Origin of the sequence: Devosia sp. XGJD_8 (assembly GCF_046614475.1) — a bacterium.
Lineage (GTDB): Bacteria > Pseudomonadota > Alphaproteobacteria > Rhizobiales > Devosiaceae > Devosia.
In genome coordinates this window covers 1181907-1236699 of sequence record NZ_JBKJHF010000001.1, presented here as the reverse complement: position 1 = coordinate 1236699, position 54793 = coordinate 1181907, and the positions used below count along the sequence as shown (strand labels likewise).

Sequence of the window (54793 nt, the reverse complement as noted above, 5' to 3'; positions counted from 1 at the left end):
GGCGTCACCGCCCACAAGCAGAACCAGATGGTCGGCCGCGACGACAAGCTCGAGCTCAGCGACCCTGCAGCCAACTATGTCTCGCGCGCAGCGCTCAAGCTGGTTGCCGGCCTTGATGCCGGCGCCATAAACGTGGCCGGCAAGACCTGCATCGACGTCGGCTCATCCACCGGGGGTTTCACCCAGGTGCTGATGGAGCGTGGCGCGCGTCGCATCTACGCCGTCGATGTCGGCCACGACCAGTTGCACCAGCGCCTCAAGGGCAGCGACCGCGTGGTCAGCATGGAGAGCGTCAATGCCCGCGACCTCACGGCCGAGATGATTCCCGAGCCGATCGACCTGCTGGTTTCCGATGTCAGCTTTGTTTCGGTGACCAAGGTGCTCGAGGCGCCACTGGCGCTGTGTACGCCGACCGCCGATGCGGTGATCCTGTTCAAGCCGCAGTTCGAAGTCGGCCGGCAGAATGTCGGCAAGGGCGGCATCGTCACCGATCAGGTCGCCATCGACACGGCCTTGGCCGAAGTCATCGCCTTCATGGCTCAACACGGCTTTGCGCATCGCAAGTCCGAGACCTCGCCCATCGCTGGTGGTGATGGGAACGTGGAAACCGTGCTGGTTTTTGCGAGAAGCTAGCAGACCGCTCATCCGCCCTTCAGGCGGCTTTTCCCTAAGGGGGAGAAGGGAAGAGCAGTCAGTTCCTCTCGAACCCCACAGCGCCGTCCCGGCCGGTCTGGCCGCGATGCCGCAGCATGTGGTCGGCCAGCACCAGCGCCATCATGGCTTCGCCCACCGGCACGGCGCGGATGCCTACGCAGGGGTCGTGCCGTCCCTTGGTGACGATGTCGGTATCCTCGTTGGCCGTGGTCACAGTCTGGCGCGGCGTCAGGATCGATGAGGTCGGCTTGACGGCGAAGCGGCAGACAATGGGATCGCCGTTGGAAATGCCGCCGAGAATGCCGCCGGCCTGGTTGGACAGGAAATAGGGCTTGTCGGCCCCTGCCCGCATCTGGTCGGCATTGTCGATGCCGGTCAGGCTTGCCGATTCAAAGCCCGCGCCGATTTCGACGGCCTTGACCGCATTGATGCTCATCATCGCCGAGGCGAGGTCGGCGCTGAGTTTGCCATAGATCGGCGCGCCCCAGCCAGCCGGGACATTTTCGGCGACCACCTCGATCACAGCACCCACGGAATTGCCTTCCTTGCGGATGCCGTCGAGATAGCCGGCCCACAGTTCGGCCGCCTTGGCATCGGCGCAAAAGAAGGGGTTCTCCCCCACCTGGTCCCAGTCGAAATTGGCATAGTCGATCTTGTGTGGCCCGACCTGGACGAGGCTGGCGCGAATGGTGATGCCCGCCAGCACCTGCCGCGCCACGGCGCCTGCCGCGACGCGCGCCGCGGTCTCGCGCGCCGAGGTGCGGCCGCCGCCGCGATAGTCGCGGATGCCGTATTTCTGGTCATAGGTATAGTCGGCGTGGCCCGGACGGTATTTGTCGCGGATTTCCGCATAGTCCTTGGAGCGCTGGTCGGTATTCTCGATCATCAGCGAGATCGGCGTGCCGGTGGTGCGCGGCCCGTCGGTGCGCTCGTCCTCGAACACGCCCGAGAGGATCTTGACCTCGTCGGCCTCCCGCCGCTGGGTGGTATACTTCGATTGGCCGGGCTTGCGGCGATCAAGATCGCGCTGGATCATCTCTGGCGTCAGCACCAGGCCGGGCGGGCAGCCATCCACGACCACCCCGAGCGCCGGCCCATGGCTTTCGCCCCAGGTGGTGAAACGAAACAGATGTCCGAATGTATTGAACGACATGGAGCGGCCCCGTGGTTGGCGGCTTTCTAGGAGCCACGGGCGGGAAGGTCAATCGGACCTAGCCGCGCAGCAGTTCCATCCGGCCGGGGGTGAAGTGCATGATCGCGTCCTGCGGCGGCGCCCAGTTGATGACGTCGATGATCGGCGCATGCTCGATCAGCACCCGCAGCGTCCGCGCTATGCCGCCATGGGCCACCACCACGGACGGGCCCTTGAGCACGCTGGAAAACTCGGCCAGCCGGGCCTCGACATCGCGGTAGTTCTCCCCATTTTCCGGGCGATAGTCCCAGTAGGCTTCGTCGCGGGCGCCCGGCGCGACCGCCATGTTGGCCGGCAACTGTTCGAACAGCTCGCCCTCGAGCACGCCAAAGGAGATTTCCATCAGCCTGACATCATATTTGACGTCGGGCAGATGAGTGTCGAACCCCGCCCGCACCCGATCCATGGTTTCGCGCGTACGGCCGAGCGGGGATGCGTGCCACTCGAAGGCCATGGGATCCAGTCCGCGCGCCGCGAACAGGGCGGCCAGCGTCCGGCCGTTCTGGTTGGCCTGCCCGCGACCCTTGTCGTTGAGCGGAATATCCTTGCGGCCCTGGTAGCGACGCTCGGCATTCCAGGGGGTTTCACCATGCCGGACAAAGTAGATTTCCGGCCAGACCAACGCTGTCATCGATTCATTCCCGCGCCGCTGAGCCGGCGCGTCCTGCGAGGCTAGAGTGAGCAGCGAGCGCCTATTCGCTCGCCTCGGACGCAACAGTATCGGGCAATGTCATGCCGATGACGGCGCAGCCGGTAGCAACGTACTGGATTTTATCGGCCGCGCCACCTGCCAGATCGCTCAGCAGCTATGTTTCAGCGCTCGCCACCAGCAGCGCGCGCTTGCCTGTCCGCAATCGAGTGGCCATTGTTGCCGTCCCGTGCTGGAGTCGCCGCGCCGGTTGTGGCACATGGCCGAAGGCAGGGACACGTTCACCGCCCGCCAAGCTCCGGTTGTTTCATGACACTTTCCGCCGCCGATATCGTCGCCCAGCTCAGCACAATGCTCGGCGCAAATGCTGTCATCGGCGAGCCAGGGCGGATGGGGAACTACCTCAACGAACCGCGCAAGCGCTTCCACAGGGGCGCTGCCGCCATCGCCCTGCCCGGCTCGGTCGAGCAGGTCCAAGCCATAATGCGCTGGGCGCATGAGCATGGCGTCGGCATCATCCCGCAGGGCGGCAATACCGGGCTGGTGGGCGCGCAGGTGCCGCTGCGGGGCGACGAGGTCATCGTCAGCCTCACCAGGCTCGACCGCATTCGTTCGGTCGATGTCGCAGCCGGGACCATGACGGCGGAAGCCGGGGTGATCCTGGAAAATGCCCACAAGGCCGCCGAGGCCGAGGGCACGATCTTTCCGCTCTGGCTCGGCTCGCAGGGCTCGGCCCGCATCGGGGGGCTGCTCTCGTCCAATGCCGGCGGGGTCAATGTGCTCGCCTTTGGCAATGCGCGGGAGCTCACCATGGGCGTCGAGGCGGTGCTGGCTGATGGCCGGCTCTACCGTGGCCTCAATTCGCTGAAGAAGGACAATACCGGCTACGATCTCAAGGACCTGCTGGTGGGTGCCGAGGGGACGCTGGGCATCATCACCGCGGCGACCCTGAAGATCTTTCCCAAGCCGGAAGACTACGAAACCACCATCGTCAACATTGCTGGCCCCGAGGTGGCGCTGACGCTGTTCCAGCTGCTGCGCCAACGCACGGGCAGCCGGCTCAACGCCTTCGAGATCGTCCCCTGGCTGGGCCTCGACATGCAGCTCCGGCACGGCATGCTGGACCGCGACCCGACGGCGGGGCCCTCCCCGTGGTATGCGCTGATCGAGGTCAGCCGCATGCAGGGCGGCGCGCCAGGCGCGCTTCAATCGGCCATCGAGGCCGCCTTTGCCGATGGTCTCATCGACAATGCGGTCTTTGCCGAATCGCTCGCCGACCGCACCCGCATGTGGGCGTTCCGCGAGCAGATGAGCGAGGTGCAGAGCAAGGAAGGCGCCTCGATCAAGCACGATGTCTCGGTGCCCATTGCCGCGATACCCGCGCTCATCGCCGAGGGCAGCGCCGCCGCGGAACGCCTGTTTCCCGGCATTCGACCGGTCCCCTTCGGCCATATGGGCGATGGCAATATCCACTTCAATTTCAGCCAGCCCGTCGGCGCCGATGCAAAGGCCTTCATGGCCGCCGCAGATGAGAGAATGCATGAAGCCATCTACGAGATCGTGCTGCGGCTTGGCGGTTCGGTTTCGGCCGAGCACGGCATCGGACAGCTGAAGCGCGAGCTGCTGAAGCAGGTCAAGGATCCGGTGGCGCTGGACATGATGCGCGCCATCAAGACGGCGCTGGACCCCAAGGGGATTCTAAATCCGGGAAAGATGCTGGGATAGGCAAGCGCAGGTCGGTCACCATTTTGTGCCGTCTTGCACTCGCCATGCCTGGACGCCATCTATCGCCGCATGCTGCTCAACATTGCCTTTCTCGACGACGCGACGCGTCCACCCATCCAGAAACTCGAAGGCCTGACCGACGCCCAGCGGGCGCCTGGCCAGCATCTGCGCATGATCCATGATCATCTGCGCGACAACATGGTCACGCTCGGCAAGCTAATCGAACGGGCCAATGCCGGCACCGCCACGCAGGCCGAGATTGCGGCCGAGACCGACAGTCTGGCCATGGTCGCCAACTATCGCCGCTTCGGCAATCTCTGCGGCCAGTATTGCCAGTTCGTGCACGGCCACCATTCCATCGAGGACTACGCCATCTTCCCCGGGCTGGCAGCGCAGGGTCCGGCCTTCAAGGCCATTGCCGACCGGCTGCAGGCCGAGCATGTCGTCGTGCACGAATTGCTGATGCGCCTGGTCGACGCGCTCAATGCCCTGGCGGAAGAGACGACGCCCGCGCGTTTCGAGGACACCAAGACGGTCTATCATGCCCTTGAGCGCGTCCTGCTCAGCCATCTCGGCTACGAGGAAGACGCCATGGGCGATGCCTTGGGCTATTTCGGGATCGGAGTCTAGAACAGGTCCAGCTGTCCGCCGCCCGCGACCTTCCTGGGCCGCGGCTCGGGCTTCTGCACCTCTACCTTCTCGATCAACCCGGCATCATCGTCGCGCGCTGAATTGACCCGTGTCGAGACCGGGTGGAATTTCAAGGCGCCATCTTCCAGCGGCAGGGCCAGTTGCGCGGCATGGTGCGCCCGGACATCCCGCACATTGAGCCAGTTCTCGATTGCCTCCCCATCCAGGATGGCAGGCATACGATCGTGGATTTCGCTCAGTTGCGGATTGGCCGGTACGGTGATGGTGGCGACGCTGTCGATCTCCTCGCCATTGGGGCCCATCCAGCTGGCATAGAGCCCGGCCAGCGCCATCGGGCGGTCATTGGCCATGGTGATGAAATAGGGCTGCTTGGTCTTGTCGGGATTGGTGTGCCACTCATAGTAGCCACTGGCCGGGATGATGCAGCGGCCATGCTTGAGCGCGTCGCGAAAGGCCGGCTTTTCTGCCATGGTTTCCACACGGGCATTGACCAGCAGGGGGAATTCACGCGGGTCCTTGACCCAGCCCGGCACCAGCCCCCAGCGGGCGAAATGCGCCTCGCGCCGACCCTCCTGCTCCCAGATGGCGACGATGGGCTGGGTTGGCGCGATATTGTAGCGCGGCACAACCTCAACCCCCTTGAGCAGCCTGAACAGCTCCACCATCATTTCGGGCGGCAGCGTCGAAGCGTAGCGTCCGCACATGTTTCATGTCTCCGGAATCAGCTCGGTAGAGGTAGTCTCTGGCCTGACGAATCGCAAATGGACACAGCGTGAACGACGACCTTCCCAATGCCGCCAGCGTCGCCATCGTGCGCGAAGGCAAGGTGCTGCTGATCAAGCGCGCCTATGCACCCTACCAGCATTTGTGGACCCTGCCCGGCGGCCGCATGGAAGCGGGTGAAACCATCGAGCAATGCGCCATACGCGAGATCGCCGAGGAGGTTGGCCTCGTCATCCGCAATCCGCGCCCGGTCATGGTGCAGGCGCTGGGTCGCGACGGCACGTTCCGACTCGCAGTCTTTGTCACGCGTGATTTCACCGGACAGGTCAGGGCCTCCGACGAGGTGGCCGATCACAAGTGGCTGGATCCGGCGGCCCTGATAGCGCTGCGCACCACCAGCCGGCTCGATGACGTGCTCGCGAGGGCCTTCGCAGTTCTGCTGCAAAGCTGATAGACAGGGCCGACCGTGCGGACTGCCATCTTGAAACAGCTTCGACTGACCATCATTGCCCTGCTGCTTGCCCTCGGCACCGTGCCGAGCCTTGCCATCGACCCGCCCTACCAGCGGCAAATGGAGCGGCTGGCCGAGATCATGGGCAGCCTCTATTTCCTGCAGCCGCTCTGCGATGCCGGCCCCGAGGACTGGCGGGCGCAGATGGCCGAGCTGATCACGCTCGACGAACCCGACGAAGACCGCCGCCAGCGACTGGCCGGGGCTTTCAACGTCGGCTACACGGCCTATTCGCGCTTTCACCGGGCTTGCACGCCCGCCGCACGCGAGGCGCTGAAGCGTCTGCTTATCGAGGCTGAGCGCACGGCGCGCGAGATTCACACGCGCTATGCCGAATAGGCGAGCGGCGCCACGCGGGCCTTCCATACACTTGCGCAGATCCTGTTAACCTTCGGGTTACTTCTCGCGGGTCTGCCACATTTACTCGTGCTAACCCCAAGGTCATGACGACGAGCAAAACCATGTTTGCGCCTGCCTCCGGAAAGGCCGTTTTCGACCGCGATCAGGGCGAGCGGCAGCTTGCGCTGGAATATCTGGCCGAGGCGTGGAATGGCGCGGAAGACGACGGCGTGCAGAGCGCTGCGCTGGCGCATGCCTCGCTGTTTGCCGCACTTGCCACGTTCGTGAAGATGCATGGCGACGAGGCCACCGCGGACCTCATTGCCCTCTTGCCCGACCGCATCCGCTCGGGCGAGTACAATCTCGATCGCATCCTGCAATAGGCTTGCGCCTAGGCGGCCGGTAGCGCCTCAAGGAAGCGCATCGGCTGGCCGACTGACGGCGTCACCAGTTCGCCCTGCCACATCACCGTATTGCCCCGCACCACCGTGCCCACCGGCCAGCCGGTGACCGTCACCCCGTCATAGGGCGTCCAGCCGGCGCGGCTCTTCACCCAGTCATTGGTGATGGTCTCACGGCGCTTGAGATCGACTATGGTGAAGTCGGCGTCATAGCCCACCGCGATGCGGCCCTTGTTGGCGATGCCAAACAGGCGGTTGGGCCCGGCGCTGGTCATATCGACGAAGCGCGACAGGCTGAGCTTGCCCGCATTGACATGGTCCAGCATGGTCGGCACCAGCGTCTGCACGCCGGTCATGCCGGAATGGCTTTCCGGATAGGGATGATCCTTTTCCGCGCTTGTATGCGGGGCGTGGTCCGAGCCCAGGATATCGGCCACGCCATTGGCGACGCCCTTCCAGATGCCCTCGCGATGGGCCTTGTCGCGCACCGGCGGGTTCATCTGGGCATAGGTGCCGAGACGGGTATAGGCGGTTTCGTCCAGCGTCAGGTGGTGCGGCGTCACCTCGACGCTCGCCACATCCTTGTGGTCGGCGAGGTAGACGATTTCTTCCTTGGTCGAGATATGCAGCACATGGATGCGCTTGCCGGTCTTGCGGGCAAGGTTGACCAGGCGCGTCGTGCAACTCATCGCAACCTCGGGCGAGCGCCAGATCGGGTGGCTCGACGGATCGCCTGGCACGCGGAGGTGCTTGCGCTCTTCGAGCATGTATTCGTCTTCGGAGTGAAAGGCGGCCCGGCGCGAAATGGCGCGCAGGATGGCTTCGACACCGGCATCGTCCTGCACCAGCAGCGAGCCGGTGGACGAGCCCATGAAGACCTTGACGCCGGCACAGCCCGGCAGCTTTTCCAGCTCGGACAGTTCGCCGACATTTTCGTGCGTGCCGCCGATATAGAAGGCGAAGTCGCAATGCATGCGGTTGGTGCCCGCCGCGATCTTGGCTTCGAAAGTCTCGCGGCTGGTGGTCAGCGGATTGGTATTGGGCATTTCGAAGACGCCGGTGACGCCGCCCATCACCGCAGAGAGCGAGCCCGATTCGAGGTCTTCCTTGTGCGTCAGGCCGGGTTCACGGAAATGCACCTGGGTATCGATGACGCCGGGCAGGATATGCAGCCCCTTGCAGTCGACGATTTCGGCCGCGCTGTCGCCGACATTGCCGAGCGCCGCGATACGGCCATTGCGCACCGCGATATCGCCGAGCCCCTCGCCATCCTGGTTGACCAGCGTGGCGTTCTTGAAAATGGTGTCATACTGCGCCATGTCTTGGTCCCGCCTGTGCAAAGCCTTGGGGCCGGTTTAGCGGACGCTCCGTCCGGGAAGCAAGAGATCATGACCATCCATCTGCGTGCCGACCGTGCCGTTTTCCGCTTTTCGGGGCCGGACGCGCACAAGCTGCTCAATGATGTGGTGACCGGGGAGATACCGGCCATCGGTTTGGGTGAAGGCGAAGTGGCGGCTGCCTGGGCGCTGCTGTCAGCGCAGGGCAAGATCCTGGCCGAGGGGCTGGCCGGTCACGCCGAAGACGCCATCTGGGTCGATGTACACCAGTCGGTCGCCGACGATTTCTTCAAGCGTATGAAGATGTATCGCCTGCGCGCCCAGGCCACGATCGACGACCTGCGCGAAACCCATCGCGTCGGCTTCGCGCAGGATGAAGAACCCACAGGCATCCGCCATACCGACCGCATGGGGCCGATCGACATGGGCTACAGGACCATTGCCCCGGTCGAGGCGACGGCCAGTTGGGTGCAGGATGACGCGTTCTACCATGCTGAGCGAATCGGCGTCGGCATCGCTCACCAAGGCAATGACTTCCCGGCCAATGACGCCTTCGCACATGATATCGGCCTCGACATTCTCGATGGTATCGACTTTGCCAAGGGCTGCTATGTCGGCCAGGAAGTGGTCAGCCGCATGAAGCATCGCGGCACGGCACGGCGCCGCCCGGTCATCGTCTCGGGCATCGACGCGCCGGCAGGGAGCGCCGTTGTGGCCGGCGGGCGGGAGGCCGGAGCGATCGGTCAGGTGCTCGATCGCATGGCTGTCGCCATTCTCCGTCTCGACCGCATCACCGATCCCGCGGCCGTCACGGTCGAGGGCAAGCCGGTCGGCGTGGCCCTGCCCGTTTGGGCGACGTACCAGTTCGGGGACGCCGTAGCAGAAGACTAGTCCGGTTTGACGGCAGCAGAGTCCCCCGAATCGGGACTGACTGCTACGCTCGCTGCCAACAGCCTGCTAACCGATGGGGGCATCATGGCACGCGCAAGCGCACGGGCCTGGCAACGCATGTTGTCGGGTCGGCGGCTCGATATTCTCGACCCATCGCCGATGGATGTCGAACTCTCCGACATTGCGCATGGGCTGGCGCGCGTCGCCCGCTGGAACGGCCAGACGCATGGGGACTACCCCTTCTCGGTAGCCCAGCATTCGGTGCTCGTGCTCGAACTGTTCCGCGCGCACAATCCCGACAGCGAGCCCGTGGCCCAGGTGCAGGCGCTGCTGCATGACGCCCCCGAATATGTGATGGGCGACATTATCTCGCCGTTCAAGGCGGCGATGGGTGGCAATTACAAGGACGTTGAGAACCGCCTGCTGTCGGCGATCTACCTGCGATTTTCATTGCCCGCCAGCATGCCCGCGGCGCTTGCCAAGCAGGTCAAGAAGGCCGATCGGGAGGCCGCTTTCTTCGAGGCTATCCACCTTGCCGGCTTCGATGACAGCGAGGCCCGCAAGTTCTTTGGCGAGCCCAGCCTCCCCGCCTTTGATGTCGATGCCTTCGACCGCTTGATTCGACCCTGGCCGACGCGGGAGGCGCATGACCGGTTCGTGGCCGCCTTCGAGGCGATTTCCCTTTAGCGACAACAGCTTGGGCTGTGAAAATTAACCCTAACAAAGGATGAACTTTGCCCCTGCCGGGCGATTATGGTTTCTAATCCGTTAAGACGAAGACCCCTATCCGCGTCATTTCGGGACAGACCGCCATGAACCTGCCAGATCGCCATCTGCTCCTCGGCATGACCCTGGGTGCAATTTGCGCCACCGCCCTGGCGGCCATCGGCCCCGGCATGGTGCTGCAGGCCTTCGGTGACGAAGGGGTGATCACCGGCGTCGATGCTGCCCGCCTCGTTCGGTTCGAGGGGCGCAAATACAATGTCGATTACGAAGACTGGGTCGCGACCGATCCGCTTTCGACGACGCGGGTCAAGAAGGTGGAAGCCGGCAAGGTCAGCTATGTGACCATCACCACCACCGCAACCGGCACCTATTCGACCGACGCCATTTTCTCCCCGCATGTTCAATATCCGGGGATCAGCGTCGAACCTGTCAAACCGAGCGCAAACCGCTTCTCATACTGGACCAACGGCAAATGGTCCGGTTTCAGCACGCGCAGTGCCGGCTCGTTCAGCTATTACGGCGCCTGGCGCCACTGAGCCCTAGCCGAACAGCCAGCCGCGCTTGAACTTGTAGAAGACGTGCAGCCCGATCTGGGTGACCTTGTTCATGCGCGGCGCCCAGGCGGGACGCACATAGGTTGCGTGATAATGCGTCGCATCGGATACTTCGGTCAGATAGAGCTCGCCAGCGGTGAAGCGATTGGCGATGTCCTCGGCCTGTGCCCATGACTGGCGATCATTGATCGTCTCGGGAATGCCGTCACAGGCAAAGGAGAACTGGCAGGAATTGCGCCGGTTCTGGTTCTGGAACACGACACCGCAGATGGTGTCGGGATAGCGATGATCCTTGACGCGGTTGAGCACCACCTGGGCCACGGCCACCTGGCCGCGATAGCTTTCGCCGCGGGCTTCGAAATAGATCGCCGTTGCCAGGCACCAGAGTTCCTTGTCCGACACCTTGACGACCGGCCCGCTGGAAAAGCCGCCGGTGACGGGCGCAGTGGCGCGAGCATAAGCCAGTTGTTCGGAGGGCAGGACCGGCAGGGGCGTGCCCGATGCCGGCGCGATGCCGGCAATGGCATCAAGCGCCGAGGCCGTGGAAGGGTTGATGGCAGCGACCGACATGCGCGGTCCATATTCGACATCGCCGGTTGCCTCGACGGTCACGTCAGCCAGGCGCGACTGGCCGAGATCGGTCGGATCGGCGGCACCGGTACGCAGCGCGGCCAGCCGGGTGCGGACTTCGGCGAAGCTGCGCGATATGGCGAGCACGTCCACGGGCGGGCGCAGGCGATCGGTCTTTTCGGCGCGATTGGGGCCGGTGAAGCTGGCGGCATCGAACAGGTGATCGACAGAGCCCGTAATGACCGGATCGATACCCGAATAGGAGATGCTGGCGGCGACCAGGTCGATTTCGGGCGGCAGGGCGTCAGCCAGTCCGCTGGCGGGGCCGAAAGCGCCGTTGGTCAGGCCCGCATAGGTCAGGCCACAAAAAATCCCGACGACCAGAAACCTGGTGAAGGGATGTCGGCGAGCCGCTCTGACCGGACGCGAATGCGCCACCGGCCGGTGGGATGAAGCCATTAAACGCTACTCAACACTACGCAACACAACTACTGATCGGCGAAAGTGACGCTAAAATGCCGACAGTCGTAATGATGTCTGATTAGGGTTAGCAGCGGGTAAACGGGGTTTGCGGCACAGCCATGGACCAACCAAGGCGCTGGCTGGGCATAAATGTGAATGGTCGCTTTGTCGCACTTCGAGGTGTTCCGCAAAGCGGATGAAAGGCTCCAGTGGAGCCTTTCAAACCAAGAAGGCCATGAGAGCTGTGCTTGGATGGCAAGGATGGCAGAATAGCCGGCCTACACGCCACACGCCGCCCGCACTGGCGCCACCTGGTCAACAAAGCCATCGACCCGATAGCGGACCGAGAGCGAGCGCGAGTTCACCGGCGTCACACGCACCGTCAGGTTGGTCGCGCCTTCCAGGCTCTGGATGAAAGCCAGCGCGTCCGGGGTATTGTCCAGCAGGATGGCGGTATTGTCTTCGTTGACCGGGAGGGTGCGGCTGCGCGCGGCCTGCAGGTCGAACTGCCAGGTGATCCCCGCATCATTGCCCAGGGCCGACATGGTATTGCCGGCAAAAGCGAATGCCACGCTCAGCACCCCGGCGTCGCAGGCAACGGTAATGGTGGCAGCGCGGCGGCCATTGGGTCGGGCGGGAATGAGCTGCTCGGATTCAAAGACCAGCTGCGTGTCGCCAGCCTCACCGGTGGGAGCGGCGAAGGCTGCGTCGAAGCAAGCCAGACGTTCGGCATCGCCGGCAATGGTGGTGCATTGCGTGCCCGTTTGCTGGGCCATGACGGCAGGTGTCGAAAAAACCACAATCGGCAACAGCGCCAGAACCGGCAATAATTTCACGTTGCTAACATCTCCCCTGCGTCGGCGGGCATGCCGACCTCGTCCCCTCTATATGGGGATCGCGCTCGCGCTATTTAAGCAGAAGCCTGCGCCAGCGTCAGCCTCGCCACCGGCACACGATAGGGTGAGCAGCTGACATAGTCGACGCCCAGTCCGGCAAAGAATCTGAGGGATGCGGGGTCGCCGGCATGCTCGCCGCAGATGCCGATCTTGAGGCGGGGATTGGCCGCCCTGCCCCGCTCGATGGCAATGGCGATCAATTCGCCCACACCCTTTTCGTCGATGTTGACGAAGGGATCGCGCTCATAAATCCCCTTCCGCTGGTATGCGGCCAGGAAAGTGGGCGCATCGTCACGCGAAATACCAAAGGTGGTCTGGGTCAGGTCGTTGGTGCCGAAGGAAAAGAAGTCGACCATCTGGGCGATATCGGCCGCCCGCAGGCAGGCGCGGGGCAGCTCGATCATGGTGCCGAAGGAGAACTTGACCCGGTCGGTGCGCAGGAGACCCGAATTGGCTGCAATGGCGTTGACCCGGTCACGCACCCAGGCCACCTCGCTGGCCGTCGAGACGAACGGCACCATAACCTCGACGGCCACCGGCTCGGTCTGGGTTTCGCTGGCAGCCCGCGCACCAGCCATGAGCGCCTGCATCTGCATCTGCAGCATTTCGGGATAGGTGATCGCCAGCCGTACGCCGCGGTGGCCCAGCATGGGGTTGATCTCGGCGATGCGGTCGAGGCGCAGCCGCAGCGCGCGCACGGCAAGGCCGAATGAGGCCGCGGTCTCCTCGATCTCTTCATCGGTGCGGGGCAGGAATTCATGGAGCGGCGGGTCGAACAGGCGCACGGTCACGGGCAGGCCGTTCATGGTGGAGAACAGCGCTGAATAGTCCCCGGTCTGGTAGTCGACCAGGCCATTGATGGCGCGGTTCCGGTCTTCCTCGTCTTCGCTCAGGATGACGCGACGCAGCGCTACCATGCGCTCGGGCGAAAAGAACATGTGCTCGCTGCGCGCAAGGCCAATGCCCTCGGCGCCGAAGCTCAGCGCCGTCCTGGCCGATTCGACCGTTTCCACATTGGTTCGCACGGCGATGGTACGGCTGGCATCCGACCAGCCGAGCAAGGTGCCGATGGCGCCGCCGATATGGGGCTGGGCGAGCGGCAGCATGCCCATATAGACATGCCCGTCGCTGCCATCGATGGTGATGCGGTCGCCGGTGCGGAATTCGCGATCGCCGATGCGGCACACCATTTCCGCCGTGTCGACCGACATTGTGCGCACGCCGGCAACGCAGGGCTTGCCCGTGATCCGGGCGATGACGCCGGCATGGCTGGACATGCCGCCGCGGGCGGTCAGGATGCCGGTCGCCGCCTTCATGCCTTCGATATCGGCCGGACCGGTTTCGTTGACGACGAGAATGCAGTGCTTGCTGCGCGCACGCATCCGCGCGGCATCCTCGGTGTTGAACACGATGACGCCGCTGGCGGCGCCGGGCGACACGCCCAGGCCCGTGGCAATCAGGGCCGCGCCCTCGGCAGATTTGAGGCGCGGATGCAGCAATTGCGTCAGGCGGGTGGGGTCAACACGGGTCACCGCATTCTGCGCCGACCATATCTTGCGATTGACCCGGTCAACCGCCGCTTCCAGCTCGGCCGCCGCCGTGACCTGGACGGGTCGAGCGGAGAGAAACTGCACCTGGCCGCGCTTGATGGCGACGAGGCAGTTCATGTGCCGGCCCGCCTTGGCATCGAGCAGGGTCACCAGGGCATCGATGGATTCGGACATGCGCGGCAGCGGCGCGCCATTGACCGGCGCCGGCCCCATCGCCCCCGTCACTGCGTGACGGGTAAGGAACTGCTCGATCTCGCCGTCGGCCGCGGCCTGTACCAGCACGATCTGCCGGCCACGATCCTCGTCGGGACGACTGGTCCAGCCCTGGCCGAAGCCATAGCTGTCAAAAGCTGCCTTGATGGCCTTGGCCAGCGGCCGGGTTGGATCGACCGAATCTTCCGGATTGGCTGGTGCGGCAATGCCCAGCTTGGCCGGCATCAGCCCGCCATTGTGGGCAGCTGCCGAAGTTCGCACCACCAGCAGGGGCGGTACGGCATCCTTGCCCACCAGCTTGAAGAGGCAGGCGACCCAATGGGTCCGGAGCTTGTGTTCCTTATGCGCGCGCTCGCCCTGCAGGGCTTCCCATGCGGCGCGGGTCAGCGCGATGGTCGGCACGGTGGGGAAACCGGCTTCCCCGACCCGGAAAATCCAGCGCGCCTTGCCGCTCAGCAGCTTGAGCTGGCTGGCGGACAGGTTCGCCTTCCCCATGGCCGGGGCAATCGCGAACATTTCCTGAGCCAGACTCACCGTTAAGCCCTTGCCTTAATTGCGTGCGCATCATGCCTGCGCAGCTTTGGCGCTGCAACAAGACTTGACTTGCGCCTGCCACGAAAGCATCTGACTGATATGGAAAAGCGGCCACAACTAGACATTCTGCTGTGTGCCCCGCGCGGATTTTGCGCGGGGGTCGATCGGGCCATCCAGATCGTAGAGCTGGCGCTGGAGAAATACGGCGCGCCGGTCTATGTGCGCCACGCCATCGTGCACAACAAATATGTCGTGGACGGCCTGCGGGACAAGGGCGCGGTGTTTGTCGAAGAGCTCAGCGAAATCCCCGAAACCGACGCCCCAGTGGTGTTTTCGGCGCATGGCGTGCCCAAGTCGGTGCCCGCGGACGCCAAAAGCCGCAACATGTTCTTCCTCGATGCCACCTGCCCGCTGGTCAGCAAGGTGCATGTGGAAGCCCAGCGTCATTTTGCCGAGGGACACGAGATCGTGCTGATCGGCCACAAGGGCCATCCCGAGGTCGTTGGCACCATGGGCCAGTTGCCACCCGGCGCCATCAGCCTGGTCGAGACCGTGGCCGATGCCATGGTGTTTCAACCGCGCGACCCGCAGACACTGGCCTTCGTGACGCAGACAACTCTTTCTGTGGACGACACCAAGGAAATTGTCGCGGCGCTCAGGTCGCGTTTCCCGGCCATTAACGGGCCGCACAAGGAAGATATCTGCTACGCCACCACCAACCGGCAGGAGGCCATCAAGGCGGTCGCGCCAGAGGTGGACGCGATGATCGTGGTGGGTTCGCCCAATTCGTCCAATTCGCTGCGGCTGGTGGAAGTGGCGGAACGCGCCGGCTGCAAGGTCTCGATGCTGGTTGACCGGGCGTCGGAGATCGACTGGAGCCGGCTCGAGGGTATTCGCACGCTGGGTGTTTCGGCCGGTGCCTCCGCTCCGGAAAAGCTGGTGGACGAGGTGATCGAAGCCTTTGCGCAGCGCTATGACATCAAGGTCGAGGCGCGCGTCACAGCCAAGGAGAACATCGCCTTCAACATTCCGCGTGAGCTGCGCGCCATCGAAGCCGCCGTCGCACGATGAGCGATCTGGATCTGCTCGAGACCGAGCGCCTTGTGCTGTCCGGCTGGCGCATGGACCAGGTCGATGACCTGGTGCGCCTGCATGGTACCGAGGATATCGCGCGCTACCTTTCCGTCAGTGGTGCGCCATGGTCGCGCGAGCAGGCGGAGGCGGCCGTCGCCCACTGGATCGACCTGTTCGAAACCCGCCGCCTGGGCAAGCTGCGGCTCACGCGCAAGTCCGACGGCGCCCTTGTCGGCCGGGCCGGTTTCGGCATTTATCCCCCTACCGGAGAGCCTGAGATAGGCTACGCGCTGTTTCAACAGCATCACGGGCAGGGCTATGCGACCGAGGCGGCGACGGCGTTACGCGACTGGATCTTCCGGGACACCGACGCCAGCCATTTCATTGGCTTCGCCGATACCCGCAACGCGCCCTCGCTCGCCATCCTCCGCAAGATCGGCATGGTCCCCACGCGGGTCGAGGTCGAGCCAAACGGGCTCCTCTGCCAGTTCCACATCTATGAGCGCCCCAAGGCCCATGACTGACACCGTCATCATCCACACCGACGGCGCCTGCTCGGGCAATCCGGGTCCCGGCGGCTGGGGAGCCATCCTCGAATATGGCGGACACACCAAGGAATTGAAGGGCGGCGAAGCGCTGACCACCAATAACAAGATGGAGCTGACCGCCGCCATCGAGGCGCTGAACGCGCTCAAGCGTCCCTGCACGGTCGAGATCCATACCGACAGCCAATATGTCAAGAACGGCGTACAGAGCTGGATGCATGGCTGGAAGCGGAATGGCTGGAAGACCGCCGACAAGAAGCCGGTGAAGAATCTCGAACTCTGGCAGGCGCTGGACGAGGCCACCAAGCGACACAAAATCGACTGGAAATGGGTCAAGGGTCACGCGGGGCATGAGCTGAACGAGCGCGCCGACCAGCTCGCCAATGAAGGCATGGCGCCGTTCAAGACCAAGCGCTGATCGGGCGGGCTAGGCCCGCTTCGGCAGCAGGTGCTTTACGGCCTTCCAGGCCGGGGCCACGACATAGCCGACAACCGGGATCAGCAGGGCGCCGAGCAGCAGGCCGATAACGAAGTCCACAGCCGCCGTGGCGAACCAGCCGGCCACACCGGCAATGGCCGGAAAGGCCTGTTCGGCCCAGTGGGCTGCAGCCTCGATGATATGCTCGGGGCCATCGATGCCGAACTCGTAAAGGCCATGCGCGACGATGCTGCCGCCCACCCAGGTCATGGCGGCGGTACCGACGACGCTGAGAATCTGCATGAAGACCGGCATGCCGGTCACCAGCCCGCGCCCGAAGCCGCGGCCCAGCCCGGTGCGTGCGTGTCGCGCCAGCCAAAGGCCCAGGTCATCGCCTTTGACGATCAGCGCCACAACGCCATAGACGGCGGCCGTAATGCCGATGCCGACGACAGCCAGGATAGCGGCGCGTGTCCAGAAGTTGTCGACCTCGATGGCGGCCAGGGCGATGGTCATGATCTCGGCCGACAGGATGAAATCGGTCTGGATGGCGCCGGCAATTTTCTGGTCTTCCACCGTCTCGGCGCCCAGCGCCACTGGCTCGAGACCTGCCTCATGATGCTCGGCCTCGTGTGGGGCGAGCATATGAAACACCTTCTCGGCGCCTTCGTAGCAGAGATAGGCGCCACCCAGCATCAGCAGCGGCGTGATGAGCCAGGGCAGGAACAGGCTCAGCAGTAACGCGGCCGGCAGCAGGATCAGCAGCTTGTTCTTGATCGAACCCCAAGCGATCTTGCCGACGATGGGCAATTCGCGATCGGCCGTGAAGCCATCGACATAGCGCGGCGTCACCGCCGCATCGTCGATAACCGCGCCGGCGGCCTTGACCCCGGCCTTGGCCGCCTGCCCCGCAACATCGTCAAGCGAGGCCGCCGCGACCTTTACCAGGCCGGCGACGTCATCGAGCAGGGCAAGAAGACCAACACTCATCGCCCTGCGCCCCTAGCCCGCGATCTTGGAGAAGTCGGCCACCAGATGCATGGTGTCGCGAAGGCGGCTGAGCAGGTTGAGCCGGTTAACGCGGACCATGGAATCCTCGTCATTGACCATCACGGCGGTGAAGAAGGCATCGACAGGCGCCCGGAGCGTCGCCAGTTCGGCCATGGCGCCCTTGTAGTCATTGGCGCTGACATGGCTCAGCACGGCAGCGTGGACGGCATCGACGGCAAAGGCCAGGTCGGTTTCCTCGGGCAGGCGCAGCAGCCCCTGATCGACGGCGCCCCTATAGGTCAGATTGAACTTCTTTTCCTCGGCCGCCAGGATGTTGGCGGCGCGGCGGTAGCCGGCGAGGAGGTTGACGCCGTCGTCGGAAGACAGCAGCTGCGACAGCGCGCCGACGCGCTGGGTGATTTCGAGGATGTCGTCGCTCTCCGCCGAAATAACGGCGTCGACGAGATCGTGGCGGGCACCCGCGTCGCGCAGCGTGCCCTTGAGCCGGTCATGAAAAAAGGCCAGCAGGTCGGGCTCCACCCGGAGCGGGAAGCGCAGGCCGTTCTCGGCGATGATGCGGATCACGCCCAGAGCCGCACGGCGCAATGCGAACGGGTCGCGCGAGCCGGTCGGCTTTTCGTCAATGGCCCAGAAGCCGGTCAACAGGTCGAGCTTGTCGGCCAGAGCGACGGTGATCGAGACGGGCTCGGTGGGCACGCTGTCGGTGGGGCCGAGAGGCTTGTAGTGCATCTCGACGGCCGTCGCGATATCGGCTGGTTCGCCCTGCGCCGCGGCATAGTAGCGGCCCATCAGGCCCTGCAGTTCGGGAAATTCGCCGACCATGCCGGTGGTGAGGTCCGCCTTGGCGAGCATGGCGGCACGCTTGGCACGCTCGGGATCGGCCCCGACCTTCGGGGCAATCTCCGCCGCCAGCTTGACCAGGCGCTCGACGCGGGCGAACTGCGTTCCCAACTTGGCGTGGAACACGGTTTCCTCAAGCTTGGGCAGGCCGTGTTCGAGCGGCAGCGCCAGGTCACCACGATAGAAGAAGGCCGCGTCGGACAGGCGCGCACGAATGACGCGCTCGTTGCCGGCAATGATCACCGCGCCGCCATCGCTGGCCTCGGTATTGGCGGTGATAATGAAATTGGGCGCCAGCTTGCCGCCGGCATCGCGCAGGCAGAAGCACTTCTGGTTGGCGCGAATGGTGGCGATGATGACTTCCTCTGGCAGTTCGAGGAAGGCGGGATCGAAGGACCCCATCATCACCACGGGCCATTCGACGAGGCCTGCCACTTCTTCGAGCAGGCCCTCGTCGGCGATCACCGTCAGGCCCTGGGCAAAGGCCAGTTGCTCGGCATCGGTCTGGATGATGTCCTTGCGGCGATCGATATCGAGCACCACCTTGGCGCGCTCCAGCGCCGCCGCGTAGTCGTCAAAGCGGCGCACGCGAATCGGCTCGGGCGCCAGGAAGCGATGCCCGAACGTGGTCTGGCCGGAGGCCAGCTCGTTGGAATCGAAGGGGATGACGACCGGCTCTTCGTTTTCCGCGCCGAAGGTGGCGGTAATGGCGCGCAGCGGGCGCACCCAGTTGAAGCTGCCGCTGCCCCAGCGCATCGACTTGGCCCAGGGAAAATCGGTCAGGATTTTCGGCAGGATGGCGGACAACAGGTCCACCGCCTCGGCACCCGGCTTGTTAATATGGGCGACGTAGAAGTCGCCCTTCTTGGGGTCGCTTTCGACCTTGGCCTGATCGATCGAGCTGAGACCCGCCGAGCGCAGAAAGCCGTCGATGGCCGGCTGTGGTGCGCCGACCTTGGGGCCCTTCTTTTCCTCGCGCGTATCGGGCGAGCGGCCCGGCAGGCCGGTCACGGTCAGCGCCAGCCGGCGCGGCGTCACGAATGCCTTGGCGCCCTCGTAGACCAGCCCGGCATCGACCAGCGCATTGGTCACAGCCTTCTTGAGATCATCAGCCGCGCGCCGCTGGAAGCGGGCGGGGATTTCCTCGGAAAAGAGTTCGAGCAGCAGTTCGGGCATGGTGGATACCAGGGTTGGAAAGCGCGGGTTTGCTTAGCTTGGGCAGGCCGGGATGTCTATTGGCGATTACCAGCCGCCACCGCCACCACCGCCTCCGCCGCCACCGGACGATCCACCACCGCCGCCGCCCGAGCTGAAGCCGGACGAGCTGGCCTGCACCGGCTGGGCGGCAACCATGGCCGCCGTCATGCCCGCCGCCGCGGCGCTGATGGAGTTGGATATCTTGCCGGGAGAGAAGGAAGTGCTGCCCGAATACCAGCGCGGCTGGTAGATCGCGCCGTGCTCCACATCGCTCACCGCATTGCGCGCCAGCTCACCCTCGAAGTGTTCCGACCACGGCTTTTCCACACCCAGCGCAATGGCATAGGGCAGGATGCGCTCGAAGCGGCTGATGGTCATTGGCGGTTCGCCGACAATGTTCATCCGCTCCTTTTCGGCCGTCTCCAGGTAGAGCTTGAAGCCCTCGATCTGGTCCATGACCTTGCGACCCTGGATGGTCGGCGCGCGCATCAGCACGGCAAAGACCACGGTGAGCAGAACAATGGACGCAGCGGCAATGGCAGCGGTGTTCACCGTCAGCTGGGTGAACATCTCGATGCCACCACCGACGAAATTGAACCCGACGATGCCGATCCAGAGCAGCAGGAAGAAGCGCCGGAAACCGCCGCCCTTCCACATGGCATTGGCGACTGTGCCGAACAGGCCCAGCAGCACGCCGGCCACCACGCCGACCACCAGCCAGATCGGCTCCAGCGCCTCAAACCAGACCATGGCGGCGAGCACGACGAGGGCGATCAGAAAGCCCAGCGCGGCATAGCCTACATTGTGGTTGAACCAGACACTGCGGTTTTCGCTCTCGATGGCCGTCTGGAATGCCACGCGCTGCTTGGCCAGTTCGACGCCGTTGCTCTTGTCGACGCTCACCGTGCCCCTGGACTGGAGATAGCGAAACAGCTTCTGCTCACCCGCCGGGAGCGGCTCGTCTGGAGACTTTCCGGTGACCTCGACCGAGAGACCGCTTTCGGGATTGTCGATTTTCACCAGCCCCTTGACCCCGAGGTCAAACAGGGTGGCGGTGAAGGCGGTCCATTCATGGAAGCCCCAGCGATGCACATAGTGTGTCAGCGCGGGCGAGAAATCCTTGGGGGGGTGGAACAGGGGAATAATCGTACCCTTGGCCGGGTCGCGGCCCACCCGGTTCCAGGCAATCAGGTTATAGGCCAGCACCAGTATCACGCCGAGAATTGGCAGGATGATCTCGCGCATGTCGGACAGCCATTGCAGCAGGGCATTGGCGCCGCTGGGTGGGACCAGGATGCCCTTCTGGAACTTGACCGCGAAGCTCATGCCCTCCCCCGCGGCAAGGGCGCGGTTGGTGCGGAAGGTCGCGGTATTGTCGGTGTTGCGCGTGATGGTGACGGCCTGCTCGGTGGAGCCGACGGGGCCGGTATAGGCAACCAGATCGGAGATGACCGCGCCGTCCGGCAGCGTCACCCGCGCCACGGAACGGACAATGGGGAATATCCAGTAATTGCCGGTGGCGTTCCAATAGAGCTCGTCATGCTCGGCAAAGCTGCGGGCCATGCGATCCATTGTGTAGGTCAGGACATAGCGATGCTGGCCGCGGGCGATGAACTGCTCGCTGTTGCCGATCCAGATGCGGACGAAATTGCCCATGCGCTCGGTGCGGAAGGGCTCGTCATTCCCGTCGCGGGTGACGGTTTCGACCACCAGGCCCGAGCGGATCTTCTGGCCGGAAATGGACAGCTGCACGGTGGGGATGTCGCGATAGATGCCGCGCCTTATGTCGATGCCTTCGGCATTGACATCGATGGTTTCAACGACCCGGACCGAGCCATCGTTGCGCAGGGTTATATCGGCAATGAAGCCCGAGATTTCCTCGCGCGCCGACACCGGCAGAGCCAGCGTCAGCGCGAGCAGCGCAGCGAGGACGAAGCGAAGCAGCAGGCGCATGGCGGCTCAGAACTTGACGGTCGGGACGGCCCGGTCGGCCTCGTTCTCAAGCTCGAAATACTGCGCCTTGCGGAAGCCGAAGGGGCCGGCGATGAAGTTGGAGGGCACGGATTCGACCATGACATTCATGTTGCGAACGGCGCCGTTGTAATAGCGGCGGGCCATCTGGATTTCGTCTTCCACGGTCTGCAGGGCTGCCTGGAATTCGAGGAAGGTCGTATTGGCCTTGAGGTCTGGATAGGCCTCTGCCGTGGCGATGAGCCGGCCCAGGGCCGAAGAGAGCTGGCCTTCGGCCGCGGCGCGCTGCTCGGGCGTGCCATTGGCGGCGGCCGTGGCGGCGGCACGGGCATTGGTCACGGCCTCGAGCGTCTCGCGCTCATGGCTCATATAGCCCTTCACGGTTTCCATCAGATTGGGGATGAGATCGGTGCGGCGCTTGAGCTGGACGTCGATGCCGGACCAGCCCTCTTCCACCATCTGCCGGTTCTTGACGAGCCCGTTGTAGATGACGACGGCGTAGGCTGCGGCCGCAACGACCAGGCCCAGAATGATCCAACCGAACATATGTAGCTCCCTCAAGCGCACCAGCAATTGCCGCGGACATTGGCACTCTGCCAGCAGGCGCGCAATGGGATTGCTCGGCTACTCCGCGCCGCCGCCCGCGGTCTGCAGCCAGGCCTCGCCACAGCTCTTTGCCAGTTCGCGGATGCGAAGTATGTAGCTCTGGCGCTCGGTCACCGAGATGACGCCGCGTGCATCGAGCATGTTGAAGTTGTGGCTGGCCTTGACCACCTGCTCATAGGCCGGAATGGCCATGGACTGGCGGTTGGCCTCGGCACCCTTGGCGAGGATGGCCCGGCATTCCTGCTCGGCATCGGCAAAATGGCGAAACAGGATTTCGGTGTCGGCGACCTCGAAATTGTACTTCGAGGATTCCTGCTCGTTCTGCAGGAAGACATCGCCATAGGTGACCTTGTCGTCGCCTTCGCGGCCATTGAAATTGAGGTCGTAGACGTTTTCAACGCCCTGCACATACATGGCAAGCCGTTCCAGACCATAGGTAATTTCGCCCGGCACCGGCGAGCATTCAAAGCCGGCCACCTGCTGGAAATAGGTGAACTGGCTGACTTCCATGCCGTCGCACCAGCATTCCCAGCCCAGGCCCCAGGCGCCCAGAGTGGGGCTTTCCCAGTCGTCCTCGACGAAGCGGATATCATGCAGGGCGGCGTCGAGACCGATCTCGGCCAGCGACTGCAGGTAGAGCTCCTGGATATTGGCCGGCGAGGGCTTCAGGATTACCTGGAACTGGTAATAGTGCTGCAGGCGATTGGGGTTTTCGCCATAGCGTCCATCCTTGGGGCGACGGCTGGGCTGCACATAGGCGGCCTTCCACGGCTTGGGGCCAAGAGCGCGCAGGGTGGTCGCGGTATGAAACGTGCCGGCGCCCATCTGCATGTCATAGGGCTGCAGGATGACGCAGCCCTGCTCCGCCCAGAAATTCTGCAGCGTGAGAATGAGGCCCTGGAACGAGTTCCGGGGGTCCATATGCGACGGGCGGTTGGTCATCTGGCAGTCCCTGCTAGTTGGGACAAACCTCTAGTTTGGCCGCCGGTTACGGTCAACGGCGTTTGTCGTCGTCGCCCGGGCGGAAGGTGCCGTCGTCGTCGCGCTTGAGGTCGATGACGCCGGGTTGGGCGCGTTCGCGCAGGTCGCGTTCGCGGCGCAGGCGCTTGGCTTCCTGCTCCTCGGCGTTGAAATGGCCGGTCCAGTCGCGCCAGATTCTGCGGAGCCCCCAGAGGATAGCCAGGCCGATGACAGCGATGATAAGGACGCGCCAGATCATAGGCCGAACCTCGCCCAGATCGAGCGATCCTCGATGGTGGCGGCGATATCCCCGCTGATTCCGTTGGAGAATCCGAGGCGCGGGATACCGAACCATGGGCGTTTGGGCTCGATCATCTTGAGGTCGATCTCCTTGCCGTAGCGGGTGTGGAGTGTCTCGTGGATATCGCCGATGGCGTCGACGAGGCCGAGCTCCAGACCGCGCATGCCGGTCCACCATTCGCCGGTGAACAGCACGTCGTCAGCGGCCTTGAGCTTGCTGCCCCGCCGCTTTTTCACCACGTCTATGAACACGTTATGAATGTCGAGTTCGACCTGTTTGATGCGCTCGATATCGCTCTTCTTTTCCGGCAGGAAAGGATCGAGCGTCGACTTGTTGCTGCCCGCAGTATGGACGCGCCGCTCGATGCCGAGTTTTTCCAGCGTACCGACAAAGCCGAAGCCGGCCATGATGACGCCGATGGAGCCGACGATCGAGCTGGGATCGGCGATGATCTCGTCACCGGCCACCGCGATGAAATAGCCACCCGATGCCGCGGCGTCTTCAACGAAAACCAGCACGGGCTTGTTGTGCTCGTCGGCCAGGTCGCGGATGCGCTTGGCGATCAGCCGGCTCTGCACGGGCGAACCGCCCGGCGAATTGACGATGATGGCCACGACCGGCGCCGCCTTGATGGCGAAGGCGCGCTTGAGCAGAGGGCCGACGGTCGCGATGTTGAGGCGCCCCTGGCGCTGCTCGGCGGCAATGACGCCATGCAGGCGCACCACGGGGATGGGGGTCTTGCCGCGGCCGGTGAGGCGCTGCAGCCAGTTCCATTTGGGCGTGGTCAGTTCGATGGCCATGCGCGATCCTTTTGCTTCGCGGCCAGATTTAGGGCCTTGCCGGGCCGATTACCAGACAAGCCGGGCCTGGCCACGAAAGATTGCGTCGAAGTCCGGTTGGAAGGCGCGGCCTGTGACCTCGTGGAGAGGCCGGCTGGCCAGGAGGGTCAGCGGCGCGCGCGAGCCCTTGATTCCCCGCAGCAGCACCCGGCTGGCCGGCTCGCCCGGGCGCGGGCTCAACGGCAGCACTGTGATGGCGCCGAAGCGCTGCTCGAAGCCGGCAAGGAGCGGCGAAAGGCGTTGCGCGGGATAGACGAAGATGACCTCGCCGCCGCCGGCAGCGGCGCCGGCCGCCGTCTTGATCCAGCGATCGAGCGTTGCGGCGTCCATGTGCCGGGAGCCGGCGCGGCCGGCATCTGTGGCCAGGGTGCCGGCGCCATCGGCGAAGAAGGGGGGATTGGCGATGACGCTGTCGAAGGCGTTTTCCGCTAGGCCGGCCGCCTGACGCTCGCTTCCCTTGGCGGCCACGTCCGCCAGAATGATGCGTGCACGCGCCGCGAATCCGTTGGCGGCCGCATTGGCCTCGGCCAAAGCGAGCATCTCGGCGTTCTGTTCGGCCAGCGTGCCGGCAAGTTCGCCATGATGCGTCATGGCGACAAAGGCCGCAGTGCCGACGCCGCAACCGAGGTCGAGCAGGCTTTTGCTGGTGGCCGCGACGGCCGCGCCCAGCAACACGCTATCCAATCCGGCACGGAAACCGTGCTCAGGCTGCGACAGAGTGAGCCGACCACCCAAAAAGGCATCGCGTGTTACCGATTGGTGTTTTACAAAGCTATGAGGCTGGTCTAGGGACATCGCACCCTGAAAGGCCGGTTTTGCGCGACCTTACATGCGCTTGTGCAGCAGGCTCAACCAGATTTGCTAGGCGGCAAACGAGGACGGAACAACAGTGTCAGTTCTGACGCAGATGAGAGAAGCGCCTTCGGCCAACCCGATCGAGCGGCTGCTGGCGGCGACCGAGGCTGACATGGCCAAGGTGAATGCGCTGATTCTCAGCCGCGCCGATTCTCATGTCGAAATGGTGCCGGAGCTGGCGCGCTACCTCATCGAGAGCGGCGGCAAGCGCCTGCGTCCCATGCTGACCGTGGCGGCAGCCCAGCTTTTCGGCAAGGGCACGGGCTCGGCGATCAATTTCGCGGCGGCCGTCGAATTCATGCACAATGCCACCCTGCTGCATGACGACGTTGTCGACGAGAGCGACATGCGGCGCGGCAAGCCGGCGGCCCGCATGGTCTGGGGCAACAAGGCTTCCATCCTGGTGGGCGACTTCCTGCTCGGCCAGGCTTTCATGATGATGGTTGAAACCGGCGATATCGGCGCGCTCGGCGTGCTGTCCGCCGCTTCGGCGGTGATGGCCGAGGGCGAAGTGTTCCAGCTGGCCAAGACCGGCGACCTGACCACCACACCGGCCGACTATGCCGAAGTGATCCGCGCCAAGACCGCGGTGCTATTCGAGGCGGCCTGCGAAGTGGGCGCCATGTCGGGCGGCGCCGATGCGGAAGGCCGCAAGGCACTGGCGCGTTTCGGGCTTGAACTGGGCAATGCGTTCCAGCTGGTCGATGACGTGCTCGACTATGGCGGCCAGTCCGGCACGCTGGGCAAGAATACCGGCGACGACCTGCGCGAGGGCAAGATGACCCTGCCGGTGATCCTGGCCCTGAGCGAAGGCAGCGAGGCCGAACGCGCCACCATCACCAAGGCGCTGGGCGATGCCGAAGCCACGGCCGAGCAGGTTGCCGAAGTGGTGGCGATCATGGAACAGCACAAGACGCTGGCCCGCACCATCGACCAGGCGCATGGCCATGCCCGCTCGGCGCAGCAGGCGCTGGACGTGCTGCCGGAGTCCGAGATGCGTGCGCTGCTGAGCGACGTGGTCGAATTCAGCGTGATCCGGGCTTACTAGGCGGCGATTTTCACAGTCCACCGCGCGTCACCCTCGGGCTTGACCCGAGGGCTCTTCACTTATCGATCGGCCCCTAGAGTACAGACCCCTCGGGTCAAGCCGGAGGGTGACGATCTGTGCGTTGGGGGCATTCGCGCTAGGGCACCAGCAATGGCGCAGCCGCCACCCAGTGATCGGGATGCGCCGCGCGCATGACCTGGGCGGCCTGGTGGGCCTGGCCGGAGGAGCCGAACAGGCCGAAGACCGTGGCGCCCGAGCCCGACATGCGCGCCAGGATGCAGCCCTGTGTCTCGGCCAGCTGGGCAACGATATCACCGATGATGGGCACGAGCTTGACGGCCGGCGGCTGCAGGTCGTTGCGGGTTTCGGCCAGCCAGATGCCCAGTTGCGCCGGACGCGTCAGCGGCGAGGGCAATTCGGGCAGCGGATAATTGTCATGCGCCCGCAGCCGCCGGAACACGTCGGCGGTGGCCAGCGGCACCATGGGATTGACCAGCACCAGGTGGCAGGCGGGAAATTCGGGGAGCGGTGCCAGCACCTCGCCCACGCCGCGCGCGACCAGCGGGGCCGATACCAGACAGGCGGGCACGTCCGCGCCAAGGCGTGCGGCCATATCGGCGAGCTCGGCTACGGCGATGGGCTGGCTGGAAAGGCTCGCCATGAGGCGCAGGGCCGCCGCGGCATCGGCCGAGCCGCCGCCAATGCCGGCCGCGACGGGCAGGTTCTTGGTGAGGCGCAGGGCCAGACCGGTCGTCACGGCCTCGGGCCAGCGGGCGCGGAAGGCGGCCACGGCCCGCGAGACCAGATTGCTTTCCCCGGCGCCCAGCCCGGCGGCAAAGGGCCCCGAGATGTGCAGGGTGTCGGCAGGGGCGGGAACCGCTTCGAGTTCATCGGCCAGGTCGGCGAAGACGACAAGGCTTTCGAGATCGTGATAGCCGTCCTCACGCCGACGCGTCACGTGCAGGGCAAGGTTTACCTTGGCCGGCGCGAGCTGGACGAAGGGTGCCGTCATGAGTGCTATTCGGTCTCGTTGGCTTCGGTCAGCCCATCGGCGAGCTTGGCCGCCACGCGCTCCTTGACGTTGCCGGTCTCATCGACCGAGGCGGCGACATTCCACTGGAACCGGGCTTCGAGCTTGCGGCCGGCCTTCCAATAGGCATCGCCCAGATGGTCGTTGATCTCGGCATCGTTGGGGCGCAGCAGCACGGCGTGCTCGAGCGTCTTCACCGCCTCCTCGATGCGGCCGAGCTTGTAGAAGGCCCAACCCAGCGAATCGACGATATAGCCATCCTGGGGCTGCGCCTCGACGGCCTTCTCGATCATTTCGAGGGCCGGCTCGAGGTTCATATCCTGGTCGATCCAGCTATAGCCGAGATAGTTGAGCACGGCCGGCTGATCGGGATTGAGCTCGAGCGCCTTGAGGAAATCGGCTTCGGCCTTGGGCCATTGCTTGGCCCGCTCATAGGCGATGCCGCGCACATAGTAGAAGCGCCAGTCGGCAGGGCTGTCGCCACCGGTCAGGGCCAGTGCCTTGCTATAGGCCTCGGCGGCCTCGAGATATTGCTCGTCATAGCGCAGCAGATCGCCCAGCACGGACACCGCGTCGAGATCGCCGGGGCGGCTGGTGACGATATTACCAAGACGGCGCAGGGCTTCGGGGCGATCGCCCTTGACGTCGAGGTTCTGCGCGATGCGCACCACGGCCGTCGGCTTCATCGGCGAGGTCACCGGCACTGCGTCATATATGGCGTTGGCCGCGTCGTGCTGGTTGGCGCTGTCGAGCAATTGCCCGAGGGCCAGCGCGATGACGTCGGCGGAGGGGTCGAGATAGAGCCCCATGCGCAGGAAGACCAGCGACAGGTCGAGACTGCCATCGCGCGACAGGGCAACGCCGATGCCATGGAACATTTCGGCGGCGCCGACCTGTACATTGGAGGCAAAGATGCCCGGGCGCTGGCCGGCCTCGATCTGCTCCTTGACGATGGTGACGACCGGATGGGTGATGCCCTGGTCCTCGAAAGCGGCGATCACGTCACGCGCTTCTTCGGTGCGCCCGGCATTGGCCAGGATGCGCGCATAGACCTCAGCAATGCGGGCCACATAGGGCTCGGCCTCGAATGCGCGGGCGGCAAGGGCAATGGCGCCTTCGGTATCGCCGGAGGCCTCAGCCATCAGCGCACGGTGGAACACGAGGAAGTCTTCGAGTCCCGACTGGCCGAGCTTGTCGAGCACGGCATCGGCTTCCGCCTTGCGGTTATCGCCCACCAGGGCCCAGGCATGCAGGATGCCCGCGGTTATGCCGGTGAAGCTGTCCTGCCCGATGGCACCCAGCATCTGCTCGGCAGCCGCATAGCGGCGCTCCTTGAGCGCCTCGGTGGCGACAACCAGCTCGGCAAGTTCGTTATTGGGATCGAGCTCAAGCAGGTGCTTGGCGGTCGAGGCCGCCTGGCCGACCTGGCCATCGGCGGCATAGGCGATGAAGGCGCGCTCCACCAGCACCGGATTGTCCCAATCGGCCTGGGCGGCCTGGGCGAAATAGCGGGCCGCCTCGTCGGTGCGCAGATCCTGCAGCGCCTGCTGGCCGGCCATATAGGAGCCGGTGACGCTGATGCGGAACAGGGGGAGCAGGTTGAACTGGGTCAGGGGATTGGACTGCGCGGTCTGGACGGACTGGGCCGATTGCGCGGCCTGGACCATAGGGGCCGAGGTCGAGAGGAGGATGGCAACCAGCGCCGGACGCGCGAAGCGATGCAGAAGCGATATCACGAGGCTCGAAACTCCCTTGGCCGGTTGGGCCCGTTCTGGCGGCGAAGATTGTCCGTTTTGGGACCGCGCCGCAAGGGCGCGCCACATAGCGTGATCTCGGCGCCGCGCTACATTCCGCTATAGTTGGGGCCGCTGCCCCCTTCAGGGGGCACCCAGGTGATGTTCTGGGCCGGGTCCTTGATGTCGCAGGTCTTGCAGTGCACGCAATTGGCGGCGCTGATGCGGAAGACCGGAGTTCCGCCCTCCTCGGCCACTTCATAAACCCCGGCCGGGCAATAGAGCGGCGCCGGCTCGCCATATCTGGGCAGGTTGTCGCGGATCGGCACGGCCGGATCGGCAAGACGGAGATGAACCGGCTGGTCCTCGTCATGTGCCAGATTGGCGAGATAGACCGATGAGGCGCGATCAAAGGTCAGCTTGCCGTCGGGCCTGGCATAGGTCCGGGGCGGCAGCGCGCCCCGGGGCTTGAGCCCCTGATAATCGGGCGCGGTGTGGTGCAGCGTGCCGAGCAGCGAGCGCCGCAGGATGGCGGACGACCAGAGTTCGACGCCCGAGGCCAGGGCACCGACGAAGGTGCCGAGCCGGGTCCAGAGCGGCTTGACGTTGCGCACGCCCCGCAATTCCTCGGCAATGCCGGTGGCCATGACGCGATGGCCGAAATCGGCGATGAGGTCGTGCTGGCGGCCCTTGCCGATGGCGTCGGCCACGGCATCGGCAGCGCCGATGCCCGAGAGGATGGCGTTGTGGATGGCCTTGAGGCGCGGGGCATTCATGAAACCGGCGGCGCAGCCGATCAGCCCGCCGCCGGCAAAGGCCAGCGTGGGGACCGACTGCCAGCCGCCTGCCGTGACGGCGCGGGCGCCATAGCTGAGGCGGGTGGCGCCTTCGAGCAGCGGGGCGACCGATTTATGGGTCTTGAAGCGCTGGAACTCGTCGAAGGGGGACAGCGTGGGGTCCTGGTAATCGAGATAGGTCACGAGGCCCACATAGAGCTTGCGGTCTTCGGCGTGGTAGACGAAGCCGCCGCCGGCGGTGGCATTGTCGAGCGGGAAGCCGAGATAGTGATCCACCCTGCCCGGCTGGTGCCGCTCGGCGGGGATCTCCCAGACTTCCTTGATGCCCAGGCCATATTTCTGCGGCTCGCGGGCGAGCTGATGGGCGGCAATGACCTGCCTGGCCAGCGAACCGCGGGCGCCTTCGGCGATCAGTGTGTATCTGGCTTCGAGCGCGATGCCTTCGGCAAAGCCGGGCTTGGGATTGCCGTCATGGTCGCGGCCCAGATCGCCGGTAATGATGCCGCGCACCGGGCCATTGCCGGTGCTCAGCACATCGACCGCCGCCGTCATGGGGAAGATATCGACGCCCAGTTCGGCCGCCTGCTCGCCCAGCCAGCGCACCAGACTGCCCAGGCTCACGATCACCGCATTGGGCGTCTTGAGCTGGGGCGGCACCAGCATATGGGGCAGCGCGAAATCGTGCTGTTCGGTCAGGTAATGATAGGTGTCGGTGGTGACATCGGGGCCGACGGGGGCGCCCTTGAGGCGCCAATCGGGAATCAGCGCATCGAGCCCGACCGGGTCCATCACTGCGCCGGAGATGATATGGCCGCCGATTTCGGCCGCCTTTTCCACCACGGTCACGGCGATCTCGGGATGGCGCTGCTTGATGCGGATGGCGGCAGCCAGGCCAGAGGGACCCGCGCCAACGATCAGCACGTCGGTCGAAAGGGTTTCGCGCGAACCGGCCTCTGCCATATAGGACTGCCTCAAGCTTGCATTGCCGTCTGGTCGCGCTGTCGATCCGGAACCGGTATCCACATTTGCCGACGGCGCTCCATGCGCGGCTGGCCGCGCCAAACGGGCTGTGACATAACAGAGAACATGGCTCAAGATCGACCGCTAAATCACGACGAAATGCTCGCCGTGCTCGACTGGTATCGGGCTGCGGGCGTCGACATTGCCGTGGGCGAGGAGCCGGTGGACCGCTTTGCGCAGCGCCCGCCGGCGCGCGCCGTGCCGGCGCTGGCGGCAGTGGCGAGCCCGGCGGGCGAGCGGCCGGCCGAGGCGCCCATGCTGGGTGGCGACCCCGCAGAGGCGCGGAGCCTCGCCGCTTCGGCGCAGAGCCTTGAGCAATTGCAGGCGCTGCTGGGCGCCTATGACGGCTGCGGGCTGAAACTGCGGGCAACGCAGCTGGTATTCGCCGATGGCAATCCGGAGGCCGATATCATGCTGATCGGCGAGGCACCCGGCGCCGAGGAGGACCGGCAGGGCAAGCCGTTTGTCGGCAAGTCCGGGCAATTGCTCGACCGCATGCTGGCGGCCATCGGGCTGGATCGAACCAGGGTCTATATCGCCAATACCGTGCCGTGGCGGCCGCCGGGCAACCGCACGCCGACGCCCGAGGAAATGGCGCTGTGCCTGCCCTTCCTGCATCGTCAGGTGGAACTGGTCGCGCCCAGGCTGGTGATGACGCTGGGCGGGCCGGCCATGCAGACGGTGTTTTCGACGACGGCGGGCATCATCAAGATGCGCGGCAAATGGTCGGACGTGACCATCGGCAACCATGCGGTGGAGGCGATCCCGACGCTGCACCCGGCCTATCTGCTGCGCAATCCGGCCGCCAAGCAGCAGGCCTGGGCCGACATGCTGGCGCTCAAGCTGAAGATGGTGGAACTGGGGCTGGGTTAGGCTCCCGGAGCCCCTGCCCCGACAATATCGGGCATGGCCGCAATTTCGCCCTGCCATTGCAGGAACGCCGCGCTATTGTCACCGTTGCGTGATTTGCAACGTTCTCCCGTCCCAGCACAGCCGAAAGCGTCATGGCCTCTGTAATCAAGATCTACGCCCTGTTCCTGGGTTCCGCGCTGTTGATGTTCGGCGGTGGCCTGCAGGGCCTGCTGCTGTCGGTGCGCGGCGCCGAGGAGGGATTTTCGCTGCTGGCGCTGGGCCTGATCGGCACGGGCTGGTCGGTGGGCTTTGTCGCCGGATCGATCTCGGTGCCGCTGGTGGTGCGCAAGGTCGGCCATATAAGGGCCTTTTCGGTGATGGCGGCCATCGGCACCATCACCATCCTGCTCAACCTGCTGCTGATCAACGATATCAGCTGGATCCTGCTGCGGGCCCTGTCCGGCTTCTGCTTTGCCGGGGCGGCGATGATCGTCGAGAGCTGGCTCAACGAAGTGGCCGAGAACAAGAGCCGCGGCACGATCTTTTCGATCTATGTGACCATCAACATGGCCGCCTCGACGCTGGGGCAGATCGCCATGTCGGTGACCGGCACGGCGGGCTATGTGCCGTTCGTGCTGGGCGCCATCAGCTTCATCTGCGCCGTGCTGCCGACGGCGCTGACCTCGAGCCCGCAGCCGCGACCCCTATCTTCGGCCAAGATCGATATTGGCCTGCTCTATCGCACCTCCCCGGTCGCCGCGATCGCCGCCTTTTCGGTGGGGATGGCCAATGGCGCCTTCGGCACGCTGGCGCCGGTCTATGGCTATGAACAGGGGCTCGATACGGGCGGCATCGCCCTGCTCTTCGCGGTGGCGGCCATTCTGGGCGCGGTGGCGCAGATCCCGTTCGGGCGCCTGTCCGACCATATCGACCGCCGCATCGTGCTGATCGGACTCTCGGGCTTTGCCGCCATTGTCGGCGCGCTCACCGTGCTCATCAATCCGGGCGCCAACTGGATGATGTTCGTGTTGTTTGCCGCCTATGGCTTTGCCGCCAATCCGATCTATGCGGTGGCCGTGGCGCATGCCAATGACTTTGCCAAGGATGGCGATTTCGCCAAGATTGCCGGCGGCATGCTGCTGATCCTGGGGATCGGGCTGGCCATCGGCCCGGCTGTCGCCTCGCTGATCATGGGCGCCTGGTCGCCGGTGGGCCTGTTCGTCGTGACGGCGGCCTTCCATGGCGCGCTGGCGGTCACGGCCTTCCTGCGCATGCGAATCCGCAAGGGGATCGACGCGGCCTATCGCGAGCCGTTCCAGCCGATGGGCGACCGCCAGGTGACGCCGGAGACCATTGTGCTCGATCCACGGGCTGATAGTGATAGCCCCGAGATGGGACATGCCGAAGCGCCGGTCCCGGATGAATTGGCGACGCAGAACGAGGATAGACGCGATGTTCAAGACGGCACGGTTTGAAGACCGGGCATTCAAGCCCCTTTCCATCGCCGTCATCGCCGTTTCCGACACGCGAACGCTCGAAACCGACACGGGCGGCGCACTGCTCAAGTCGCTGCTGGAGGCGGACGGGCATCATTGTGCCGGGCGCGTCGTGGTGCGCGACGATATCCAACTGATCCGCCAGGCCGTGCAGGGCTTTGTCGCCGACCCTTCGGTCGACGTCGTCCTCACCACCGGCGGCACCGGATTCTCTGGCCGCGACGTGACGCCGGAAGCCGTCGAGCCGCTGTTCGACAAGCGCATGGAGGGCTTTTCGGTGCTGTTCCACCAGTATTCGGCCACCACGGTGGGCACGAGCTCGCTGCAGTCGCGCGCCACGGCAGGGCTGATCGGCACCACCTTCGTCTTCTGCCTGCCCGGCTCGCGCGGCGCCTGCCGCGACGCCTGGGAAGGCATCCTCACCCACCAGCTCGACTACCGCCACAAGCCCTGCAACTTCGTCGAACTGATGCCGCGGCTGGACGAGCGCTAGCTCGCCAGCAGCTTGCGCTCGCGCAGCCAGTTCCGGACTTCGCCACAGGGATTGTCCGGGCTGACCAGTTCGGCAACCTTCTCGTAGAAGCGCTGCACCTTTTCCCAATCCGGCTCATCCGAGCTGTCGCGATAGGGCACGTCGGACTGTCCGACGTGAATGCCCTCATTGATGAGGACCTGGAAGTCGGTGATGTAGTGCGGCTCCAGCTCATTCCTCCAGATGTGGATGAAGGTCGGCAGGCAGCAGATTTCATACATCCAGACAATCCAGCTGGCGAAGACATCAGGCGGAATGATGCCTTCCCGGCGGAAGCGCAGTTCCATCTCGAACAGGTTGAGCAGCTGGCAGACATATTGTTCGAGGCTATAGGCAGCCAGCTTCTCGTCGGCGGTCGGATTGTCGCTAAGCGGCACCGGAGCCTCGAACCAGAGTGCCTTGACCAGTTCGGGGTGGCTCGCCTCGAAGCGGAACAGCTCCACCGAGGCAAATTCTAGTTTCTGATAGATGGCCTGCCCTGCCGACCGCTTCGCCTGATCGGCAGTGAACCGGTTGGTCAGGACCACCATGGTTGCCGCGATGATGATGCCTGCCGTCTGGGCCAGAGGCGCTACGAACTGCGCCAGCAGGCCGCCATCGAACCCATCGCCCAGAGCCTGCGAGCGCCAGGCACCCCAGGAAATCGCCGCAAGCAGGGCCGCGATGAACAGGCAACTGGATGACCACATCATCATGGCGTAACGAATCGAGCGATCGACGATCAGGCGGCTGACGCCCTGGAAGTAGACGCCCCCGGCAGCCAGCAGGCCCAGCGTCAGGATGGCAGAGCCGACCCACAGCGCGGTGGCCGAAAAGGCGATATGCGCGGAGACAAGGGTGACGATGACGAGGCCGACGAAAATGCCGATCTGTGCCCTGTCCTTGGCACGGAGCCGCCTGACATGCCGGTTGCCGATGGCCTGAAGGCGCTGATCATCCCGCCCATAGCGCAGGTAGATCACGAATAGAAATGTCATAACGCTGACTATTTCGAGGAGGACGACCACCGACTCCGCGATAAAACTCAATGCACTTCCCCCCAAACAGATTGCCCGCTACAATTTCATGTCCATTATTACAGAAGTATTGGCAAAGCCGATGTGATGAAATAAATCGTGCGCCTTGCCGTTGTTGACCCCGCTTTCCAGGAAAGCGCGCGACAGGTTCGACGCCCGCATGTCGGCTAGGATAAAGTCGATCAGCTTGGTGCCCACACCCCGACCGCGAAGCGCGCCGTCGACAAGGATGTCCTCGATCACGCCATAGCTGCCATCGGCATGGACGTAGAGAACGATGGCGATCCCCGCCAGACGGCCATCTACCTTGGCAACGATCACCCCGTTCCATTCCGGGGCCGACAGGCGCAAGGTTGCGTCCTGGGCGAGGGCGTCCTGCAGTTCATTGCCGATGACGGCCTCGATATCGGGCACCCAGTCCCCTGCAGGGGTCGTGCGATTGCTCTGCAGTTCGGAGTGCGAAATGTATTCCGGGGTCAGATTGGCGCAGAAGAACTGAGCCAGTTCATCGGGGTCCGCCGTGGCATCGCAGATGGCTATCTCGACAGAATTGGGCAGTGCAGAAGGCATGGGTAATCACTCGCGACGGGAAGCGCCGATTTGTCGGGGACCCATCCCCGCTTGGCAAGCCTGAATCTCGCGGGTCGCCCCTGCCCCCGGTTGCACCGCCAGCCGTGCCCACCAGGCTGCGCTGATACCGCCGCCGCACGCCCACCCAGCCGAGGATAACGTCATAAATTTCCACCATCATGTTAAACCTACTTTACATCACGACAAAAATAGCAGATATCCCGTCATGTAGATTTTGCATACGGGGTTGGGTCATGGCCTTTCGGGAAAGAACGGCGTGGATCGCGGTGGTGACGACGCTGGTGGTGTGGAGTGTCTATTTTGCCTGGTTCTGGGTGGACGTGGCGGGCCAGCGGCTCGATGGCGGCGCGGTGTTGACGCGGTTCCTGATCACGATGGGTATTTCGCTGGTGGTGATGATCGGGCTCAATGTCGCGACCGGGGTGATGACCGCCAAGAATATCGAGACGCCGCCCGATGAACTGGAGCGGCTGATCGAGGCGCGGGCGGACCGGATCGGCTTCAAGCTGCTCGAAGTTCTGGTGCCTATCGGACTGATCGGCGGGCTGCTGGCCACCGACACGATCCGCGCGGCATTTCCTGCCGATCCGGCCGGCAGCGTGGCGCTGATCTTTGCCAATGGCATGTTGATGGCCTTCGTGCTGACCGAAGTGGTGCGTGAAAGCGTACATATCGCTTCGTTCCGGATGACCGCCTGAATGGCCCCTCCCCCGATCAGCAACACGATCCGCCGGCTGCGCTTTGATCATGGCGAAATGACCCAGCAGGAGCTGGCCGACCGGATCGGCATGACCCGCCAGACCATCGCGGCGATCGAGCAGAACAAATATTCGCCCTCGCTCGAAGCGGCGTTCCGCATCGCCGAAGTGTTCGGCGTCGAGATCGGCGACGTCTTCCAGTGGAAGAAAGCCGTCAGCGGCTGAACGTGCCCACAGATTTGACCGCAATCACGGCCCCCTCCTTGCGGGCCGCGGGCCGACGCGCGCCCGAAAACCGGAGCCTAAACACATGAAGACCGCCCTGCAGACGGAATATGGCGCGCCGAGCGTCGTCGTCATCGCCGACACAGCCAAGCCGGTGCCCAAAGACAATGAGGTGCTGGTGAGGGTTATGGCCACCACCGTCACCTCCGGGGATTCCCGCATGCGGGCCTTCCGCATCCCGGCCGCCTTCTGGCTGCCCGCCCGGCTGTTCATGGGCATAACCAGGCCGCGCAAGGCGGTGCTGGGCGCCGAATTTGCCGGCATCCTGGAGGCCGTTGGCCAGTCGGTCAGCCGCTTTGCCGTGGGCGACCGGGTATTTGGCCTGCATGTCTATGGCTGCCACGCCGAATACAAGGCGGTGCCCGAGGATGCCGCCATTGCGACGATGCCGCCGGGCCTGGACTTTGACGCGGCCGCAGCCATCCCATTCGGGGCGCTGACGGCCCAGTTCTTCCTGCGCCGGGCCAATATTGCGGCGGGGCAGCGTGTGCTGGTCAATGGCGCATCGGGGGCGGTCGGCGCATTCGGAGTGCAGCTGGCCAAGCACTATGGCGCGCATGTCACCGGCGTGTGCAGCAGTGGCAATGCCGCGCTGGTGCGCAGTCTCGGCGCGGATGCTGTCATCGACTATCAGAGCATGGACTTCTCGCGCTCGGAACAGAAGTTCGACGTCATCCTGGACACGGTCGGCAATGTCACGCTGGGCCGGTTCCGCCGGGCCACGACAGCGAACGGCATTCTTCTGGCCGTGGACGGCGGCGGCACGGCGTTTATCCGGGCGGCGTGGACGCGGTTGTTCGGCAGCCGCAAGGTGATCGCCGCCGTCTCTGCGGACCGGCAGGCGGAGCTGGAGACCATACGCGACCTGGTGGCGGCGGGGATTGTCCGGCCCACAATCGACAGCCGCCATGCGTTCGATGACATCGCCGAGGCGCATGCCCGGGTCGACAGCGGCCGCAAGCGCGGGGCAGTGGTCGTGGAGGTGGCGGCGGAACTGGCCATCGCCGCCGCCTGACACACAAAAACGGCGCCCCATGGGGCGCCGTTCTCGATTCAGTGGCCGTGGCTCATGCCGGGGGCCGCTTCGGGCTTGCGCACGAAGAAGGCGGCCACCACGGCGAAGAGCGAGATCACCGCGCCGATCAGGAAGGCGAGCTGGATGCCACCGGCCAGCGCGCTGACCGGCTCCACGCCTTCGGCCGTCAGGCCCGCCGTGCGGATGGTCATCAGGGCGACGAAGAGGGCAATGCCGGCGGCGCCGGCCACCTGCTGGATGGAGCCGAGGATGGCGCTGCCATGGGAATACATTTCCATGCGCACCGAACCCAGAGCCGCGGTGAACAGCGGCGTGAAGACCAGGGCCAGACCAATGCTGATGATGATGTGGCCGGTCAGGATGGCCCAGACCGAGGTGTTCTGATCCACCCGCGTCAGCGCCCACAGCACGACCGACACCAGAATGGTGCCGGGCACGAGGAGCTTGGTCGGGCCGATGCGGTCATAGAGCCGGCCAACCGAGGGGGCCAGCAGGCCCATCAGCAGGCCACCGGGCAGCAGCAGCAGGCCGGTCTGCAGCGTGTCCAGACCCAGGACGTTCTGGGTATAGATGGGCAGAAGGATGACCGTGCCGAACAGGGCCATCATGGCGATGGCCATGGTCAGCACCGAGACGGTGTAGTTGCGCGACAGGAAGGTGCGCAGGTCGAGCAGCGCCTTGTCCTGCCGTGAGAGCTGAATCTGTCGCCAGATGAAGACCGCCATGGCCACGAGGCCAACCACCAGGGGCAGCCAGATCGGGAAGGCCGCGCCGACATGCTCGCCTTCGCCCAGGCTCGACAGGCCATAGACGAGGCCGCCAAAGCCCACAGCCGACAGGATGACCGAGGCGATATCCAGCGGGGCATAGCGGGGCGTCGTGACGTTCTGCATCTTGCGGGCGCCGACAACCAGGGCCGCGATGGCGATGGGCAGCATGAGGATGAACATCCAGCGCCAGTCCAGATTGGCCAGGATGAAGCCGCCGATGGTGGGGCCGATGGCCGGGGCCACGGAGATGACGATGGAGATATTGCCCATGGTCTTGCCGCGCGATTCCGGCGGCACCAGGGTCATCACCGTGGTCATCAGCAGCGGCATCATGATGGCAGTGCCGACGGCCTGGATGACGCGGCCGAAGATCAGCAGTTCAATGCCCGGCGCGGCGGCGCAGATCAGCGTGCCGGCCGTGAAGATCGACATGGCCAGCATGAAGACGGGGCGCGTATTCATGCGCTGCAGCAGAAAGCCGGTGATCGGAATGACGATGGCCATGGTGAGCAGGAAGGCGGTGGTCAGCCACTGCGCAATATTGGGCTGCACCCCCAGGCTGTCCATCAGATTGGGGATGGCCACGCTCATCATCGTTTCATTGAGAAAGACGACGAAGGTCGATGCCAGCAGCAGGGCGATGACCAGCTTGTTGCGGGCAGCATCGGTCTGGTTCACCGGTGCCTCGGCCGGCATGGCGTCAAAAGTCGTTGCTTCGGTACTCATCAGATCCCTCGATGCTGAAAATTTGCTTGGTCACCAGGACGACGGGCGACGCCGGTGGATTTCGACGTCACCGTGAAGTGTTTTTGCGACAACCGGTGTCAGCAGGCATATAGTTAGGCGACGGCTTTAGTAACGCCGCCGCAGGCATGGGTCAATACTAAATTATGCGCTTAAGCGTTGATCGCGAGCGGCCCGCGAAAGGGTGCCGTTTCTAGGCCTGCCGCATTTCTGCGTCCAGTCACAGGAATGCAAATCTGGGCTGCGAAATCGTCTTTCGGCCCCTTCTCCCGCAGGGAAGTTGCACCCATATATGGTCCAGGCGAGTGGTGCAGTTCTTGTTTTGTTCTCGTGGAACTGTTACATCCTGGGACGCGTTCTGCGGTCACGATTCGACTGTTGGCGTCCGGCAGGAGATCTCTCATGGCGCTCTATCAGGCCCCCTCGTTCGAAGCCCTGGAAAAACTCAGCCGCAGCCGCGACGCCGATCTGGCGCGGCGCGAACTGCTCGATCCCGACCGCATCCGCGGGCGCGGGGCGCAATCCAATCGCAGCGGTCGCTTCGAAAAGCAGACCCGCGAGGGGTTTGACGACGGCTGGGACAATGTCGAGCCGCTATCGATCTTCGAGACCGTCGAACATGTCGAGCGCGCCAAGACCATCATCACGACCAATGACAGCCCGGATATCGGCTTCGAGCGCTCGATCAACGCCTATCGCGGCTGCGAACACGGCTGTTCCTACTGCTTTGCCCGGCCGACGCATGCCTTTCTCGGCCATTCGGCGGGGATCGAGTTCGAGCGCGACATCTATGTGAAGGTCAATGCGGTCGAGGCGCTGCGGGCGGAACTGGCAGCCAAGAGCTATCGGGTCAAGCCCATTGCCATGGGCACCAATACCGACCCCTACCAGCCGGCCGAGCGCAAGCACAAGCTGACGCGCGGCATTCTCGAAGTGATGCTGGAAACGCGCCATCCGGTGATGATCACCACCAAGTCATCGCTGATCATCCGCGACCTGGACCTCCTGACCGAGCTGGCCAAGCTGGGCCTCGTCAAGGTGGCACTGTCGATGACCTCGATGGACCATAAGCTGAGCCGCAAGATGGAGCCGCGCGCCTCCTCCCCTGCCCGGCGGCTGGAAGCCATAAGGCTCCTCAGCGAAGCGGGGGTGCCGGTGGCGGTGTTTGCCTCGCCGATGATTCCGGCGATCAACGACATGGAGCTGGAGCGCATTCTCGACGCCGCCAAGGCGCAGGGGGCGGTCAGCGCCTCGATGATCCTGCTGCGGCTGCCTGGGGAAGTGCGCGACGTGTTCCGCGAATGGCTGCTACGGCATTTCCCAGACCGCGTGCGGCATGTGCTGGCGCTGGTGCGCGATACGCGCGGCGGCAAGGATTATGACTCGCGCTGGGGCACGCGCATGACGGGCGAAGGTCCCTATGCCACGCTGCTGCGCCAGCGCTTCGACAAGGCGCGCGAACGCTATGGCCTCGACGCCAAGCTGCCCGGCCTGCGCAATGACCTCTTCATTGCGCCCCGGCTGGAAGAGCGGCAGATGAGCCTGTTCTAGCGTCAGAAGCGATCAGGCCTGTGCCACTCTGCTGGAGATGAAGGTCCGTACCGCAGGATCGTCGTAGCTGTCGGCGGACAGGACCGCGCCGGCGGCGATCATGTCTTCGTGGAGCAGGCTGGTGCGGATGCCGATGGTGGCCAGCCCGGCTGCCGTGGCCGAGGCAATGCCGGTGCGCGAATCCTCGAAGGCGACCGAGGCCTCGGCGATGGCGCCGAGCAGGCGCAGGCCTTCGAGATAGGGCAAGGGATGGGGCTTGCCATGGGCCAGTTCCTCGCCGATCACCAGGGCGCGGAAGCGGTGGCGAATGCCCAGCCCGTCGAGGATCAGGTCGGCATTGGCGCGCGGCGCATTGGTCACCGCCGCCATGGGCAGGCCGGCGGCATCGGCCATGTCCATCAGCGCGAAGAGGCCTGGAACCGCATGGATGGCCGAGCGCGCGAGATCGCGAAAAGTCTCCTCCTTGCCGCGCAGCACCTCCATGCCGTCCGCTGGCGACAGATGCGGCACGAAGCGGCGGGCGATGGCCTCATTGGCGAGGCCCTGCAATTCCAGGGCGAAGCGCGGCTTGTCGAAGTGGTGGCCATAGGGCGCGAAGGTGCGGTTGAAGGCCTCGAGATGCAGCGGATCGGTATCGGCCAGCGTGCCGTCGATATCGAACAGCAGCGCGGCGCCTGGCTTGAGGATCATGAAGAGTTCCGGGGACGAGAGGGAGCAGCGCGGAACCGATAGCAAAAGCCACGCCGCGTCAATCGCTGCTAATACTGGGCGAGCTTGCGCGCATGGCTGGCCATGAAATCGAGCGAGGCCAGCACGCCGCGCAGCGACAGCCGCACCTCTTTGGTGTCCCCGCCGTTGAGGGGCACTGTCACCACAACCGCATTGCGCTCGCCCATCTGCTCGATCAGCGCCGCCTTGCGGGCGGGGTCGGCGACATAGAACTGATTGACCGTGTTGTAGCGGGTTTCGAGATCGGTGGCGAAGCTGAGGCGCTCGGGCGGTTCTTTGCCGAAGGCCAGCAGCAGCGGGCGGCTGGTATCGGTCTCGACATCGTCGGCGGCAACGGTAAAGGCCAGATCGAGATCGCCGGTGAGGCGATTGCGCAGGATGGTGAGTTTGTAGGCGGGCAGGCCGGCGCTGTTGAGCTCCTGGCTGCCAGTGCTGGCAAAGCAGGAAAAGCCGTAGTAATCGGTCGCGTCCTCGTCGATGGCGTCGGGACAGGCGGCCAGCCAGTCGCGATTATACTCGCGCCACTCGCCGAAGGGATGGTGAAAAGGCGCGGCGGCGGCCGGCATGGCCGACAGAGCTGCTATCGCCAGGATGGCGCCGTATCGGAAGGTCATCTCGTCTGGGCTCTCGCTGGTTGCCCCCCAGCGCCCGCACTATAGCAGAGCCCAAGCCCGGCAACAGGGCCTAGCCCTGTGAATATGAAGGAGAATTCGGCATGATGCGCATTGAGCATAATGGCCTCGTCCTGCTGGAGCTGCCGCTCGACGGCCCCCTGCTCGCCACCGAGCAGGACGCAGTCGACATGATCGGGGAGACCTATGGCACCGGCGCCGACATGATCGTCGTGCCGCTTGCCCGGCTGGCCCCCGGATTTCTCGACCTCAGGAGCGGCATTGCCGGCATATTCTTCCAGAAGATGCAGAACTATCGCCTGCGCCTCGCCATCATCGGGGACATTGCCGCCCAGACAGAGGCCAGCAAGGCGCTGCGCGACTTCGTGTTCGAAACCAACCGGCACGGCAACCACCGCTTCGCGCCCGACCGGGAAGCACTGCTGGCGCGGCTGTGACGGCCGCCGGTTGACTTGACCGGCCCGAGGACGATGCTGGCGGCATGCTGTTTGATTCGACGCCACAGACCGAGCCCGACTATCGCCACGAGCTGGAACTCCAGGCCCGTGGCGCCCGTGTCGTTGCGGGGGTCGACGAGGCCGGGCGCGGGCCGCTGGCCGGGCCGGTGGTGGTATCGGCCGTGGTGCTGGACGCAAGGGCCATTCCGCAGGGGCTCAACGATTCCAAGAAGCTGACCGAGGAGCAGCGCGAACTGCTGTTCGAGCAGATCATGGATACGGCGCTGGCCGTCTCGGTGGTCGTGGCGCCCCCCTCGATCATTCTCAGCCGCAATATTCGCGGCGCGACGCTTTGGGGCATGGCGCAGGCCGCCAACAGTCTCGGCATCCGCCCCGACCGGGTGCTGATCGACGGGCGCGACGTGCCGCTCGGCCTGCCCTGCGAGGGCCTGGCGCTGATCGGCGGCGACGGCCGCAGCGTGTCGATCGCGGCGGCCTCCATCGTCGCCAAGGTGACGCGCGACCGCATGTGCAAGATCATGGATTGCGACGCGCCGCATTTCGGCTTTTCCGGCCACAAGGGCTATTCGACGCCCCAGCATATGCGCGCGCTGGTGGAGCATGGGCCCTGCCGGCACCACCGCGAGGAATTCGCGCCGGTGGCCGAGGCGTGGGCGCGGGTGCGTGGCGTGGTTCTGGTGGCTTGAGTTTGGCGGGCGTGGCCCCACCCCCTCCTACCTCCCCCATCACGGGGGAGGTTTGCCTCCACTCTTTTGGCACCATCGCGCCCCGATCACCGGCCAGCACCTCCCCCTTGATGGGGGAGGCTGGGAGGGGGTGGGGCAACACGCGCAGGGTAGCCGCTGTCGCCCTCTTAACTTCCCGCTAACCCTATGAAATCACGCTCCATTAACCCTGGCGTTCTATAACGGACGGGTTAGTACTGCGTTAGGGTTAAGTGTATGTTGCGTACCGCGCGTAGGGCTGTCGAGGCAGCTGCGGAAGAGGCTCCGCGCCTCCCGATCGATACAATTCTGGTGGGCGATTGCATCGACCACATGAATGCCTTGCCGGCCGGCTCGGTTGATCTCATCTTCGCCGATCCGCCCTATAACCTGCAGCTGGAACACGGCCTGACTCGGCCCGACCAGAGCAAGGTCGATGCGGTGGATGACGAATGGGACAAGTTCGAGAGCTTCGCCCATTACGACAATTTCACCCGCGCCTGGCTCAAGGCCGCAAGGCGGGTGCTCAAGCCCGACGGGGCCCTCTGGGTCATCGGCAGCTACCACAATATCTTCCGGGTCGGCACGGCCCTGCAAGATCTGGATTTCTGGATGCTGAACGACATCGTCTGGCGCAAGGCCAACCCGATGCCGAATTTCCGCGGCACGCGCTTTACCAATGCGCATGAGACGCTGATCTGGGCCGCCAAGAGCCAGAAAAGCCGCGTCACCTTCAACTATGAGGCCATGAAGCTGGCCAATGACGACACGCAGATGCGCAGCGACTGGCTGTTTCCGCTCTGCACCGGCGCCGAACGCCTCAAGGACGAGGATGACGGCAAGGTCCATCCGACCCAGAAGCCGGAAGCCCTGCTGTTCCGCATTCTCAATGCCACGACCAAGCCGGGCGATGTGGTGCTCGACCCGTTCTTCGGCACCGGCACGACGGGTGCCGTGGCGCGCAAGCTGGGCAGGCATTTCATCGGCATCGAGCGGGAAGACGCCTATATCAATGCGGCGCTCAAACGCATCGCGGCGATCCGCCCCGGCGTGTTCGAAGCGCTGCAGTCGGTGACGCCCAAGCGCAAGGAAACGCGCATCCCCTTCGGCTCGCTGATCGAGCAGGGATTAATTGAACCGGGCACGCAACTCTTCGACTTAACGAAACGTTACTTTGCCATGGTTCGTGCAGACGGCTCACTTGTCTCCGGCACCCACCAGGGCTCCATCCACAAGGTTGGTGCTTTGGTCCAAGGCGCCGAAGCATGCAACGGGTGGACCTTCTGGCACCACGAACAAAACGGGCGGACCAGCCCGATAGATGAACTCCGCACGGGCATCCGTGCAAAACTTGATTTGCTTTCTGCCTGATCCTGACCTCCAATCACGTCTCAGGCTCTTGACTAGGCCGCTGGTTTGCCCCAGCGGCCTTTTTGTTTGTGCGGAGAAGGCCTGCCCTGGCGCGGCGAACTGGACGCGGTTCCTTACGGGCGTGGCATTATGAACGCCATGCGGACGCTTCGGGGGCGATCCCCTGCCCTTCTCCAGACTGAGTCGGAGTCCGGGCCGCCCGGTTGCTCAACTTAGCGAGCTGACGCTGGATGTTGGGAGAGATGACGCCAGGGTGCAGACAACGCCGCCGGGCGCATAGTCGATGCTGACCTCTCCTTCAAAGTCGGCCGCCAGCACTCTCGTGATCAGTCTTGAGCCGAAGCCCTTGAGGGTAGGTTCTGCAACCGGGGGGCCGCCAGTTTCACGCCAGGTAAAGCGAAACGCCCCCTGATTTGCGGCGTCGGCGGTGCCCAAGGACCAATCGATCAGGACCTTGCCACCGGGGACCGACAGGGCTCCATACTTTGCCGCGTTGGTGGCAAGTTCATGGATCGTGAGGGCCATTGAGAGGGCTTGCCTGGCCCCCAGTTCAACCGGTGGGCCGTCCAGCACAATGCGGTCCGGTCCCGCCATATGCGGGCTCAGAGCCTTCTGCACGACCGACTGCATCGGTGCGCCGCTCCACGCCTTGGCGGTCAGAATGTCATGGGCATTGCCAAGCGCCTGCAAGCGCGCGGAAAAGGCAGCTCTCCTGTCTGCGATGTCGTCGCCCCTCAGCGTCTGGGATGCGATGGCGCTGACCATGGCGAGCGTGTTCTTGATGCGATGCTGCAGTTCGGCGCCAAGCATTACCTCCCTCGCCTCGGCATCCTTGCGTTGGCTGACGTCACGAACCGTTCCGATGAGCCGTTTGCCACCCGTCGAAGCCAATGCCTGCGCGCGGGCGTGAATCCAGACGTGGGGGGCTCCCTGGCCTGAGACGATGCGGTATTCGACGTCCATGATACCGTCGCCAGCGGGATCCATGGCTTTGGCAGCCTCAGCTGCCAGAATGGAGCGGTCTTCCGGGGCAAGTCGAGCCAGGAATTCCTCGAAGGAAGCCTTCTTGCCCGCCGTGCCCCCTAACATCCTGACGGCACGGTCATCGCCGATCAGATCAACGAACTTTCCGTCGATGACACGGCATTGCCAGACGCCCATTTCCGCGGCGGCCAGGGCAACCTTGGTTTGAACCTGGCTCTCTCGTGCGGCCATCTCCGCCGTTCGGGTCTGGGTTATGTCGGTCGAAATCGACAGGATGTGGGTTGGCCGCCCATCCGCTCCCAGAACCGGCATCACGCGGACATCCCAGAACTTGGAATTGCCCTTCACAGTGCTGGCGGCGCTGAGGAAGCGAGCGGGCTTTCCGTTGCGGCAGGCCTCGATTGCCGCTTTGGCAGCAACGTTTCCCTCGTCCAACCAGAAATCAGGCCAGGGGCAGCCCTTGAGAGCAGGAAAGTCATCGACTTCCATGACTCGTTTTCCGCCCTCGCTCATAAACTGAAGGCGGCCATCGAGGTCCAGGATCTTGATGCAGTCGTCACTGCCAGACAGGAGAGCTACGAGCAGTGCTTCATTGCCGACAAGTGCCGGATCCGCCGCGGTGAGTTCATCATTCAGGGCGCTGATCTTTTTGCCAGGCAGTTCCGACATGCACGAACTCCGGTTGGAGCCACAGGGTTAGCATGTTCAATCCAGAAGCAGAAACGATAGAGACGCCTTGGCGGGCTCGGCCTGTCAGTATCCGGAGCCAAGCTTGCGCCGCCGGCCTAGTGTGCTGAACGCAATGACCTCAGGCCATTCCGGCCTCCTGACTCTGGCGTGTGGTCGCCTCATCGATCCTTTCCGCCAGGGCCGCGCTCACCGGCACCATTGGCAGCCGCATTTCCGGGCTGTCGATCAGGCCTGTGCGCCACAGCCAATGCTTGATCGCGCCGGGGCTGGGTTCGCTGAAGAGCAGGCGCGGCAGGTCGGCAAGGCTTTGCCAGGCAGCCAGGGCGCCGGGTTGGTTGCCGGCCAGCATCAGGTCGCGAATGGCGACGAAGGCTGCGGTGCGAATGTGGGCCGAGGCCAGGATGGCGCCATCGGCACCCTGGGTCAGGGCTGAATAGTAGAACGGGTCCTCCCCGGTCAGCACGGCGAAACCGGCCGGCTTGTGGCGCACCAGATCGAAGGATTGCGCGGGGTCGGCGCAGCAATCCTTGACGCCGACGATGTTGCGATGCCCGGCGAGCCGCAGCATGGTCTCGTTGCCGAGGTTGACCCCGGTTCGATAGGGAATGTTGTAGATCAAAATTGGCCTGGCCGTGCTGTCGGCCAGGGCCGAGAAATGCGCGAACAGGCCGAGCTGGGATGGCCGGGTATAATAGGGACAGGCGATGAGATAGCCATCGATGCCCCAGTTGGCCGTGTGGTCCAGCGCCTTGGCGAGCTTGCGCGTATCGCTGCCGGAGAGCCCCAGATAGACAGGCACATGCCGCCCTGCCACGTCCAGCGCCGCCCGGGTGATCGATACGAGGCGCCCGGTTTCGTCGTCATCGAGCGCCATGCCCTCCCCTGTCGTGGCGCCCAGGATGAAGCCATCGAGCGGCTGGGCAGCATAGTGGGCGACGAGCCGGCGCAGCGATGCCTCGTCGAGCGCACCGTCGCGGAACGGGGTTATCAGCGGCAGCCAGATGCCCTGCAGTGCCGATCGGCTGGTTTCCATAGTCCATCTCCTGTGGGCCGGAGACGGAGTGCGTACAAAAAAGCCCCGTCGAAACCGGCGGGGTCAATCTGATCGATGTGCTTGCTAATTCCTGCGCGCGACGACCATCAGCCCCTATGCGGGGGCTTTTTTCGAGGCCTTGAAGTTGGTGCGGCGGCAGGTCATGCCGTCAAGGTCGGCCAAAGCCTGCAGATTGTCAATCTGGCCAGGCTGGCGCCGGTCAGACCCTTGAGCCGGCAGAAGCGTCGCCAGCGAGCAGGGGCGCCATGGCGTCGGTGATGGCGTGATCATCATAGGGCTTGGAAAAGAAGCTGCTGCCACCGGGCAGGCTGCTTTCTTCGATGATGGCGGCGCCGGACGCGACGATCAGCCTGACCGGCGGCCAGCGGTCCCGGATGTAATGGGCCAGCTTTATGCCGTCCATTGTCCCGGGCATCTGCACATCGGTGAAAACCAGATCGACATCGCCCCGTGACTCGAGGATGGCGATGGCCTCATCGGCATCGCGCGCCTGCAGCGCTTCGTAGCCGGCTGCCAGCACCAGATCGACCGCACCCATGCGAATGATCGTGCTGTCTTCGACCACCAGTACGACGGCCTTGCCTTTATTCATTGCTTGCTCTGGTAACTGGGCGGAGCCACACAGGCCAGGCCAGTAGGGTAAAGCGATTGGGAAGCAATTGAGTTCCTATGCCGCGCTGGGAAGATCGGCCTGCACAGCGGCATCTTCCTGGTGGCTGATGGTGACGGCGGTGCCGGGGCCGGCATCGCTCACGGCGATTTCGCCCAACAGGTTCTTGGCGAGCGCCTCGACGATGCCGCTCCCCAGTCCTGCCTTGGGTGCATCCTCGCCCGAGGGCATGCCGATGCCGTTGTCGGTGACGGAAAGGGTCCAGTCATCGCCCGAGGATCGATAGTCGACCAGTATCTTGCCGTCCCGCTCATCGGGGAAAGCGTGCTTGAGGGCGTTGATGACCAGTTCGGTCACGATCAGCCCCAGGCTCACGGAGATGTCCGCCTCAACGGCGCTGTCATCGACCGTCACCTCGATCGAGAGGCGTTCGGGGTCAGCGATCATGGACGCGCCAAGGCTCAGGCAAAGCTGGTTGAAATAGCTGCGGACTTCGACATTGCCGCCGCTGGAGGTGGAGAGCTGGCGCTGCAGGGCCGCAATGGACATGACGCGGTTATGGGCGTTCTGCAGATGCCCCCGCGCCTCTTCCGACTGCACCCTTCGCGCGCTCTGCATGAGGACGCTGGCGATGATCTGCAGGCTGTTCGCCACCCGATGCTGAACCTCCTAGAGCAGCATGGCCTTGTCGCGGACCAGATTGTCTTTCAGTCGCGCCTCGGCGCGCATGTCGGTCACATCGGTAATGGCCACAAGCAGGCGGATATTGTCGGCGTCGCCGTCATCGAGCGTGCATTGACGATGAGCTGCCGCGCCTTGTGGTCCGGGCGCACGAGGTCGATTTCGTAGGCTTCGATACGCGCACTGCCCGACGCGGTCGCCTTCAGCAGGGAAACCAGCTTGGGCATGGCCCATTCGCCGGCCCCGAGCTGGCCCAGGTGCCGGTCCAGAACGGCTGCAGGATCGATCTCGAAGGCGCGGCAGAAGGATGCGCTGGCGGCAATGACCTTGAGGTCTTCCGTCAGGAACAGCAGCGGCTCGTTGGATGACACGACAACAGCGAGAGTGCTCGGCGCTTCGGAATGCACAGTCGGCGGCTTTGGCATGAATTGGCCCTCAGGGGCCGAAGACCCGCAAAGCGGATCATTACTCGGCAACAATGCCAATCAGCCCGCAATGGCGGGCTCGACGTGTCCATCCTAGTATGCCTCGTGAAAAAGAGCGCCATGCCAAATGGAGATCGGGATAACGATAGAGCGAGGCGCGGACATCCCTTAACGATAACAGCCAGTTGTCGCCATCCGTACCGGTCCGGAAGGACCGTGTTAACCCGTCACCCCCACCATGCCTGCCGTGACTTGGGGTGCGGGGGCGCACAATGTCCGCCATGGTCGGGCTCAATATCGTCATCGCTGCCATACTGGGCTTTCTGGCCCTGCTCTGTGCCGTGGCCAGTCTGGCGCTGCGGCGCAATGAGCCGCTGGCCTGGCTGGCGGCGGCGCTTGGCGTCGGCACAACGCAAACGCTGATCGTCACCTTTGCGCCCGGCACGCCGCTGGAGTTCATCTCCGCCATGGTGATGGCGCCGCTCGGCTTCTGGCTGGCCAACAGCGCCATCCACGCCATGATGTCCGAGAAGCGCTGGCGGCGGGCGTTCAACCTGGCCTTTGCCGGATTGTGTGCCATTGCCGTGGCGCTGTTTGCCGTCGGCGCACCGTTCTTCTACCAGGTCCTGTTCGTGCAGCTCGCCTGCTGCCTGGCCATGATCGATGCCGGCCTGCGCATTGTGAGCCGGCTGCGCTGGCGGGTGCTGGACACTTCCCTGCTCATATCGGTCTGCATACTGGCGCTGCTCAGGATTGCGCGACTGCCGCTGCTGGTCTGGTATTTCGGGCCCGGTATCGAATTTACCGGCTTCAACGGTTCATCGATGGAGCTGGCCCTGCTGGCGGGCGAGAGCTTCCTCACCCTGGGGATCATCACGCTCGTGATCTCGGCGATCATTGCCGACACGATCGAGACATTCCGGCTGCAGTCCGAACGCGACGGGCTGACGGGCCTGCTCAACCGCCGGGCCTTCGATGCGCTGGCCGGCGTGACGGCAGCCAGGGGCGGAGCGGTGATCTTCTGCGACATCGACCATTTCAAGCAGGTCAATGACCGCTTCGGCCACCAGGTTGGCGACGAGGTGATCTGCGCCTTTGCCAGCGTCATGGCGCGGACCGGCTATCAGGCAGGCCGTATCGGCGGGGAGGAGTTCGCGCTGCTGCTGCCCGGCATGTTCATGCAGGAGGCGCTCGATGTCGCCGAGATGATCCGCACCCGCTTTCATGCCGGCGACATATCCGAGATGCCTGCAGGCACCAGGGTCAGTGCCAGTTTCGGCGTGGCCGGCTTTGCCGGGGGCACGCCGCCGTCATCGGCATTCGACCGCGCCGACGCCGCGCTCTACCGGGCCAAGCATGAGGGGCGCAACCGCGTCTGCGCCGACCTGGATGGCTCGGGGCACTATGGGGCAAAGGACCTGCTGACGGCGTGACGTCGGCCGGTTATTGCACCGGCCAGAGGATCTCCGTCTTGATCTGCTCAGGCGGGCTGTCCGGCGGGCTGTAATAGACTTCCCACATATCCTGCGCAGCGGTGAGGCCGCGGGCCTTCATTTCCTCGGTCATGGCATTGTAGGTCTGCACCACCGTGTCATACGGCCCCATATGCACCGCCTTCATATTGCGGCCCGATGGCGTCTGGCCGGTCTGAAGGCCGGCCGCCTTGAGCTTGTCGAGTTCGTCGGGGCGGGCGGGAAAGCCGAGTTCGAAGGTCGTGGTCTTCTCGTCATAGGCGGTATAGTGGCACATCGGCATGCCCGCCATGCGCGCACCGGACTGGCCAAAGGCCGCGCCCAGCCGGTCAAAGCCCTGCCCCATGGCCTGGGCGATGTCGGACATGGGCGTGGTCATGGTGATATAGGCAAAGGGCTCTGGCTTGAGCGTGACGATCGGAAAAGCTGGCATCGGATGCTCCTCATGCTGGTCGTTCCAGCTTGCACCCAAATGGCCCTCCGGTAATTGATCCAGGTCAGGCAGCAGGCAATTGCCTAGTCGAGCCCTGCCGCGGCCAGCACTTTTCTGAACAGGGTGGGCAATGCCTCGCCCTTGAGCGCGCGCGGCGGCGCCCACCAGCCGCCATCGAGCCCATCGGCCGGCACCTGCGCCGACCAGATTTCCAGCTCGAGCCGGAAATGGGTGAAGACATGCACCACCTGCCCCCGATGCTGCCAGGCGCCGGTCACCGGATAGTCCGCCACCGGCAGGTCGGCGGCCCAGGCGGAGCCGGGCACTTCGGTCATGCCGCCCAGCAGGCCCTTTTCGGGCCGGCTCTGCAGATAGACGTCGCCATCGGCGTCGCGCATCACATAGGCATGACCCTTGCGCACCGGCCGTTCGGCCTTGACCGGCTTGACGGGATAGAGGGTCGGATCGCCCACCCTGGTGGCCGTGCAGCCCGGCTGGATCGGGCACAGCATGCAGGCGGCCGTGCGCGGCGCGCAGATGGTGGCGCCCAGATCCATCATGGCCTGGGCAAAGTCCCCTGCCCGCTCGGGCACCGCGGCCTGTAGGGCGGCGCGCAGCTCGTCCTTGGCCTCGCGCACCGGGACGGGCAGCGCATAGTAGCGCGCCAGAACGCGGTCGAGATTGCCATCGAGCACGGCGATAGGTTCGTCAAAGCAGATGGCGGCAATGGCGGCGCTGGTATAGGCGCCGATGCCCGGCAGGGTCTGCAGGCCAGCCGAGGTCTGCGGGAAAACGCCGGCATGCTCGTTCACCACGGCCTGGGCGCAGGCATGCAGGTTCCGGGCGCGGGCATAGTAGCCAAGGCCGGCCCATTCCTTGAGCACGCTGTCGAGCGGCGCCGCGGCGAGATCGTGGACGGTGGGCCAGAGGCTTGTGAAGCGCAGGAAATAGTTCTTCACCGCCGCCACCGTGGTCTGCTGCAGCATCACCTCGCTGAGCCAGATACGGTAAGGGTCGGGCCCGATCCCACGTGCCCGATCGGCCGGGGCAATGCGCCAGGGCAGGTCGCGCGCATGCCGGTCATACCAGGCGAGCACGGCCGGGGCATCGATGGGGGCGGGATCGGGAAGATACATGGGAACCGGATAACTCCATCCTGATCATGCCGACAAGGGGGTGCCACGCTCTTGTGTGGGCAGGCCCCGAGCGATACTCCACTGTTATGGCCAAGGACGATCTCCCCGAACCGAAACGCCGCAATCGGACGATGAGCGTCGCCGATGTGCTGAGTGGCGCGCTCGATCCGGTCTTGAAGAAGCGCGGCTTTGCCAGCCGGGACATCATCGCGCATTGGTCGGTGATGGCGCCCAAGCCCTATGACACCGTGGCCATTCCCGACAAGCTGAGCTGGCCGCGCGGCGAGCGTGGCGCCGAGGGGGCGACGCTGGTCCTGCGCTGCGTGCCGGGCCATGCCATGGCCATCGCCCATGAGGGGCCCAAGATCGCCGCGGCGATCAACCGCTATTTCGGCTTTGTACTGGTGGGGGCGGTGCGCCTGTCCGCAGAGCCGTTCACCCCCGGTTCAGGCCGCAAGGAGCAAAAACCGCTCCAACCGAGCCAGAGCGTGATCGCAAAGGTCGGGGCCCAGGTGGCCGATATTGCCGACGACGATCTGAGGGAAGCGTTGCGGACTCTGGGTCACGCGCTATCCAGCAGATCGGGGCGAAGCGACTAGCCATTGTCGCGACAGTGGAACCGCACTGTTCACGTCGGGTTGATGGCTGTGCCCACTTGCCCACACAATTGCCGCGTGTAGTGTCGCGCGCAACAAAACAGGAGCGTTAGTCGTGAACTTTAACCGCCGTGACACCCTCATCCTGGCTGCGGCCGCGTCGGCCCTGAGCCTTTGCGGGGTGGCCACCGCCAGCGCTGCCGAAGGCGACATGGTGGATGTTGCCAAGCTGCTGGCGCCTGCCGGCGGGGTTGCCGACCACGTCATGGGCAGCGAAACCGCTCCCGTCACCGTCATTGAATATGCCTCGCCGACCTGCCCGCATTGCGCGACCTTCTCCAATGACGTGCTGCCGGGCTTCATCGAGTCCTATGTCGATACCGGCAAGGTCAAGCTCATCGTGCGCCCCTTCGTGCGCAACGTGCTCGACGCGGCCGTGTTCATGCTGGCCGAGGCCTCCGGCCCGACCAATTACCACAATGTGCTGTCGACCTATTTCAAGACCCAGACCACCTGGGCTAGCTCGCAGACACCGCGCGATGCCATCCTCGAAATCGCCAAGCAGCTGGGCTTTACCCAGGAAACTTTCGACGCTGCCTTGACGAATCAGGAACTGTTCACAGGGATGGAAGCCTTGCGCGAACAGGCGCTGGATGAATTTGGTCTGGCAGGCACCCCGACATTCTATGTCAATGGCAAGACACTCACCGGTGACAAGACGCTCGAGCAGCTCGCCGCTGAAATCGATCCCCTTGTTCCTGCCGATTTCGTTGCCACGACCGGCGCCGCCACAACCGCTGCCCCGGCAGCAGCCGAGCCCGCCGCTGCCCCTGCACCCGCTGCAACAACCGACGCCATGGCCCCGGCCGGCGGCGCGATGGCCCCAGCCGACCCTGCCGCGACGCCAGCCACCCCTGCGCAGTAACGACCTAACAAATGTGGTTCCCTTCTCCCCGCGCGGGAGAAGGGAGAAGTGAAGTTCTCCCGCCTCAAGCTGCACGGCTTTAAATCCTTCTCCGACGAGATGACCCTGGTCATGGAGCCGGGATTGACCGGCATTGTCGGGCCCAATGGCTGCGGCAAGTCCAACCTGGTCGAGGCCATGCGCTGGGTGATGGGCGAAAGCTCCTACAAGGCCATGCGTGCCTCGGGCATGGATGACGTGATCTTTTCAGGCTCGGGCAATCGGCCGGCGCGCAATTCGGCCGAAGTCACGCTCGTCCTCGACAATTCCGACCGCACCGCACCAGCGGCCCTCAACAATGCCGACATTCTCGAAGTCACACGCCGCATCGAGCGCGAGGCCGGCTCGGTCTATCGCGTCAATGGCAAGGAAGTGCGTGCCCGCGACGTGCAACTGCTGTTTGCCGATGCCTCGACCGGCGCCCATTCGCCGGCCATGGTGCGGCAGGGGCAGATCGGCGAGCTGATCGCCGCCAAGCCCACCGCACGCCGCGCTTTGCTCGAGGAAGCGGCAGGCATTTCGGGGCTGCATTCCCGCCGGCATGAGGCCGAGCTGCGGCTGCGCGCGGCCGAGGCCAACCTCGAGCGCGTCGACGACATCATCGCCCAGGTCGAGACCCAGCTCGAAACCCTCAAGCGCCAGGCGCGCCTCGCCACCCGCTATCGCTCGCTCAGCGGCGACATCCGCCGCGCCGAGGCGACGCTATATCATATCCGCTGGGTGGCGGCCCGCTTCGCCGAGAAGGAAACCGAGGCGCAGCAGGCCGTGCTGGTGCGCGAACTGGCCGATGCCACCCATCTCGAATTGCAGGCGCAGAAAAAGCTCGAAGCCGCCGATGCGGCGCTGCAGCCGTTGCGTGACCGCGAAGCCGTCACCGGCGCCGTGCTGCAGCGCTATACGATCCTTGCCGAACAGCTGGCCGAGGAATCCCGCCGCGCCAGCCAGCGCCGCGCCGAGCTGGAAGATCGCATCCGCCAGCTCGCCGCCGACGGCACGCGCGAGCGTGACCTCGTGGCCGAGGCGGAGACGACGCTGGCCGCCTATGGCGAGGAACAGGCTCGGCTCGCCGCCGACGGCGAGGCCGCGCAGGCCGATTTCGATCGCGCCCGCGCCGAGGCCGATGCCGCCCGCGCCGCCGTTGCCGGCGCCGAAGGCGATGCGCGCAGCGCGGCCGATCTCCTGGCCCAGGTCCGCGCGCGCAGGGCGCAGGCGATCCGCTCGGCGCAGGACGCCGCCGCGCGCATCCAGCGGCTGACGCAGCAGGCGGCCGAGGTCGAACGGGAAGCACAGAGCGTTGCCGCCAGCCTCGATGCCGACGAGACCCTCTCCAACAAACGCAGTGCCCTGGCCGCCGCACAGGCCGCCACTGCGGAAGCCGAAGCCGCCGCCCTCGTCGCCGAAGAAGTCGCTGCCGGTTCCCAGGCGAAGCTCGACGCCGCCCGCCCGCGCCTTGCGGAAAT

General features: G+C 64.6%; 55 protein-coding genes and 1 pseudogene (2 of these 56 only partly in view). 27 read left to right on the top strand and 29 right to left on the bottom strand.

The features are described 5' to 3' along the window. On the top strand, window positions 1–633 hold the 3' portion of the coding sequence (locus ACLI1C_RS05790; RefSeq protein WP_411395917.1) for a TlyA family RNA methyltransferase. 105 nt of this gene lie to the left of the window's left edge; 633 of the gene's 738 nt are visible here — the last part of the coding sequence; the start codon falls outside the window, past its left edge; the stop codon is at window positions 631–633. Between the two features lie 58 nt (window positions 634–691). Here the strand turns inward: ACLI1C_RS05790 and aroC are convergent, their stop codons facing one another. Next, window positions 692–1807 carry a chorismate synthase gene (gene aroC / locus ACLI1C_RS05785; RefSeq protein ID WP_411395916.1) on the bottom strand — a complete coding sequence of 372 codons (1116 nt, stop codon included), beginning with the start codon at window positions 1805–1807 and terminating at the stop codon, window positions 692–694. Between the two features lie 58 nt (window positions 1808–1865). Beyond that, on the bottom strand, window positions 1866–2477 hold the full coding sequence (locus tag ACLI1C_RS05780; protein WP_411395915.1) for a histidine phosphatase family protein: 612 nt from the start codon (window positions 2475–2477) through the stop codon (window positions 1866–1868). Between the two features lie 327 nt (window positions 2478–2804). Here ACLI1C_RS05780 and ACLI1C_RS05775 point away from each other — a divergent pair, with 327 nt between their 5' ends. Both ACLI1C_RS05775 and ACLI1C_RS05770 read left to right on the top strand, forming a co-directional pair. Continuing rightward, window positions 2805–4220 (top strand): FAD-binding oxidoreductase, encoded by a 1416-nt coding sequence (locus ACLI1C_RS05775; protein WP_411395914.1) that lies wholly within the window; start codon window positions 2805–2807, stop codon window positions 4218–4220. A 33-nt stretch (window positions 4221–4253) separates the two neighbouring features. Beyond that, a complete protein-coding gene (locus ACLI1C_RS05770; protein ID WP_411395913.1) occupies window positions 4254–4850 on the top strand; it encodes a hemerythrin domain-containing protein in 597 nt (198 codons plus the stop codon). On the opposite strand, the gene ACLI1C_RS05765 is transcribed toward ACLI1C_RS05770, so the two are convergent. Continuing rightward, the gene (locus ACLI1C_RS05765; RefSeq protein WP_411395912.1) at window positions 4847–5575 is read right to left on the bottom strand and encodes an SOS response-associated peptidase; all 729 of its coding nucleotides are present in this window, start codon (window positions 5573–5575) and stop codon (window positions 4847–4849) included. The genes ACLI1C_RS05770 and ACLI1C_RS05765 overlap by 4 nt on opposite strands. A 68-nt stretch (window positions 5576–5643) precedes the next feature. Here ACLI1C_RS05765 and ACLI1C_RS05760 point away from each other — a divergent pair, with 68 nt between their 5' ends. The 3 genes from ACLI1C_RS05760 to ACLI1C_RS05750 all read left to right on the top strand — a co-directional run bounded on the left by ACLI1C_RS05760 (window position 5644) and on the right by ACLI1C_RS05750 (window position 6827). Then, a complete protein-coding gene (locus ACLI1C_RS05760) occupies window positions 5644–6045 on the top strand; it encodes an NUDIX hydrolase (protein ID WP_411395911.1) in 402 nt (133 codons plus the stop codon). 30 nt (window positions 6046–6075) lie between these two features. Continuing rightward, a complete protein-coding gene (locus ACLI1C_RS05755; protein ID WP_411395910.1) occupies window positions 6076–6444 on the top strand; it encodes a TIGR02301 family protein in 369 nt (122 codons plus the stop codon). Between the two features lie 122 nt (window positions 6445–6566). Continuing rightward, entirely contained in the window at window positions 6567–6827 is a 261-nt protein-coding gene (locus ACLI1C_RS05750) for a hypothetical protein (protein WP_411395909.1), read from the top strand. 8 nt (window positions 6828–6835) lie between these two features. Here ACLI1C_RS05750 and ACLI1C_RS05745 read toward each other — a convergent pair whose 3' ends face one another. Further along, window positions 6836–8164, bottom strand: coding sequence for a dihydroorotase (locus tag ACLI1C_RS05745; protein ID WP_411395908.1), 1329 nt, complete (start codon window positions 8162–8164; stop codon window positions 6836–6838). 69 nt (window positions 8165–8233) lie between these two features. Here ACLI1C_RS05745 and ACLI1C_RS05740 point away from each other — a divergent pair, with 69 nt between their 5' ends. The 3 genes from ACLI1C_RS05740 to ACLI1C_RS05730 all read left to right on the top strand — a co-directional run bounded on the left by ACLI1C_RS05740 (window position 8234) and on the right by ACLI1C_RS05730 (window position 10335). Next, window positions 8234–9073 (top strand): YgfZ/GcvT domain-containing protein, encoded by an 840-nt coding sequence (locus ACLI1C_RS05740; RefSeq protein ID WP_411395907.1) that lies wholly within the window; start codon window positions 8234–8236, stop codon window positions 9071–9073. Between the two features lie 84 nt (window positions 9074–9157). Next, window positions 9158–9760 (top strand): YfbR-like 5'-deoxynucleotidase, encoded by a 603-nt coding sequence (locus ACLI1C_RS05735; RefSeq protein WP_411395906.1) that lies wholly within the window; start codon window positions 9158–9160, stop codon window positions 9758–9760. Window positions 9761–9885: 125 nt separating this feature from the next. Then, window positions 9886–10335 carry a hypothetical protein gene (locus ACLI1C_RS05730; RefSeq protein ID WP_411395905.1) on the top strand — a complete coding sequence of 150 codons (450 nt, stop codon included), beginning with the start codon at window positions 9886–9888 and terminating at the stop codon, window positions 10333–10335. Window positions 10336–10338: 3 nt separating this feature from the next. Here the strand turns inward: ACLI1C_RS05730 and ACLI1C_RS05725 are convergent, their stop codons facing one another. The 3 genes from ACLI1C_RS05725 to ACLI1C_RS05715 form a co-directional block, all read right to left on the bottom strand. Beyond that, the gene (locus ACLI1C_RS05725) at window positions 10339–11382 is read right to left on the bottom strand and encodes a cell wall hydrolase (RefSeq protein ID WP_411395904.1); all 1044 of its coding nucleotides are present in this window, start codon (window positions 11380–11382) and stop codon (window positions 10339–10341) included. Between the two features lie 281 nt (window positions 11383–11663). Further along, window positions 11664–12161 (bottom strand): hypothetical protein, encoded by a 498-nt coding sequence (locus tag ACLI1C_RS05720; protein ID WP_411395903.1) that lies wholly within the window; start codon window positions 12159–12161, stop codon window positions 11664–11666. Window positions 12162–12295: 134 nt separating this feature from the next. Further along, entirely contained in the window at window positions 12296–14560 is a 2265-nt protein-coding gene (locus ACLI1C_RS05715; RefSeq protein WP_411395902.1) for a putative PEP-binding protein, read from the bottom strand. Between the two features lie 117 nt (window positions 14561–14677). On the opposite strand from ACLI1C_RS05715, the gene ispH reads away from it, so the two are divergent. The 3 genes from ispH to rnhA are packed head-to-tail and all read left to right on the top strand — an operon-like array spanning window position 14678 to window position 16615. After that, window positions 14678–15649 (top strand): 4-hydroxy-3-methylbut-2-enyl diphosphate reductase, encoded by a 972-nt coding sequence (gene ispH, locus ACLI1C_RS05710; protein WP_411395901.1) that lies wholly within the window; start codon window positions 14678–14680, stop codon window positions 15647–15649. Next, the gene (locus ACLI1C_RS05705; RefSeq protein ID WP_411395900.1) at window positions 15646–16176 is read left to right on the top strand and encodes a GNAT family N-acetyltransferase; all 531 of its coding nucleotides are present in this window, start codon (window positions 15646–15648) and stop codon (window positions 16174–16176) included. Before ispH ends, ACLI1C_RS05705 begins: the two co-directional genes overlap by 4 nt. After that, complete coding sequence (gene rnhA, locus ACLI1C_RS05700; protein ID WP_411395899.1) at window positions 16169–16615, top strand: ribonuclease HI; 447 nt, start codon at window positions 16169–16171, stop codon at window positions 16613–16615. Before ACLI1C_RS05705 ends, rnhA begins: the two co-directional genes overlap by 8 nt. Before the next feature lie 9 nt (window positions 16616–16624). Here the strand turns inward: rnhA and ACLI1C_RS05695 are convergent, their stop codons facing one another. From ACLI1C_RS05695 to ACLI1C_RS05660, 8 genes are all read right to left on the bottom strand, one after another. Then, window positions 16625–17605: a DUF808 domain-containing protein gene (locus ACLI1C_RS05695; protein ID WP_411395898.1), complete on the bottom strand. Its 981-nt coding sequence runs from the start codon at window positions 17603–17605 to the stop codon at window positions 16625–16627. Window positions 17606–17617: 12 nt separating this feature from the next. After that, complete coding sequence (gene glyS, locus ACLI1C_RS05690) at window positions 17618–19642, bottom strand: glycine--tRNA ligase subunit beta (protein WP_411395897.1); 2025 nt, start codon at window positions 19640–19642, stop codon at window positions 17618–17620. Between the two features lie 66 nt (window positions 19643–19708). Beyond that, window positions 19709–21616: a DUF2207 domain-containing protein gene (locus ACLI1C_RS05685; RefSeq protein WP_411395896.1), complete on the bottom strand. Its 1908-nt coding sequence runs from the start codon at window positions 21614–21616 to the stop codon at window positions 19709–19711. A gap of 6 nt (window positions 21617–21622) precedes the next feature. Further along, window positions 21623–22180, bottom strand: a complete 558-nt coding sequence (locus tag ACLI1C_RS05680; protein WP_411395895.1) for a LemA family protein — start codon at window positions 22178–22180, stop codon at window positions 21623–21625. Window positions 22181–22258: 78 nt separating this feature from the next. After that, window positions 22259–23182 carry a glycine--tRNA ligase subunit alpha gene (locus tag ACLI1C_RS05675; RefSeq protein WP_411395894.1) on the bottom strand — a complete coding sequence of 308 codons (924 nt, stop codon included), beginning with the start codon at window positions 23180–23182 and terminating at the stop codon, window positions 22259–22261. A 52-nt stretch (window positions 23183–23234) separates the two neighbouring features. After that, the gene (locus ACLI1C_RS05670; protein ID WP_411395893.1) at window positions 23235–23459 is read right to left on the bottom strand and encodes a hypothetical protein; all 225 of its coding nucleotides are present in this window, start codon (window positions 23457–23459) and stop codon (window positions 23235–23237) included. After that, window positions 23456–24301, bottom strand: a complete 846-nt coding sequence (locus ACLI1C_RS05665; protein WP_411395892.1) for a S49 family peptidase — start codon at window positions 24299–24301, stop codon at window positions 23456–23458. Before ACLI1C_RS05665 ends, ACLI1C_RS05670 begins: the two co-directional genes overlap by 4 nt. Before the next feature lie 48 nt (window positions 24302–24349). Further along, a complete protein-coding gene (locus ACLI1C_RS05660) occupies window positions 24350–25012 on the bottom strand; it encodes a methyltransferase (protein ID WP_411395891.1) in 663 nt (220 codons plus the stop codon). 235 nt (window positions 25013–25247) lie between these two features. On the opposite strand from ACLI1C_RS05660, the gene ACLI1C_RS05655 reads away from it, so the two are divergent. Continuing rightward, complete coding sequence (locus ACLI1C_RS05655) at window positions 25248–26243, top strand: polyprenyl synthetase family protein (RefSeq protein ID WP_411398232.1); 996 nt, start codon at window positions 25248–25250, stop codon at window positions 26241–26243. Window positions 26244–26379: 136 nt separating this feature from the next. On the opposite strand, the gene ACLI1C_RS05650 is transcribed toward ACLI1C_RS05655, so the two are convergent. The 3 genes from ACLI1C_RS05650 to ACLI1C_RS05640 form a co-directional block, all read right to left on the bottom strand. Further along, entirely contained in the window at window positions 26380–27255 is an 876-nt protein-coding gene (locus tag ACLI1C_RS05650) for a 4-(cytidine 5'-diphospho)-2-C-methyl-D-erythritol kinase (protein WP_411395890.1), read from the bottom strand. Window positions 27256–27260: 5 nt separating this feature from the next. Continuing rightward, on the bottom strand, window positions 27261–29009 hold the full coding sequence (locus tag ACLI1C_RS05645; RefSeq protein WP_411395889.1) for a tetratricopeptide repeat protein: 1749 nt from the start codon (window positions 29007–29009) through the stop codon (window positions 27261–27263). 107 nt (window positions 29010–29116) lie between these two features. Next, on the bottom strand, window positions 29117–30778 hold the full coding sequence (locus ACLI1C_RS05640) for a 4Fe-4S dicluster domain-containing protein (RefSeq protein WP_411395888.1): 1662 nt from the start codon (window positions 30776–30778) through the stop codon (window positions 29117–29119). 111 nt (window positions 30779–30889) lie between these two features. On the opposite strand from ACLI1C_RS05640, the gene ACLI1C_RS05635 reads away from it, so the two are divergent. From ACLI1C_RS05635 to moaB, 3 genes are all read left to right on the top strand, one after another. After that, the gene (locus tag ACLI1C_RS05635) at window positions 30890–31696 is read left to right on the top strand and encodes a uracil-DNA glycosylase (RefSeq protein WP_411395887.1); all 807 of its coding nucleotides are present in this window, start codon (window positions 30890–30892) and stop codon (window positions 31694–31696) included. A 131-nt stretch (window positions 31697–31827) separates the two neighbouring features. Then, window positions 31828–33150 (top strand): MFS transporter, encoded by a 1323-nt coding sequence (locus ACLI1C_RS05630; RefSeq protein WP_411395886.1) that lies wholly within the window; start codon window positions 31828–31830, stop codon window positions 33148–33150. Then, the gene (gene moaB / locus ACLI1C_RS05625) at window positions 33128–33664 is read left to right on the top strand and encodes a molybdenum cofactor biosynthesis protein B (RefSeq protein WP_411395885.1); all 537 of its coding nucleotides are present in this window, start codon (window positions 33128–33130) and stop codon (window positions 33662–33664) included. The genes ACLI1C_RS05630 and moaB overlap by 23 nt, the downstream gene beginning before the upstream one ends. Here moaB and ACLI1C_RS05620 read toward each other — a convergent pair. Beyond that, window positions 33661–34680, bottom strand: a complete 1020-nt coding sequence (locus tag ACLI1C_RS05620; protein ID WP_411395884.1) for a hypothetical protein — start codon at window positions 34678–34680, stop codon at window positions 33661–33663. The genes moaB and ACLI1C_RS05620 overlap by 4 nt on opposite strands. A 78-nt stretch (window positions 34681–34758) precedes the next feature. Beyond that, window positions 34759–35289 carry a GNAT family N-acetyltransferase gene (locus ACLI1C_RS05615; RefSeq protein WP_411395883.1) on the bottom strand — a complete coding sequence of 177 codons (531 nt, stop codon included), beginning with the start codon at window positions 35287–35289 and terminating at the stop codon, window positions 34759–34761. A gap of 254 nt (window positions 35290–35543) precedes the next feature. On the opposite strand from ACLI1C_RS05615, the gene ACLI1C_RS05610 reads away from it, so the two are divergent. The 3 genes from ACLI1C_RS05610 to ACLI1C_RS05600 all read left to right on the top strand — a co-directional run bounded on the left by ACLI1C_RS05610 (window position 35544) and on the right by ACLI1C_RS05600 (window position 37308). Beyond that, window positions 35544–36008: a hypothetical protein gene (locus ACLI1C_RS05610; protein WP_411395882.1), complete on the top strand. Its 465-nt coding sequence runs from the start codon at window positions 35544–35546 to the stop codon at window positions 36006–36008. Beyond that, entirely contained in the window at window positions 36009–36233 is a 225-nt protein-coding gene (locus tag ACLI1C_RS05605) for a helix-turn-helix transcriptional regulator (RefSeq protein WP_411395881.1), read from the top strand. An 85-nt stretch (window positions 36234–36318) separates the two neighbouring features. After that, window positions 36319–37308 (top strand): NAD(P)-dependent alcohol dehydrogenase, encoded by a 990-nt coding sequence (locus ACLI1C_RS05600; protein ID WP_411395880.1) that lies wholly within the window; start codon window positions 36319–36321, stop codon window positions 37306–37308. 38 nt (window positions 37309–37346) lie between these two features. Here the strand turns inward: ACLI1C_RS05600 and ACLI1C_RS05595 are convergent, their stop codons facing one another. Continuing rightward, entirely contained in the window at window positions 37347–38825 is a 1479-nt protein-coding gene (locus ACLI1C_RS05595; protein WP_411395879.1) for an MDR family MFS transporter, read from the bottom strand. 420 nt (window positions 38826–39245) lie between these two features. On the opposite strand from ACLI1C_RS05595, the gene ACLI1C_RS05590 reads away from it, so the two are divergent. After that, window positions 39246–40394: a PA0069 family radical SAM protein gene (locus tag ACLI1C_RS05590; RefSeq protein WP_411395878.1), complete on the top strand. Its 1149-nt coding sequence runs from the start codon at window positions 39246–39248 to the stop codon at window positions 40392–40394. 12 nt (window positions 40395–40406) lie between these two features. On the opposite strand, the gene ACLI1C_RS05585 is transcribed toward ACLI1C_RS05590, so the two are convergent. Together ACLI1C_RS05585 and ACLI1C_RS05580 are read right to left on the bottom strand one after the other, a co-directional pair. Continuing rightward, complete coding sequence (locus tag ACLI1C_RS05585; protein WP_411395877.1) at window positions 40407–41084, bottom strand: HAD family hydrolase; 678 nt, start codon at window positions 41082–41084, stop codon at window positions 40407–40409. Between the two features lie 68 nt (window positions 41085–41152). After that, the gene (locus ACLI1C_RS05580; RefSeq protein ID WP_411395876.1) at window positions 41153–41737 is read right to left on the bottom strand and encodes a hypothetical protein; all 585 of its coding nucleotides are present in this window, start codon (window positions 41735–41737) and stop codon (window positions 41153–41155) included. A 101-nt stretch (window positions 41738–41838) separates the two neighbouring features. On the opposite strand from ACLI1C_RS05580, the gene ACLI1C_RS05575 reads away from it, so the two are divergent. The 3 genes from ACLI1C_RS05575 to ACLI1C_RS05565 all read left to right on the top strand — a co-directional run bounded on the left by ACLI1C_RS05575 (window position 41839) and on the right by ACLI1C_RS05565 (window position 44288). Continuing rightward, the gene (locus tag ACLI1C_RS05575) at window positions 41839–42192 is read left to right on the top strand and encodes a DUF4180 domain-containing protein (RefSeq protein ID WP_411395875.1); all 354 of its coding nucleotides are present in this window, start codon (window positions 41839–41841) and stop codon (window positions 42190–42192) included. A 44-nt stretch (window positions 42193–42236) separates the two neighbouring features. Further along, window positions 42237–42899, top strand: a complete 663-nt coding sequence (locus ACLI1C_RS05570) for a ribonuclease HII (protein WP_411395874.1) — start codon at window positions 42237–42239, stop codon at window positions 42897–42899. Window positions 42900–43154: 255 nt separating this feature from the next. Beyond that, complete coding sequence (locus ACLI1C_RS05565; protein WP_411395873.1) at window positions 43155–44288, top strand: site-specific DNA-methyltransferase; 1134 nt, start codon at window positions 43155–43157, stop codon at window positions 44286–44288. 207 nt (window positions 44289–44495) lie between these two features. On the opposite strand, the gene ACLI1C_RS05560 is transcribed toward ACLI1C_RS05565, so the two are convergent. The 4 genes and pseudogenes from ACLI1C_RS05560 to ACLI1C_RS05545 form a co-directional block, all read right to left on the bottom strand. Continuing rightward, complete coding sequence (locus ACLI1C_RS05560; protein ID WP_411395872.1) at window positions 44496–45941, bottom strand: HWE histidine kinase domain-containing protein; 1446 nt, start codon at window positions 45939–45941, stop codon at window positions 44496–44498. A 139-nt stretch (window positions 45942–46080) separates the two neighbouring features. After that, window positions 46081–46995 carry a 4-hydroxy-tetrahydrodipicolinate synthase family protein gene (locus tag ACLI1C_RS05555; protein WP_411395871.1) on the bottom strand — a complete coding sequence of 305 codons (915 nt, stop codon included), beginning with the start codon at window positions 46993–46995 and terminating at the stop codon, window positions 46081–46083. Between the two features lie 220 nt (window positions 46996–47215). Beyond that, a complete protein-coding gene (locus ACLI1C_RS05550) occupies window positions 47216–47608 on the bottom strand; it encodes a response regulator (protein WP_411395870.1) in 393 nt (130 codons plus the stop codon). Between the two features lie 75 nt (window positions 47609–47683). Beyond that, window positions 47684–48732, bottom strand: a pseudogene (locus tag ACLI1C_RS05545) (sensor histidine kinase). Between the two features lie 272 nt (window positions 48733–49004). Between ACLI1C_RS05545 and ACLI1C_RS05540 the strand changes: the two are divergent. Then, window positions 49005–50165 carry a GGDEF domain-containing protein gene (locus ACLI1C_RS05540; RefSeq protein WP_411395869.1) on the top strand — a complete coding sequence of 387 codons (1161 nt, stop codon included), beginning with the start codon at window positions 49005–49007 and terminating at the stop codon, window positions 50163–50165. Window positions 50166–50175: 10 nt separating this feature from the next. Here ACLI1C_RS05540 and ACLI1C_RS05535 read toward each other — a convergent pair whose 3' ends face one another. Together ACLI1C_RS05535 and mutY are read right to left on the bottom strand one after the other, a co-directional pair. Continuing rightward, on the bottom strand, window positions 50176–50637 hold the full coding sequence (locus ACLI1C_RS05535) for a GyrI-like domain-containing protein (protein WP_411395868.1): 462 nt from the start codon (window positions 50635–50637) through the stop codon (window positions 50176–50178). An 83-nt stretch (window positions 50638–50720) separates the two neighbouring features. Further along, window positions 50721–51773 (bottom strand): A/G-specific adenine glycosylase, encoded by a 1053-nt coding sequence (gene mutY / locus ACLI1C_RS05530; protein WP_411395867.1) that lies wholly within the window; start codon window positions 51771–51773, stop codon window positions 50721–50723. A gap of 86 nt (window positions 51774–51859) precedes the next feature. Between mutY and ACLI1C_RS05525 the strand changes: the two genes are divergently transcribed. The 3 genes from ACLI1C_RS05525 to smc form a co-directional block, all read left to right on the top strand. Continuing rightward, the gene (locus ACLI1C_RS05525; RefSeq protein WP_411395866.1) at window positions 51860–52372 is read left to right on the top strand and encodes a DUF721 domain-containing protein; all 513 of its coding nucleotides are present in this window, start codon (window positions 51860–51862) and stop codon (window positions 52370–52372) included. Between the two features lie 112 nt (window positions 52373–52484). Next, entirely contained in the window at window positions 52485–53294 is an 810-nt protein-coding gene (locus ACLI1C_RS05520) for a thioredoxin domain-containing protein (protein ID WP_411395865.1), read from the top strand. 48 nt (window positions 53295–53342) lie between these two features. Further along, window positions 53343–54793, top strand: partial view of a chromosome segregation protein SMC gene (gene smc, locus ACLI1C_RS05515; protein WP_411395864.1) — the 5' portion only. 2005 nt of this gene lie beyond the right edge of the window; the window shows 1451 of its 3456 coding nt (coding positions 1–1451); its start codon is at window positions 53343–53345; its stop codon lies off the right edge, out of view.

Coding starts and splice junctions, on each gene's coding strand:
- aroC (WP_411395916.1), bottom strand. CDS start 1,807: ATGTCGTTCAATACATTCGGACATCTGTTTCGTTTCACCACCTGGGGC.
- ACLI1C_RS05780 (WP_411395915.1), bottom strand. CDS start 2,477: ATGACAGCGTTGGTCTGGCCGGAAATCTACTTTGTCCGGCATGGTGAA.
- ACLI1C_RS05775 (WP_411395914.1), top strand. CDS start 2,805: ATGACACTTTCCGCCGCCGATATCGTCGCCCAGCTCAGCACAATGCTC.
- ACLI1C_RS05765 (WP_411395912.1), bottom strand. CDS start 5,575: ATGTGCGGACGCTACGCTTCGACGCTGCCGCCCGAAATGATGGTGGAG.
- ACLI1C_RS05750 (WP_411395909.1), top strand. CDS start 6,567: ATGTTTGCGCCTGCCTCCGGAAAGGCCGTTTTCGACCGCGATCAGGGC.
- ACLI1C_RS05745 (WP_411395908.1), bottom strand. CDS start 8,164: ATGGCGCAGTATGACACCATTTTCAAGAACGCCACGCTGGTCAACCAG.
- ACLI1C_RS05740 (WP_411395907.1), top strand. CDS start 8,234: ATGACCATCCATCTGCGTGCCGACCGTGCCGTTTTCCGCTTTTCGGGG.
- ACLI1C_RS05735 (WP_411395906.1), top strand. CDS start 9,158: ATGGCACGCGCAAGCGCACGGGCCTGGCAACGCATGTTGTCGGGTCGG.
- ACLI1C_RS05730 (WP_411395905.1), top strand. CDS start 9,886: ATGAACCTGCCAGATCGCCATCTGCTCCTCGGCATGACCCTGGGTGCA.
- ACLI1C_RS05725 (WP_411395904.1), bottom strand. CDS start 11,382: ATGGCTTCATCCCACCGGCCGGTGGCGCATTCGCGTCCGGTCAGAGCG.
- ACLI1C_RS05720 (WP_411395903.1), bottom strand. CDS start 12,161: ATGGCCCAGCAAACGGGCACGCAATGCACCACCATTGCCGGCGATGCC.
- ACLI1C_RS05715 (WP_411395902.1), bottom strand. CDS start 14,560: ATGTTCGCGATTGCCCCGGCCATGGGGAAGGCGAACCTGTCCGCCAGC.
- ispH (WP_411395901.1), top strand. CDS start 14,678: ATGGAAAAGCGGCCACAACTAGACATTCTGCTGTGTGCCCCGCGCGGA.
- ACLI1C_RS05705 (WP_411395900.1), top strand. CDS start 15,646: ATGAGCGATCTGGATCTGCTCGAGACCGAGCGCCTTGTGCTGTCCGGC.
- rnhA (WP_411395899.1), top strand. CDS start 16,169: ATGACTGACACCGTCATCATCCACACCGACGGCGCCTGCTCGGGCAAT.
- ACLI1C_RS05695 (WP_411395898.1), bottom strand. CDS start 17,605: ATGAGTGTTGGTCTTCTTGCCCTGCTCGATGACGTCGCCGGCCTGGTA.
- glyS (WP_411395897.1), bottom strand. CDS start 19,642: ATGCCCGAACTGCTGCTCGAACTCTTTTCCGAGGAAATCCCCGCCCGC.
- ACLI1C_RS05685 (WP_411395896.1), bottom strand. CDS start 21,616: ATGCGCCTGCTGCTTCGCTTCGTCCTCGCTGCGCTGCTCGCGCTGACG.
- ACLI1C_RS05680 (WP_411395895.1), bottom strand. CDS start 22,180: ATGTTCGGTTGGATCATTCTGGGCCTGGTCGTTGCGGCCGCAGCCTAC.
- ACLI1C_RS05675 (WP_411395894.1), bottom strand. CDS start 23,182: ATGACCAACCGCCCGTCGCATATGGACCCCCGGAACTCGTTCCAGGGC.
- ACLI1C_RS05670 (WP_411395893.1), bottom strand. CDS start 23,459: ATGATCTGGCGCGTCCTTATCATCGCTGTCATCGGCCTGGCTATCCTC.
- ACLI1C_RS05665 (WP_411395892.1), bottom strand. CDS start 24,301: ATGGCCATCGAACTGACCACGCCCAAATGGAACTGGCTGCAGCGCCTC.
- ACLI1C_RS05655 (WP_411398232.1), top strand. CDS start 25,248: ATGAGAGAAGCGCCTTCGGCCAACCCGATCGAGCGGCTGCTGGCGGCG.
- ACLI1C_RS05650 (WP_411395890.1), bottom strand. CDS start 27,255: ATGACGGCACCCTTCGTCCAGCTCGCGCCGGCCAAGGTAAACCTTGCC.
- ACLI1C_RS05635 (WP_411395887.1), top strand. CDS start 30,890: ATGGCTCAAGATCGACCGCTAAATCACGACGAAATGCTCGCCGTGCTC.
- ACLI1C_RS05630 (WP_411395886.1), top strand. CDS start 31,828: ATGGCCTCTGTAATCAAGATCTACGCCCTGTTCCTGGGTTCCGCGCTG.
- moaB (WP_411395885.1), top strand. CDS start 33,128: ATGTTCAAGACGGCACGGTTTGAAGACCGGGCATTCAAGCCCCTTTCC.
- ACLI1C_RS05620 (WP_411395884.1), bottom strand. CDS start 34,680: ATGACATTTCTATTCGTGATCTACCTGCGCTATGGGCGGGATGATCAG.
- ACLI1C_RS05615 (WP_411395883.1), bottom strand. CDS start 35,289: ATGCCTTCTGCACTGCCCAATTCTGTCGAGATAGCCATCTGCGATGCC.
- ACLI1C_RS05610 (WP_411395882.1), top strand. CDS start 35,544: ATGGCCTTTCGGGAAAGAACGGCGTGGATCGCGGTGGTGACGACGCTG.
- ACLI1C_RS05605 (WP_411395881.1), top strand. CDS start 36,009: ATGGCCCCTCCCCCGATCAGCAACACGATCCGCCGGCTGCGCTTTGAT.
- ACLI1C_RS05600 (WP_411395880.1), top strand. CDS start 36,319: ATGAAGACCGCCCTGCAGACGGAATATGGCGCGCCGAGCGTCGTCGTC.
- ACLI1C_RS05595 (WP_411395879.1), bottom strand. CDS start 38,825: ATGAGTACCGAAGCAACGACTTTTGACGCCATGCCGGCCGAGGCACCG.
- ACLI1C_RS05590 (WP_411395878.1), top strand. CDS start 39,246: ATGGCGCTCTATCAGGCCCCCTCGTTCGAAGCCCTGGAAAAACTCAGC.
- ACLI1C_RS05585 (WP_411395877.1), bottom strand. CDS start 41,084: ATGATCCTCAAGCCAGGCGCCGCGCTGCTGTTCGATATCGACGGCACG.
- ACLI1C_RS05580 (WP_411395876.1), bottom strand. CDS start 41,737: ATGACCTTCCGATACGGCGCCATCCTGGCGATAGCAGCTCTGTCGGCC.
- ACLI1C_RS05575 (WP_411395875.1), top strand. CDS start 41,839: ATGATGCGCATTGAGCATAATGGCCTCGTCCTGCTGGAGCTGCCGCTC.
- ACLI1C_RS05570 (WP_411395874.1), top strand. CDS start 42,237: ATGCTGTTTGATTCGACGCCACAGACCGAGCCCGACTATCGCCACGAG.
- ACLI1C_RS05565 (WP_411395873.1), top strand. CDS start 43,155: ATGTTGCGTACCGCGCGTAGGGCTGTCGAGGCAGCTGCGGAAGAGGCT.
- ACLI1C_RS05560 (WP_411395872.1), bottom strand. CDS start 45,941: ATGTCGGAACTGCCTGGCAAAAAGATCAGCGCCCTGAATGATGAACTC.
- ACLI1C_RS05555 (WP_411395871.1), bottom strand. CDS start 46,995: ATGGAAACCAGCCGATCGGCACTGCAGGGCATCTGGCTGCCGCTGATA.
- ACLI1C_RS05550 (WP_411395870.1), bottom strand. CDS start 47,608: ATGAATAAAGGCAAGGCCGTCGTACTGGTGGTCGAAGACAGCACGATC.
- ACLI1C_RS05540 (WP_411395869.1), top strand. CDS start 49,005: ATGTCCGCCATGGTCGGGCTCAATATCGTCATCGCTGCCATACTGGGC.
- ACLI1C_RS05535 (WP_411395868.1), bottom strand. CDS start 50,637: ATGCCAGCTTTTCCGATCGTCACGCTCAAGCCAGAGCCCTTTGCCTAT.
- mutY (WP_411395867.1), bottom strand. CDS start 51,773: ATGTATCTTCCCGATCCCGCCCCCATCGATGCCCCGGCCGTGCTCGCC.
- ACLI1C_RS05525 (WP_411395866.1), top strand. CDS start 51,860: ATGGCCAAGGACGATCTCCCCGAACCGAAACGCCGCAATCGGACGATG.